This window comes from Sphingosinicella humi, assembly GCF_003129465.1.
GTDB lineage: Bacteria > Pseudomonadota > Alphaproteobacteria > Sphingomonadales > Sphingomonadaceae > Allosphingosinicella > Allosphingosinicella humi.
Window position 1 is genome coordinate 1 of the sequence record NZ_QFFF01000002.1, and the last position, 55,359, is coordinate 55,359.

General features: G+C 66.5%; 56 protein-coding genes (1 of these 56 only partly in view). 29 read left to right on the top strand and 27 right to left on the bottom strand.

Features of this window, described 5'->3' with window-relative positions; genetic code table 11:
* Positions 1 to 388: hypothetical protein (locus DF286_RS13330; protein ID WP_207790052.1), on the top strand; the 388-nt coding region annotated here is incomplete at its 5' end.
* A 103-nt stretch (positions 389 to 491) separates the two neighbouring features.
* Here the strand turns inward: DF286_RS13330 and DF286_RS13335 are convergent.
* Complete coding sequence (locus DF286_RS13335; RefSeq protein ID WP_109272189.1) at positions 492 to 818, bottom strand: hypothetical protein; 327 nt, start codon at positions 816 to 818, stop codon at positions 492 to 494.
* 288 nt (positions 819 to 1,106) lie between these two features.
* Between DF286_RS13335 and DF286_RS13340 the strand changes: the two genes are divergently transcribed.
* Entirely contained in the window at positions 1,107 to 1,814 is a 708-nt protein-coding gene (locus tag DF286_RS13340) for a type 1 glutamine amidotransferase (protein WP_109272190.1), read from the top strand.
* 36 nt (positions 1,815 to 1,850) lie between these two features.
* Positions 1,851 to 2,486 carry a flavodoxin family protein gene (locus tag DF286_RS13345; RefSeq protein ID WP_109272191.1) on the top strand — a complete coding sequence of 212 codons (636 nt, stop codon included), beginning with the start codon at positions 1,851 to 1,853 and terminating at the stop codon, positions 2,484 to 2,486.
* Between the two features lie 28 nt (positions 2,487 to 2,514).
* Here DF286_RS13345 and DF286_RS13350 read toward each other — a convergent pair whose 3' ends face one another.
* Positions 2,515 to 3,381 (bottom strand): J domain-containing protein, encoded by an 867-nt coding sequence (locus tag DF286_RS13350; RefSeq protein WP_109272192.1) that lies wholly within the window; start codon positions 3,379 to 3,381, stop codon positions 2,515 to 2,517.
* 86 nt (positions 3,382 to 3,467) lie between these two features.
* Positions 3,468 to 4,538: a 4-hydroxyphenylpyruvate dioxygenase gene (gene hppD, locus DF286_RS13355; RefSeq protein WP_109272193.1), complete on the bottom strand. Its 1,071-nt coding sequence runs from the start codon at positions 4,536 to 4,538 to the stop codon at positions 3,468 to 3,470.
* Positions 4,539 to 4,686: 148 nt separating this feature from the next.
* Here hppD and trxB point away from each other — a divergent pair, with 148 nt between their 5' ends.
* A complete protein-coding gene (gene trxB / locus DF286_RS13360) occupies positions 4,687 to 5,667 on the top strand; it encodes a thioredoxin-disulfide reductase (RefSeq protein ID WP_109272194.1) in 981 nt (326 codons plus the stop codon).
* A gap of 71 nt (positions 5,668 to 5,738) precedes the next feature.
* On the opposite strand, the gene DF286_RS13365 is transcribed toward trxB, so the two are convergent.
* Complete coding sequence (locus DF286_RS13365) at positions 5,739 to 6,011, bottom strand: acyl carrier protein (protein ID WP_109272195.1); 273 nt, start codon at positions 6,009 to 6,011, stop codon at positions 5,739 to 5,741.
* Positions 6,012 to 6,134: 123 nt separating this feature from the next.
* On the opposite strand from DF286_RS13365, the gene DF286_RS13370 reads away from it, so the two are divergent.
* The 12 genes from DF286_RS13370 to DF286_RS13425 all read left to right on the top strand — a co-directional run bounded on the left by DF286_RS13370 (position 6,135) and on the right by DF286_RS13425 (position 21,549).
* Positions 6,135 to 7,658, top strand: coding sequence for an acyl-CoA ligase (AMP-forming), exosortase A system-associated (locus DF286_RS13370; RefSeq protein ID WP_109272196.1), 1,524 nt, complete (start codon positions 6,135 to 6,137; stop codon positions 7,656 to 7,658).
* Positions 7,655 to 8,893, top strand: coding sequence for a pyridoxal-dependent decarboxylase, exosortase A system-associated (locus DF286_RS13375; RefSeq protein WP_424141258.1), 1,239 nt, complete (start codon positions 7,655 to 7,657; stop codon positions 8,891 to 8,893). Before DF286_RS13370 ends, DF286_RS13375 begins: the two co-directional genes overlap by 4 nt.
* Before the next feature lie 159 nt (positions 8,894 to 9,052).
* Positions 9,053 to 9,697, top strand: coding sequence for an XrtA/PEP-CTERM system exopolysaccharide export protein (locus DF286_RS13380; protein WP_109272197.1), 645 nt, complete (start codon positions 9,053 to 9,055; stop codon positions 9,695 to 9,697).
* Between the two features lie 38 nt (positions 9,698 to 9,735).
* Positions 9,736 to 11,283: an XrtA system polysaccharide chain length determinant gene (locus DF286_RS13385; RefSeq protein WP_109272198.1), complete on the top strand. Its 1,548-nt coding sequence runs from the start codon at positions 9,736 to 9,738 to the stop codon at positions 11,281 to 11,283.
* A gap of 10 nt (positions 11,284 to 11,293) precedes the next feature.
* Positions 11,294 to 12,259: a P-loop NTPase family protein gene (locus tag DF286_RS13390; protein WP_109272199.1), complete on the top strand. Its 966-nt coding sequence runs from the start codon at positions 11,294 to 11,296 to the stop codon at positions 12,257 to 12,259.
* On the top strand, positions 12,252 to 13,898 hold the full coding sequence (locus DF286_RS13395; protein WP_109272200.1) for a porin family protein: 1,647 nt from the start codon (positions 12,252 to 12,254) through the stop codon (positions 13,896 to 13,898). The genes DF286_RS13390 and DF286_RS13395 overlap by 8 nt, the downstream gene beginning before the upstream one ends.
* Positions 13,899 to 13,909: 11 nt before the next feature.
* Positions 13,910 to 14,962 carry an XrtA/PEP-CTERM system-associated ATPase gene (locus tag DF286_RS13400; protein ID WP_109272201.1) on the top strand — a complete coding sequence of 351 codons (1,053 nt, stop codon included), beginning with the start codon at positions 13,910 to 13,912 and terminating at the stop codon, positions 14,960 to 14,962.
* Between the two features lie 7 nt (positions 14,963 to 14,969).
* Positions 14,970 to 15,815: an XrtA system polysaccharide deacetylase gene (locus DF286_RS13405; RefSeq protein WP_109272465.1), complete on the top strand. Its 846-nt coding sequence runs from the start codon at positions 14,970 to 14,972 to the stop codon at positions 15,813 to 15,815.
* Positions 15,812 to 16,873, top strand: coding sequence for a FemAB family XrtA/PEP-CTERM system-associated protein (locus DF286_RS13410; protein ID WP_109272202.1), 1,062 nt, complete (start codon positions 15,812 to 15,814; stop codon positions 16,871 to 16,873). Before DF286_RS13405 ends, DF286_RS13410 begins: the two co-directional genes overlap by 4 nt.
* A complete protein-coding gene (locus DF286_RS13415) occupies positions 16,873 to 18,093 on the top strand; it encodes a TIGR03087 family PEP-CTERM/XrtA system glycosyltransferase (protein WP_109272203.1) in 1,221 nt (406 codons plus the stop codon). The genes DF286_RS13410 and DF286_RS13415 overlap by 1 nt, the downstream gene beginning before the upstream one ends.
* Positions 18,090 to 19,622, top strand: coding sequence for an exosortase A (xrtA, locus tag DF286_RS13420; RefSeq protein WP_109272204.1), 1,533 nt, complete (start codon positions 18,090 to 18,092; stop codon positions 19,620 to 19,622). Before DF286_RS13415 ends, xrtA begins: the two co-directional genes overlap by 4 nt.
* 1 nt (position 19,623) lies before the next feature.
* Entirely contained in the window at positions 19,624 to 21,549 is a 1,926-nt protein-coding gene (locus DF286_RS13425) for an XrtA/PEP-CTERM system amidotransferase (protein ID WP_109272205.1), read from the top strand.
* On the opposite strand, the gene truA is transcribed toward DF286_RS13425, so the two are convergent.
* Both truA and fmt read right to left on the bottom strand, forming a co-directional pair.
* Positions 21,495 to 22,262, bottom strand: coding sequence for a tRNA pseudouridine(38-40) synthase TruA (truA, locus tag DF286_RS13430; protein ID WP_109272206.1), 768 nt, complete (start codon positions 22,260 to 22,262; stop codon positions 21,495 to 21,497). The genes DF286_RS13425 and truA overlap by 55 nt on opposite strands.
* Positions 22,259 to 23,164 carry a methionyl-tRNA formyltransferase gene (fmt, locus tag DF286_RS13435; protein ID WP_109272207.1) on the bottom strand — a complete coding sequence of 302 codons (906 nt, stop codon included), beginning with the start codon at positions 23,162 to 23,164 and terminating at the stop codon, positions 22,259 to 22,261. The genes truA and fmt overlap by 4 nt, the downstream gene beginning before the upstream one ends.
* A 63-nt stretch (positions 23,165 to 23,227) precedes the next feature.
* Here fmt and recR point away from each other — a divergent pair, with 63 nt between their 5' ends.
* Together recR and def are read left to right on the top strand one after the other, a co-directional pair.
* Entirely contained in the window at positions 23,228 to 23,824 is a 597-nt protein-coding gene (gene recR / locus DF286_RS13440) for a recombination mediator RecR (RefSeq protein ID WP_109272466.1), read from the top strand.
* A gap of 40 nt (positions 23,825 to 23,864) precedes the next feature.
* The gene (def, locus tag DF286_RS13445; protein ID WP_109272208.1) at positions 23,865 to 24,404 is read left to right on the top strand and encodes a peptide deformylase; all 540 of its coding nucleotides are present in this window, start codon (positions 23,865 to 23,867) and stop codon (positions 24,402 to 24,404) included.
* A gap of 151 nt (positions 24,405 to 24,555) precedes the next feature.
* On the opposite strand, the gene DF286_RS13450 is transcribed toward def, so the two are convergent.
* Positions 24,556 to 25,095, bottom strand: coding sequence for a hypothetical protein (locus tag DF286_RS13450; RefSeq protein ID WP_146193637.1), 540 nt, complete (start codon positions 25,093 to 25,095; stop codon positions 24,556 to 24,558).
* Positions 25,096 to 25,147: 52 nt separating this feature from the next.
* Positions 25,148 to 25,534 (bottom strand): four-helix bundle copper-binding protein, encoded by a 387-nt coding sequence (locus DF286_RS13455; RefSeq protein WP_109272210.1) that lies wholly within the window; start codon positions 25,532 to 25,534, stop codon positions 25,148 to 25,150.
* Positions 25,535 to 25,656: 122 nt separating this feature from the next.
* Here DF286_RS13455 and DF286_RS13460 point away from each other — a divergent pair, with 122 nt between their 5' ends.
* On the top strand, positions 25,657 to 27,048 hold the full coding sequence (locus DF286_RS13460) for a DNA recombination protein RmuC (protein WP_109272211.1): 1,392 nt from the start codon (positions 25,657 to 25,659) through the stop codon (positions 27,046 to 27,048).
* Positions 27,049 to 27,184: 136 nt separating this feature from the next.
* Here the strand turns inward: DF286_RS13460 and DF286_RS13465 are convergent, their stop codons facing one another.
* From DF286_RS13465 to DF286_RS13500, 8 genes are all read right to left on the bottom strand, one after another.
* A complete protein-coding gene (locus DF286_RS13465) occupies positions 27,185 to 27,568 on the bottom strand; it encodes a hypothetical protein (RefSeq protein WP_109272212.1) in 384 nt (127 codons plus the stop codon).
* 38 nt (positions 27,569 to 27,606) lie between these two features.
* On the bottom strand, positions 27,607 to 28,416 hold the full coding sequence (locus tag DF286_RS13470; RefSeq protein WP_109272213.1) for a TrmH family RNA methyltransferase: 810 nt from the start codon (positions 28,414 to 28,416) through the stop codon (positions 27,607 to 27,609).
* A gap of 106 nt (positions 28,417 to 28,522) precedes the next feature.
* The gene (locus DF286_RS13475; RefSeq protein WP_109272214.1) at positions 28,523 to 28,789 is read right to left on the bottom strand and encodes an HPr family phosphocarrier protein; all 267 of its coding nucleotides are present in this window, start codon (positions 28,787 to 28,789) and stop codon (positions 28,523 to 28,525) included.
* Between the two features lie 2 nt (positions 28,790 to 28,791).
* Entirely contained in the window at positions 28,792 to 29,196 is a 405-nt protein-coding gene (locus DF286_RS13480) for a PTS sugar transporter subunit IIA (RefSeq protein WP_109272215.1), read from the bottom strand.
* A gap of 14 nt (positions 29,197 to 29,210) precedes the next feature.
* Entirely contained in the window at positions 29,211 to 30,152 is a 942-nt protein-coding gene (gene rapZ, locus DF286_RS13485) for an RNase adapter RapZ (RefSeq protein ID WP_243444883.1), read from the bottom strand.
* Entirely contained in the window at positions 30,149 to 30,592 is a 444-nt protein-coding gene (locus DF286_RS13490; protein WP_109272216.1) for an HPr kinase/phosphorylase, read from the bottom strand. The genes rapZ and DF286_RS13490 overlap by 4 nt, the downstream gene beginning before the upstream one ends.
* Positions 30,589 to 32,142 (bottom strand): sensor histidine kinase, encoded by a 1,554-nt coding sequence (locus tag DF286_RS13495; protein WP_109272217.1) that lies wholly within the window; start codon positions 32,140 to 32,142, stop codon positions 30,589 to 30,591. Before DF286_RS13495 ends, DF286_RS13490 begins: the two co-directional genes overlap by 4 nt.
* Positions 32,129 to 32,836, bottom strand: coding sequence for a response regulator transcription factor (locus DF286_RS13500; RefSeq protein ID WP_109272218.1), 708 nt, complete (start codon positions 32,834 to 32,836; stop codon positions 32,129 to 32,131). The genes DF286_RS13495 and DF286_RS13500 overlap by 14 nt, the downstream gene beginning before the upstream one ends.
* Positions 32,837 to 33,005: 169 nt before the next feature.
* Here DF286_RS13500 and DF286_RS13505 point away from each other — a divergent pair, with 169 nt between their 5' ends.
* Positions 33,006 to 34,601: a phosphoenolpyruvate carboxykinase gene (locus DF286_RS13505; RefSeq protein ID WP_109272219.1), complete on the top strand. Its 1,596-nt coding sequence runs from the start codon at positions 33,006 to 33,008 to the stop codon at positions 34,599 to 34,601.
* Positions 34,602 to 34,658: 57 nt separating this feature from the next.
* On the opposite strand, the gene DF286_RS13510 is transcribed toward DF286_RS13505, so the two are convergent.
* The 4 genes from DF286_RS13510 to DF286_RS13525 form a co-directional block, all read right to left on the bottom strand.
* Entirely contained in the window at positions 34,659 to 35,375 is a 717-nt protein-coding gene (locus tag DF286_RS13510) for a hypothetical protein (RefSeq protein WP_146193638.1), read from the bottom strand.
* 155 nt (positions 35,376 to 35,530) lie between these two features.
* Entirely contained in the window at positions 35,531 to 36,304 is a 774-nt protein-coding gene (locus tag DF286_RS13515; protein WP_109272221.1) for a Crp/Fnr family transcriptional regulator, read from the bottom strand.
* 183 nt (positions 36,305 to 36,487) lie between these two features.
* A complete protein-coding gene (locus DF286_RS13520; RefSeq protein ID WP_109272222.1) occupies positions 36,488 to 36,952 on the bottom strand; it encodes an NfeD family protein in 465 nt (154 codons plus the stop codon).
* Positions 36,949 to 37,917, bottom strand: coding sequence for an SPFH domain-containing protein (locus DF286_RS13525; protein WP_109272468.1), 969 nt, complete (start codon positions 37,915 to 37,917; stop codon positions 36,949 to 36,951). Before DF286_RS13525 ends, DF286_RS13520 begins: the two co-directional genes overlap by 4 nt.
* A 74-nt stretch (positions 37,918 to 37,991) precedes the next feature.
* On the opposite strand from DF286_RS13525, the gene DF286_RS13530 reads away from it, so the two are divergent.
* The 5 genes from DF286_RS13530 to DF286_RS13550 all read left to right on the top strand — a co-directional run bounded on the left by DF286_RS13530 (position 37,992) and on the right by DF286_RS13550 (position 43,782).
* Positions 37,992 to 38,801, top strand: coding sequence for an HpcH/HpaI aldolase/citrate lyase family protein (locus DF286_RS13530; RefSeq protein ID WP_109272223.1), 810 nt, complete (start codon positions 37,992 to 37,994; stop codon positions 38,799 to 38,801).
* Between the two features lie 161 nt (positions 38,802 to 38,962).
* Positions 38,963 to 40,420 carry a M28 family peptidase gene (locus DF286_RS13535; RefSeq protein WP_158274701.1) on the top strand — a complete coding sequence of 486 codons (1,458 nt, stop codon included), beginning with the start codon at positions 38,963 to 38,965 and terminating at the stop codon, positions 40,418 to 40,420.
* 59 nt (positions 40,421 to 40,479) lie between these two features.
* Entirely contained in the window at positions 40,480 to 41,937 is a 1,458-nt protein-coding gene (guaB, locus tag DF286_RS13540; RefSeq protein WP_109272225.1) for an IMP dehydrogenase, read from the top strand.
* 120 nt (positions 41,938 to 42,057) lie between these two features.
* The gene (locus DF286_RS13545) at positions 42,058 to 43,242 is read left to right on the top strand and encodes an RsmB/NOP family class I SAM-dependent RNA methyltransferase (RefSeq protein WP_109272226.1); all 1,185 of its coding nucleotides are present in this window, start codon (positions 42,058 to 42,060) and stop codon (positions 43,240 to 43,242) included.
* 30 nt (positions 43,243 to 43,272) lie between these two features.
* Positions 43,273 to 43,782, top strand: coding sequence for a tetratricopeptide repeat protein (locus tag DF286_RS13550; RefSeq protein ID WP_109272227.1), 510 nt, complete (start codon positions 43,273 to 43,275; stop codon positions 43,780 to 43,782).
* On the opposite strand, the gene rsmA is transcribed toward DF286_RS13550, so the two are convergent.
* The 4 genes from rsmA to DF286_RS13570 form a co-directional block, all read right to left on the bottom strand.
* The gene (gene rsmA, locus DF286_RS13555; protein ID WP_109272228.1) at positions 43,779 to 44,612 is read right to left on the bottom strand and encodes a 16S rRNA (adenine(1518)-N(6)/adenine(1519)-N(6))-dimethyltransferase RsmA; all 834 of its coding nucleotides are present in this window, start codon (positions 44,610 to 44,612) and stop codon (positions 43,779 to 43,781) included. The genes DF286_RS13550 and rsmA overlap by 4 nt on opposite strands.
* Positions 44,609 to 45,592, bottom strand: a complete 984-nt coding sequence (gene pdxA / locus DF286_RS13560) for a 4-hydroxythreonine-4-phosphate dehydrogenase PdxA (RefSeq protein WP_109272229.1) — start codon at positions 45,590 to 45,592, stop codon at positions 44,609 to 44,611. Before pdxA ends, rsmA begins: the two co-directional genes overlap by 4 nt.
* Positions 45,593 to 45,610: 18 nt before the next feature.
* Entirely contained in the window at positions 45,611 to 46,954 is a 1,344-nt protein-coding gene (locus tag DF286_RS13565) for a peptidylprolyl isomerase (protein WP_109272230.1), read from the bottom strand.
* A gap of 151 nt (positions 46,955 to 47,105) precedes the next feature.
* Positions 47,106 to 49,331: an LPS-assembly protein LptD gene (locus DF286_RS13570; protein WP_424141259.1), complete on the bottom strand. Its 2,226-nt coding sequence runs from the start codon at positions 49,329 to 49,331 to the stop codon at positions 47,106 to 47,108.
* Between the two features lie 188 nt (positions 49,332 to 49,519).
* Between DF286_RS13570 and DF286_RS13575 the strand changes: the two genes are divergently transcribed.
* The 3 genes from DF286_RS13575 (at position 49,520) to ndk (ending at position 52,105) form a co-directional block, all read left to right on the top strand.
* Positions 49,520 to 50,995 (top strand): leucyl aminopeptidase, encoded by a 1,476-nt coding sequence (locus DF286_RS13575; protein WP_109272231.1) that lies wholly within the window; start codon positions 49,520 to 49,522, stop codon positions 50,993 to 50,995.
* 138 nt (positions 50,996 to 51,133) lie between these two features.
* Positions 51,134 to 51,595, top strand: coding sequence for a DNA polymerase III subunit chi (locus DF286_RS13580; RefSeq protein ID WP_341533245.1), 462 nt, complete (start codon positions 51,134 to 51,136; stop codon positions 51,593 to 51,595).
* A gap of 87 nt (positions 51,596 to 51,682) precedes the next feature.
* On the top strand, positions 51,683 to 52,105 hold the full coding sequence (gene ndk, locus DF286_RS13585; protein ID WP_109272233.1) for a nucleoside-diphosphate kinase: 423 nt from the start codon (positions 51,683 to 51,685) through the stop codon (positions 52,103 to 52,105).
* A gap of 209 nt (positions 52,106 to 52,314) precedes the next feature.
* Here ndk and DF286_RS13590 read toward each other — a convergent pair whose 3' ends face one another.
* From DF286_RS13590 to purM, 3 genes are all read right to left on the bottom strand, one after another.
* Complete coding sequence (locus DF286_RS13590) at positions 52,315 to 52,944, bottom strand: hypothetical protein (RefSeq protein ID WP_243444884.1); 630 nt, start codon at positions 52,942 to 52,944, stop codon at positions 52,315 to 52,317.
* Between the two features lie 99 nt (positions 52,945 to 53,043).
* Positions 53,044 to 53,982, bottom strand: coding sequence for a phosphoribosylglycinamide formyltransferase (purN, locus tag DF286_RS13595; RefSeq protein WP_109272234.1), 939 nt, complete (start codon positions 53,980 to 53,982; stop codon positions 53,044 to 53,046).
* A complete protein-coding gene (gene purM, locus DF286_RS13600) occupies positions 53,975 to 55,081 on the bottom strand; it encodes a phosphoribosylformylglycinamidine cyclo-ligase (RefSeq protein WP_109272235.1) in 1,107 nt (368 codons plus the stop codon). Before purM ends, purN begins: the two co-directional genes overlap by 8 nt.
* A gap of 61 nt (positions 55,082 to 55,142) precedes the next feature.
* On the opposite strand from purM, the gene DF286_RS13605 reads away from it, so the two are divergent.
* Positions 55,143 to 55,359: the 5' end (the start) of a heavy-metal-associated domain-containing protein gene (locus DF286_RS13605; RefSeq protein WP_243444885.1), read on the top strand. The gene runs 1,025 nt beyond the window's last position; 217 of the gene's 1,242 nt are visible here — the first part of the coding sequence; its start codon is at positions 55,143 to 55,145; its stop codon lies beyond the right edge, outside the window.

The window sequence follows — 55,359 nt, forward strand, 5'->3', positions numbered from 1 at the left end:
GACCCATTGCGGACATTGCTGCTTAAAGTACGCTGCTCGCATGGAAAACGAGAGCGATCGGTACGAACCACTAGACCCCGACCAGGGTTGGGATCAGGAGTTAGCAGACGACCTCGTTGGCTCGACGCTCTTCATCGGGATCACGCACCTCGACAGTGAGGGTAATCTCGTGGAGCGTGAGCAAGTCTTCGGCACCGTGGAGAGCGTGGCGCAGCGAGCTGGAATTAGGCTTATCCAGACCGATGGCGAACCCTACGTAATTGCCCCTGTGCTCGACGCGATAGAAGCAGGCGAAACCGACTTCTATCAACTCTCTGAGGACCACGAGCTCGTTGAGAGTCCAGACTTCGTGGCGTGGATAACCGCTACACGTCCGCCCCTGAATTAAGCGACGTCGAATGTCCGCTATCCACCCGTTGCAGACATTCACGATAGGTTTCGTTCTTCGGCGGCCGGGATGGTCCGATACCGGTGGTTAGCGGACCTTCGCATCACACCTCGCCTTCGCCCTTGTAGCAGTGAATTGTGCCCCAAACCGTCTGCTTTCCCGGCTCGAAGTCGCGGAAATTTGCCCCGAGATGATCGTCGATCTCGTCGATATCGTCCTCCCCAAAAACCTCCTGCTCCTCGTCGATCTCTAAGACGCGGAGTCCGTGATGCTCTACGTCCCTCACGATGAGGGCACGAGCGATGTCTTCATCCGGAGCGACTGCAACCATCCACCCGCACGCCCCCTGCGCCCAATCAGGAAGAATATCTTGCTGCTCCTCGCGGCGCTCAAATGTGACAAGAGCTACCCACCAGCGTCCATCGGTCATGCGCTCACGTCCGATAATCCCAGCGCAGGGTCAATGTCCGCGATGGGTCGTAAGCTGACATAGCTCCCGCACATGAACGAATTTCCGGTTTGCGGCGTCACCGATATTGCCCTGGCCGTCCGCAACGGGCGCTTACCGGACGTCAACGTCGTCGTTGCCTCCCGAAGTCACCCGGTGCCGGTCATTCGAAAGGGGAGGCGGCGCGTCGGGGAGCTTGATGAACTCGCACCTCCGCTACCATCCTTTTCCTTGCCTTTTAACAGCCAAGCGGGTGAAGGGTCGGGCGCCATGCCTTCCACCAAGATCGGAATTCTGGAGACGGGCGGACCGCCTCGCGAGCTGGCGGAGCGGTTCGGCGACTATGCTGCCATGATGCGCAGAATGCTCGGCGAGGGTTATGCCTATGCCACCTACGATGTTGCCGACGCGCTACCCGCCACGCCGGAGGAGCAGGACGCCTATATCGTGACCGGTTCGCCGGCGGGCGTTTATGAAGACCATGCCTGGATCGAGCAGCTGATCGGTTGGCTGCGGCAGGCGAAGGGCCGGGCGAAGCTGGTCGGCATCTGTTTCGGCCATCAGGTGATGGCGGAAGCCTTCGGCGGGCGCGTTGCCCAATCCGACAAGGGTTGGGGGATCGGGCTTCACCGCTACCAGCTGCACGAGCGGACCGAGTGGATGGACCATGCGGCGGCCATCGCCATTCCGGTTTCGCACCAGGATCAGATCGTCGAGCTGCCGCCGTTCAGCCGCATCGTCGGGGGGAGCGACTTCTGCCGCGTCGGCATCCTCGCTTATGAGGATCAGCCGGCCATCTCCTTCCAATGTCACCCGGAGTTCGAGCCGGCCTTCGCCAAGGCGCTGATCGAGGCACGGCGCGATCGTCTGCCCGATCCGGACGCGGCCATCGCTTCGCTGGACCAGCCCGACGACCGGGAGCGTGTTGCCGGCTGGATCCGCCGCTTCCTCGATGGTCTGGCGGCGGAACGAAGCTGAGGCGGCGTGCGTCCTTCTCCTCGACAGGAGAAGACCATGCCCCTCACCGCCATCGCCCTCAACTGCAGTCTCAAGGCTCGCGCGGACGAAACCTCATCGACGGACAAGATGATCGGCGTCATCGCCGACGCGCTCCGACGTCATGACGTCACTTTGAACGAGACGATCCGTGTCGTGGACCATGAGGTGAAGGCGGGGGTGACGTCGGACGAGGGGGAAGGGGACGCCTGGCCTGAAATCCGCCGGCGCATCCTTGCCGCCGATATACTGATCCTCGGCACGCCTGTCTGGCTCGGCCAGATGTCGAGCGTCGCCAAACGCGTGCTGGAGCGGATGGACGCGTTCCTCGGCGAGACGGACGACCGCGGACGAATGCCAAGCTTCTCAAAGGTCGCCGTGGTAGGCATCGTCGGCAATGAGGATGGCGCCCATTCGATCACCGCCTCGCTCTACCAGGCGCTGGGGGACGTCGGCTGGACGATCCCGGCGGGCGGCGCCTGCTATTGGGTCGGGGAGGCGATGGGCAAGGCGGATTTCAAGGATCTGCCTCAGGTGCCTGGGAAGGTTCAGCAGACGGCCGACATGCTTGCCTCGAACGCGGCGCATGTCGCGCGAATGCTCAAGGCAGAGCCTTATCCCGGCCTTCCGGATCAGTCCGGCGGAGGCGCTTAGGGCTTCGCTCGTCGCCATGACGATCCATTCAATCCCAGGCGGCAGCGACACTTTCATAGGTGATGGCGCTCGCCGTCTGCATGACGTCAAGGGTCGTTTGACCGACGTCGGTCTCGGCCAGGGTGAAGATGATGGCCGACGGCACGGCAAGCGCGAGCAGGGCATGCTTCCATTGGTCGGAACGTTGCGCGCGCCAGCTATCCTTCAGGGTGCCCCGTTCCTGCGGCCGGAGATATTCGAGATATTTGAGCATGTTGCTGCCGAATACCGAATGCGAATCCGAGCTCGCCGCTATCTCCATGGCGAGGCTCTTGGCGATCCTCGCATCGCCCCGCGTGTAGAATCGCAGCGCGCTGTTCCAAAGAAGCAGGATGTCGCTGCCCCGCGGGCGCTCGCCGCCCCGGGCATTGCGGTAGATGGCCAGCGGCGTCAGCAGGACGCCCGGCAAGCTCCACCAGCCGAAGCAGGCGGAAATCAGCGTAGCCCTGAGCGAGGCTCGCCTGGCGCAGGGCGCGCAAAACATGCCCGATGTCGGCCGTCGGCTGGCGTAGATCAGGTTCGAGACGACGCTCCAATAGATGGCGAAGCGCGGGCGTGCGGTCGGCTTGCGGCAGAAGTGGCAGCGCAGCGGACTGGCATTCGGGCGGGACCCGAACTCCGGAAATGTCGTGAAGGTTTGCGGAACCCCGACCGTCGAGGCGTCATAAGCGAGCTTCAATCTGGGATTGCGCAAAAGCCGGTAGGCTTCGTTGAGGCGCTGGAACTCGCGAGTGGAATCCCTCGACGGGTTCGCGTCCGGATGGAGCTTCTTGGCTTTCCGCCGATAAGCGCGCCTGATCTCGCCCGGCGGGGCATCGGGCTCGACGCCCAAAGCGACATAAGGGTCGAGACTCATACGGGCTCTCTGATAGGGCGCCTCGTCAACTATGCACGAGGCGCCCTTCGGTGCAACTCCGCGTCAGAGATTGGTGCAGTGGCGCGTCAAGCCTCCGCCTTCGCCGGAAGAACGCCGCGGCGAATCTGGTCGAGCTCGATTGACTCGAACAGCGCCTTGAAATTGCCTTCGCCGAAGCCCTGATTGCCCTTGCGCTGGATGATCTCGAAGAAAATCGGCCCGATCATATTCTCGGTGAAGATCTGGAGCAGCAGGCCCTCGCCGGTTTCGGGAGAGCCGTCGATCAGGATCCTGCGCTTGCGCATCTCGGCGACGTTATGGCCGTGGCCGGGCAGGCGCTCGTCGATCATGTCGAAATAGGTGTCCGGGCTGTCCTGGAACTTGATGCCGTTGGCGCGGAGCTGGTCGACCGTGGCGAAGATATCGTCGGTGGCAAGCGCGATATGCTGGATGCCCTCGCCTTTATACTCGCGCAGGAACTCCTCGATCTGGCTGTGCTCGTCCTGCGATTCGTTGAGCGGAATCCGGATCTTGTCGTCGGGCGCTGTCATCGCGCGCGAAAGGAGTGCGGTCTGCTGGCCCTCAATGTCGAAATAGCGGATCTCGCGGAAGTTGAAGATGCGCTCGTAGAACTCCGCCCAATGGTTCATCCGCCCGCGGTTCACATTGTGGGTGAGGTGGTCGAGGGTGTGAAGGCCGGCCGAGTTGCGGTCGCGGACCGCGCCGGGGACCGGCTCGAAATCCACGTCGTAGATCTGCTCGGCGCCGTAGCGGTCGACCAGGTAGAGGAGCGAGCCGCCGATGCCCTCGATGGCGGGGATGTCGAGCTCGCCGGGGCCGTGTGGCGTCTCGACGCGCGTGGCGCCGCGTTCCACCGCCAGTTCAAGGGCTTTCCTGGCGTCCTTCACACGAAATGCCATGGCGTTGGCGGAGGGGCCGTGGGCGCCGCGGAACTCGGAGGCTTGGCCGGCGGGCTCCATGTTCAGGATGAAGTTGATGTCGCCCTGGGCGTAGTGGCGGACATTCTTGCTCTTGTGGTTGCCGATATGGGTGAAGCCCAAGGCGGTGAATAGGCCGGCGAGGGCCTCCGGATCGGGGCCGGTGAACTCCACGAATTCGAAGCCGTCGAGGCCAAGCGGATTGTCGTGCGCGGTCATGGGAATGAACCTTCTTGAACGGGAATGAGACTATGCCGCCCCTCTACCAGCGCGGCCCATTCGCCGCAAATGGAGGGGGAGGTTGCGCCGGGAGCCTACAAGCCCCTATCTCGGCCGTCGAACCACTCCATTCGCTCGAAGGACTAGCATGGCCGCGACTCATTCCACCCGCATGCTCATTCTCGGCTCCGGCCCGGCCGGCCTCTCCGCCGCCATCTATGGTGCGCGCGCCGGGCTCGCGCCGATCGTGGTCCAGGGCATCCAGCCTGGCGGTCAGCTCACCATCACCACCGACGTCGAGAATTATCCGGGCTTCGCCGACGTCATCCAGGGCCCTTGGCTGATGGAGCAGATGCAGAAGCAGGCGGAGCATGTCGGCGCGCAGATGATGTGGGACACGATCGTCGAGGTCGACTTCTCCCAGCGGCCGTTCCGCCTGATCGGGGACGGCGGCACCATCTATTCGGGCGACACGGTGGTGATCGCGACGGGAGCCCAGGCGAAATGGTTGGGGCTGCCCAGCGAGGAGCGCCTGTCCGGCAAGGGCGTCTCGGCCTGCGCCACCTGCGACGGCTTTTTCTACCGCGGCAAGAAGGTGGCCGTCATCGGCGGCGGCAATACCGCGGTCGAGGAAGCCCTCTACATGACCAACCACAGCCATGACGTCACCCTGATCCATCGCCGCGATTCCCTGCGGGCCGAGAAGATCCTGCAGGACCGGCTGTTCGCGCACCCCAACATCAAGGTGCTGTGGAACAAGGAGGTCGCCGAATTTGTCGGGGGAGGGGAGCCCGAAGGCCTGGTCGCCCTTGACCTGCGCGACACGGTGACCGGCGCCGTTTCCCGGCTCGACGTGGAGGGCGGCTTCGTCGCGATCGGCCACGCGCCGGCCACGAACTTGTTCAAGGGCCATCTGAAGCTCGATCGCGACGGCTATATCGAGGTCGAGACCGGCAGCACCCGCACCAGCGTCCCCGGCGTCTTCGCCTGCGGCGATGTGATGGACAAGATCTACCGCCAGGCCGTCACCGCCGCCGGCACCGGTTGCATGGCCGCGCTCGATGCGGAGAAATATCTGGCGGAAGCGGATTTCGAGGCCTCGACGCAGGCGAAGGCGGTCAACGCCTGATGTTCCCCGGCGAAAGCCGGGGCCCATTTTCGCAGCCTCTGTGGATCCCGGCTTCCGCCGGGGAACGCCGGTCAGCGCAGCCCCTTGGCCCGCGCAAAGGTCAGCAAAGACCCATAGGTTTCAAGCATGTCGGCATCGACTTCATGATCCTCTATGAGGATGCCGAGCCGTTCCTCGAGCTCGGTCAAAAGCCCCGCCACCGCCATGGAGTCAAACTCGGGTAGGGCTCCGAACAAGGGCGTCGCCTCGGTGAAGCCGGCGACCCGGTTACGGTCGAGGCCGAGCACGTCCACCAGCACCGCCCGCAGCGTCATGTCGATATCGCCTGCATCGTCCAGCGGCATTGGCGTTCCTTTGTCAGCCATTATGGGGCCGGCGGACTAGACGTTTCGGGGGCGGCGGACAAGCAGGAAGCCGGTTCCGCCCTGGCGGCCAAGGCGCTATGCGGCACCACGAAGGAGTAGCGCGTGGAAGGCCCCGATCCCAACCCCCGGCCGCTGGACCATCTGACCCAGAAGGGCGAGCCGCAGGCGCCGGCGCTGCTGACGCGCGAGGGGGCGCTGGATTATGCCGGCCTCGAGCGGGCTGTGGGGGCACTTGCCTCGGCGCTCAAGGCGAGGGGGCTGAGAGCCGGCGACCGGCTCGCGAGCTGGCTCCCCAAGACGCGCATGACGAGCGTGCTTCCGCTCGCCTGCGCTCGGGCAGGGCTGGTCCATGTGCCCATCAATCCGCTGCTGAAGCACCGCCAGGTGGCGCATATTCTCGCCGACAGCGGCGCCAGCCTGCTGGTCACCGGGGCGGCCCGGCTCGCGACCTTGGCGGAGGGCGATCTGCCGCAGGGCTGTGTCGCCATCGAGGAAGAGGAAGGGACGGCGATGCTGGCCGGTTCCGATCGAACGGCTCCGTCCCGAGCCGATCCGGCCGATCTCGCCGCGCTTCTCTACACTTCGGGCTCCACCGGCCGCCCGAAAGGCGTGATGCTGAGCCACGCCAATCTCTGGCTGGGCGCCGTCAGCGTCGCCCATTATCTCGGCCTCACCGCTGCGGACAGGACGCTCGCCGTGCTGCCGCTGAGCTTCGACTATGGTCAGAACCAGCTGCTTTCGACCTGGGCGGCGGGGGGCGAGGTCATCCCGATCGAATATCTCTCGGCGCGCGACGTGATACGCGCAGTGGGGCGTCATGACGTCACCACGCTCGCCGGCGTGCCTCCGCTCTGGGTTCAGATGATCGAGGCCGTCTGGCCACCGGAGGCCGCGCTCTCGCTGAGGCGGCTCACCAATTCGGGCGGACGCCTGTCGCCGTCGGTCATCCGCCGCATGCGCGAGATGTTCCCGGCAGCGGAGGTATTTCCAATGTACGGGCTCACCGAGGCCTTCCGCTCCACCTATCTCGACCCCGTCCTTGTGGACGAGCATCCGGACTCGATCGGCACCGCGATTCCCTTCGCCGAGGTGATGGTGCTGAGAGCCGACGGGACACAGACGAAGCCGGGCGAGCCGGGGGAGCTCGTCCACGCCGGCCCCTTGGTGGCCCAGGGTTATTGGAACGATCCCGGGCGCACGGCCGAGCGTTTTCGGCCGGCTCCACCCGTGTCGCGTTATGGCGGCGTGGCGGTCTGGTCGGGCGACACGGTCAAGCGGGATGAGCAGGGCTTGCTCTACTTCGTCTCCCGCGAGGACGCGATGATCAAAACGTCGGGCAACCGCGTCAGCCCCACGGAGGTGGAGGAGGCCGCGATCGCCAGCGGCCTCGTCGCCGAAGCGGTGGCTATGGGCGTATCCGACGACCGGCTCGGGCAGGCCATCGCTCTCATCGTCCGCCCGGCGCCGCCGCGCGGCCGCGAGGTGGGGGCGGACCTTCGCGACTACCTCAAGCGTGAGCTCCCCAATTTCATGCAGCCGGCGCACATCCTGTGGCGGGAGGAGATGCCGAAGAGTCCGAACGGCAAGCTGGACCGCGAGGCACTGAGGCAGGAGCTGATGGCATGAGCAAGCCGATGCGTGCGATTCCGGCGGACTTCATGGCCAGGGGCGCCATGCTCCACGTCGGCGGGCGGAGCGTCGAGGATCTCATCGCCGAAGCGGGGGGCACGCCGCTGTTCGTGTACGATCTGGGCATGGTCGCCGCGCGGATCGCGCGTTTCCGCGCTGCCTTTCCGACAATCCAGCTGCACTATGCCGTAAAAGCAAATCCTTACAGGCCACTCCTGGATTTCATTATAAGCCTGGTGGATGGCCTCGATGTCGCTTCCGCGGGCGAGCTTCGCCTAGCGGTGGCAAGCGGAGCGGAGGCTGCGAGTATTTCCTTCGCCGGACCTGGCAAGCGCGACTTCGAGCTCGAGGAGGCGATACGGACGGGCGTCACCCTCAACGTCGAATCCGAGGGCGAGGTGGCTCGGGCGCTGGGCATCGGCGAGCGGTTCGGCCTGCGTCCCCGCATCGCCGTCCGCGTAAATCCGGATTTCGAGATCAAGGGCTCCGGCATGCGGATGGGCGGCGGCGCCAAGCCCTTCGGCGTCGATGCGGAGCGGGTGCCGGCACTGGTCCGCACCATCATCGAGGGCGGCGCCGAATGGCGCGGTTTCCACATCTTCGCCGGTTCACAAGCCGTGCGCGCCGAAGCTCTGATCGAAGCCCAGCGCGCGACGCTCAATCTCGCGGCCGAGCTCGCCGACGCGGTCGGGGAGCCTCCGCCGCTGGTCAATCTCGGCGGCGGCTTCGGCATTCCCTATTTCGCGGGCGAGGAGCCGCTCGACGTCGAGGCGATCGGGTATGCGCTCATGGAGGCGCGCGAGCATCTTCCCCGTTCCCTGAAAAGCTCCGTCTTTGCGATCGAGCTGGGTCGCTGGCTTGTCGGGGAGGCGGGGGTCTATCTCACTCGCATCGTCGATCGGAAGGTGAGCCACGGCAAGACTTTCCTCGTCACGGACGGCGGCATGCATCATCAACTCGCCGCCTCGGGCAATTTCGGCCAGGTCGTCCGCCGCAACTACCCGGTCGCCATCGCCAATCGGATGAACGAGGCCGCGGCCGAAGAGGCGAGCATCGTCGGCTGCCTCTGCACGCCGCTCGACCGTCTGGCCGATGATGTCATGGTCCCGCGCGCGGAGCCGGGCGACGTCGTCGCCGTTTTCATGGCGGGCGCCTACGGCCTGTCGGCCAGCCCGCAGGCGTTTCTCGGCCAGCCACCTGCGCTCGAAATGGTGGTCGGCGGGAGCGATTAAACCCTGACGCCCCGCGCGTCCCAAAGCGGGACCGGCCCTCCAGGCCACCTTGTTCCTAACCGTAATTTTACCTCTTGAGGTCATAGCAGACCGCAAGTCTGCGCCCAGTCTGTCCGTGTCCGGGCGGCGTGGAGGACCGAATACCAAGAGGATCAAGCCATGCGCGCACTCGCCCAATCCAAACTCGCTGTTGCTCTTGGCGCCGCCGCGCTTGCGCTCGGCGGCTGCGCCAGCGCGGGCTCGACCGGCAACACGCTCCCGCCGGCCAGTTTCGTCGGCAACGGTGATGTCGTCACCGACGAATATATCATCGGCGCCCTCGATGAGCTCACCATCTTCGTGTGGCGCAATCCGGAGCTTGGCGCCAAGGTGCAGGTGCGCCCGGATGGCCGCATCACGACGCCGCTCATCACCGACATGCAGGCCGTCGGCAAGACGCCGACCCAGCTCTCCGAAGACATCAAGGCGGCGCTCGTCCAATATATCGAGGAGCCACTGGTCTCGGTGATGGTCGACAAGTTCCAGGGGACGTTCGGCCAGCAGATCCGCATCGTCGGCGCGACCGAGAAGCCGGCGTCGATACCCTACCGAGCGAACATGACCTTGCTCGACGCCATGATCGCCGTTGGCGGTCTTTCCGAATTTGCCGCGGGCGACAAGGCCCGGCTCATTCGCCAGGACCCGTCGGGGAGGCAGAAGGAATATGATCTCCAGATCGCCAGCCTCCTGAAGCGCGGCGACACACGCGCGAACGTCCGTCTCGAGCCCGGCGACGTCATCATCATCCCCGAAAGCATGTTCTGAGGGGCGGAATCGGACGGGACCAGGAGATTTCGGCTTCGATGGACGGACTTTACGAACAGCTTCGCATAGCGCTGCACTCCGTCTGGAGGCGCCGATGGCTGGCGCTCGCCGTCGCCTGGGCGCTGTGCCTTGCGGGCTGGCTCGCCGTCGCGCTCATCCCCAACAGCTATGAATCGAAGGCGCGGGTGTTCGCGCAGATGCAGTCGATCCTGCCAGAGCAGATCGGCATCACCGCGGCCGAGCGCCAGCGCGACCTGCTTCGCGTCAAGCAGACGCTGACCTCGACGGAGAATCTGGAGAAGGTCATCCGTCGCACCGACCTCAACCGACTGGTTGCCTCCGATCGCGATCTCGCCGCCCAGGTGGCGGGGCTGAGGGAACGCATCACGATCGTTGCCCAGCAGGACAATCTGTTCGAGATCAGCGCCACCTCCGGGATCGGCAGCTTCTCCAATGCCGAGAACGCCCGCACGGCGGCGGCGGTGGTCCAGAACCTCCTCGACCTCTTCGTCGAGGAGAATCTCGCCGGCAATCGTGCCGAGACGGGCCAAACGCTAGCCTTCCTCGAAGAGGAGCTTCGCCAGCGCCAGGTCGGCCTTCAGCAGGCCGAGCAGCGGCGCATGGAGTTCGAGGCTCGGTTCCTCGGCGCGCTGCCCGGCCAGGGCTCGATTGCCGAGCGCGTCTCGGCGGCTCGCGTCGAGCTGGCGGGCCTGGAGCAGCAGTTGATCGCCGAACGGAGCGCGCTGAACGCGATCCGCAGCCAGATGGCGGGAACCCCGCCGACGATCGCCGTGCCGGGCTATGCCGCGGCGGGCGGCGGCGGCTACGCCACTGCCCAGATTGCCGTCCTCGAAGGGCAGCTTGCCCAGTTCCGGGCCAAAGGCTGGACCGACAGTCATCCGGATGTGGTTTCGACCCGTGGCCAGATCGCCCGGCTGCAGGAGCAGGCAGCGCGCGAAGCAAAAGACGGGTCGGGGCCCGGCACGACGCCCAATCCCGCCTACATCTCGCTGCAGTCGATGGTGGCCGAGAAGGAGGCCAAGGTCGCCGCGGCTGCCGCGCGCAAGGCCCAGCTCGAAAGCGGCATGGCGCAGATCGAGGCGTTGCAGGCGTCGCAACCCGACGCGGCCGCCGAGCAGGCGCGGCTCGATCGCGATTATGAGGTGCTGAAGCGTCAATATGAGGAGCTTCTGGCCAAGCGCGAGCAGGTGAGCCTCAGGAGCGACGTCCAGAGCAAGACCGACGCCATCGATTTCCGGATCATCGATCCGCCCTCGCGGCCGACGGTTCCCGCAGCCCCGAACCGCCCCCTGCTGTTGTCGGTTATCCTGGTCGTTGCGATCCTGGCGGGGATCGGTGCCGCCTTCGCCCAATCCCAGCTTCAAACGACCTTTCCGACGCAAGGGCGCCTTGAGCAGGCGACCGGGCTGCCGGTGCTCGGTTCCGTGCGGGAAGTGTTCAGCGCCGAGGCTTTGGCCCACCGCAGGCAGCGTCTCAAATGGTTCGCGGGCGCAGGGGGCGCGCTCGCCGGGAGCTACGCGCTCCTGATGCTCGTCGAATTCTGGCAGCGCAGCACGGTGGCGTGAGGGGGCGGATATGACACAAGGCAACGCCCTCAAATCCGGCGGGTCGCTCCTCGAGCGGGCGGCCCAGATCTATGATTTCAACTCCGGCCTGCGCATTGCACCGCCGGCGCCGCTCGCATCCGCGGTGGCGGAGGCCGCGCCCGTAGAGAAGCCGGCGGCAGAGACGCCGCCTCAGGTCGAGCGTCCGAAGGCGGAGAAGGCGCAAGTCTCGCCGCCGGCGGCGCCCCATCGCCCGTTGGCCGCGAGCCGGTTCGGAAAGGTGGACCGGGAAGCGCTGCGGACGGCGGGCTACATCCTGCCGGACGCGCCGGTCACCGGCCTCGCCGAGGAGTTCCGCATCATCAAGCGCCAGCTCCTGCTCGGCGTCAGCGGCGACCATATTGCCGAGGACAAGCGGCGGACGATCCTGGTCTGCTCGAGCCAGCCGAACGAAGGAAAGACCTTCTCGGCCGTCAATCTCGCCCTTTCTCTCGCCACCGAGAAGGATCTCGAAGTCCTTCTGGTCGACGGCGACTTCGACAAGCCCGAGGTGCTTTCCACCCTCGGGCTGGAGGAGGGGCCGGGCCTGATCGACGCGATCGCCGATCCTGCCGCGGACGTGGAGTCCCATGTGATCCGCACCGACATAGAGGGCCTTGCGGTGCTGCCGGCGGGGAGCCGCACCAACAACGTCACCGAGCTTCTCGCCTCGAGCCGCACGCGTCAGGTGCTCGCCGACCTTACCCGGCGTCATCCCCGGCGCATCGTCCTGTTCGACTCGCCGCCCGCCCTGATGGCGTCGCCGGCGACGGTGCTCGCCACCCATGTCGGGCAGGTGATGATGGTGGTGCGGGCGGACGTGACCACCGAATCCGATCTCAGGGAAGCGGTCGGTCTGCTTTCCGGCTGCGATGCTGTGAGCCTCATGCTGAACGCCGCCGGCTTCGCCGCCAACGGCAGACGCTTTGGCAGCTACTACGGATATAGCCATGATTAGGCAGGCTTTTCTTCAGCCGATCGTGCGTGGCTGCGCGGCCTTGGCGGCGCTGGTCCTTCTCGCCGTTGCCGCGCCTCCGGCTTCGGCCCGTACCGACGTCGCGCCTTATCTGGAGGTGCAGCAGGTGCTGAGCGCCGATCTCAACGGCGGCGACGTGCTCACCTACACGGCCGCCGTCGCCGGCATCGACGGCCGCGTCAGCGCCCGGCGGTTCGAAGCCCAGATAAGCTATCGCTACGAACATCGCTTCGCCTGGGACGACGATCTTTCCGACGACAATGTACACACCGGCATTGCCCAGGCTCGCCTAGACGTCGTGCCGAACCTGCTGAGCCTCGATGCCGGCGCGCTCGCCGCGCGTTCTCGCGCCGATGCACGCGGTCCGGTCCTGGGCTTCAACACGGTCGATGCGCCCAACGTCGCGGAAGTCTACAGCGCCTATGTCGGGCCGACCCTGTCTACGCGGGTCGGGGGCCTCGATGTCGGTGCGAGCTATCGCCTCGGCTACGTCCATGTCGATGACCACAGCCTGGCCGGCGATCCGGACCGGCCGGCCTTCGACCCCTATGACAGCTCGGTCGTCCACAATGCCGACGCCAGCGTCGGCATGGGGCCCGGGCGCCTGCCGTTCGGCTGGACCATCGGCGCCGGCTATGTGCGCGAGGAGGTGGACCGCCTCGATCGCGAATTCGAGGGACAATATGTTCGCGGCGACATCGTCGTTCCCGTGTCCCACAGCCTGGCCCTGACGGCGGGTGTCGGTTATGAAGATATCGAGGCCAGTCAACAGGATATCCTTCGAGATGTGGGCGGTGTACCAATCATTTCGCCCGATGGCGATCTGATCGCCGATCCGACGAAGCCGCGTCTTCTGACCTACGACACGGACGGGCTCATTTACGATGCCGGCGTGATCTGGCGGCCAAGCCGTCGCACCGAGTTGCAGGCGCGGGTTGGGCATCGCTATGGCGGCACGACGGTCGTCGGTTCGCTTCGCCACGCGCTGAGCGACGCCTATGGCCTTTCCGCCAACGTCTATGACAGCGTGTCGACGTTTGGACAGCTGACTTTGACTAATCTCAATGGCTTGCCGGCTAACTTTAACGTCAATCCCAATCCGCTGAGTCCTGGCCTCGGCGGCGTCGGCGGCTGCGTTTTCGGCGAGGAGGGCGGGAGCGGCGTCTGCTTCGACGATGCCTTCCAGTCGATCGACAGCTCCAACTTCCGCATACGCGGCGCCAACATCCTTTTCTCCGGCGGCCGCGGGCCCTGGGGCATGGGCGTAGGCGCAGGCTATGCGCAGCGCCGCTACGTGCAGCCGGGCATCACGCTCGACGGCTTCACGCTCGATGGTCGCAAGGACCACAGCTTCACCTTGAACGGCTATGTGAGCCGCGCGCTGAGCCGCACGTCGAGCGTCAATGTGAACGCCTATGCGGCGTGGTTCGACAGCGGCCTTCCCGGCAGTCCCGAAAGCGTCGGCGCCGGGATCAGTGGCAGCTATCACCGGACGCTCTGGATCGATCGTCTCCAGGGCTATGCCGCGGCCGGGCTCTTCACCAGCGACAGCGGCGACTTCGACGGCGATTTCGACAGCACGATCGCCTCCGGCCTCGTCGGCCTCAGATATACTTTCTAGCGGAGCGGGCGATGTACACCGACCATTATGGCTTCACAGACCAGCCTTTCCAGCTGACGCCCGACGCGCGCTTCTACTTCGACAGCCGCACCCACAAGAAGGCGATGGCCTATCTCGGCTACGGCCTGGCCCAGGGTGAAGGCTTCATCGTCATCACCGGTGACATCGGCGCCGGTAAGTCGACCTTGGTGGCGCACCTCCAGGCGACCATCGATCGCGCCCGCCTCAATGCGATCAGCATCGTCTCGACCCAGGTCGAGGGTGACGACATGCTTCGCCTCACCGCCCAGAAGCTCGGCATCGCCACCGACGGTGTCGCCAAGGCGCGGCTGCTCGACCTGGTCGAGGAGCGCCTCGCGGAGGAGGCGCGGCGGGGCAAGCGCACGCTTCTCATCGTCGACGAGGCGCAGAACCTGCCGCACTCCGCGCTGGAAGAGCTGCGCATGCTGTCCAACTACCAGGCGGGCGGGCGGGCGCTCTTGCAGATTTTCCTGCTTGGCCAGCCCGAGTTTCGCGATGAGCTCGCCCATTCGGAGCGGCTGGAGCAGCTTCGCCAGCGCGTCATCGCCACCCATCATCTGGATCCGATGGAGGCGAGCGAGATAGAGGGGTACATCCTCCACCGCCTCCGCATCGTCGGCTGGCGGGATCGTCCGAGCTTCGAGGCTGGCGCCTTCGAGGCGCTCTATCGCCACACCAACGGCATCCCCCGCCGCGTGAACCAGCTGGCCAGCCGGCTGCTGCTCTACGCCGCCATGGAAGAGCTGGAGACGATCGGCGAAGAGACGGTTGAAGCGGTCGCCGCCGACATGGCGTCCGACAGTCCCCGCCCGGTTCCGCGCCAAGAGCCCGTCCTTCCGCTACACGCCTCCGCGCCGCGGAGGCCGGAGCCGACCGGGCAAGCGACCCAGCCGGTGCACGACCTGGCGCTCGAACGCCGCGTCGCCGAGCTGGAAACGCGCTTGGAGGAGCAGGAGAAGGCGATCCGCCGCGTTCTCATCCTGCTCGTCGATTGGATCGAGAATGGCGAGGGGCCGCCGGACTATCGCCACCGCGCGGCCTGAGGTCGCCATGCTCAACGCGCTTTCGGTCGACGTCGAGGACTGGTTCCAGGTCGGCGCCTTCGAGACGGTGATCGCGCGTGAGGATTGGGACCGCCTGCTTCACCGCGTCGAGCGCAACAGCGACGCCGTGCTGGCGCTGTTCGAACAGGCCGGCGTGAAGGGCACCTTCTTCACCTTGGGGTGGATCGCCGAACGCTACCCCGCCCTCATCCGTCGCATCGCCGATGCGGGCCACGAGGTCGCCAGCCATGGCTGGGATCACAAGCGGGTCTTCACCCTCGGTCCCGCCACCTTTCGCGCCGATCTGGAGCGGGCGCGCATCGCCATAGAGGATGCCTGTGGCCAGTCTCCGATCGGCTACCGTGCGCCGAGCTTCTCGATCGACAAGCGCACGCCCTGGGCCCACCGCGTCCTGGCGGAGGAAGGCTATGCCTATTCTTCCAGCGTCGCGCCGGTCCGCCACGATCATTATGGCTGGCCCGAAGCGCCGCGCTTCGCCCACCGCCCGCTGGTCGACTCCCATCTGATCGAGCTGCCCGTCACCACCGTCGAAGTGGCCGGCCGCCGGCTTGCGGCGGGGGGCGGGGGATTCTTCCGCCTGCTTCCCTACCGTTTCTCCCACTGGGCGATCGCCCGCGTGAACGAGGACGAACGTCGCCCCGCCGTCTTCTATTTCCATCCCTGGGATATCGATCCCGATCAGCCGCGAGTCCGCAACGCGCCCCTGCGCTCGCGCCTTCGGCATTACATCCGCTTGTCAGCAATGCATGGCAAGCTGCTGAAAATACTCAAGGCCTATCCATGGGGGCGCACGGATGAGGTGGTCGCGGTGGAGCGGGAGCGGGTGTCATGAACGCTTTCGCACCCGTGGCGGGCGTCGCCGTCCGCATCGCCGACCGGGAGGACGCGGGCGAGCGGGAACGGATCGAGACGTTCATCGCCGCGCATCCCGACGCGCAGCCCTTCCACAGCCCGCGCTGGAGCCTCGCGGTCGAGCGTGGTTGCGGCCAGCGCGGCCATTATCTGCTTGCGGAAGATTCCTCCGGCAATCTCGTCGGCCTGCTGCCGCTGACGGAAGTCCGCTCCAGGCTCTTCGGAGCCGTCCTGGTCTCCACCGGGTTCGGCGTCGGCGGCGGCATCCTAGCGCATCATGAGGTCGCGGCCGCCTCGCTGGCCGACGCGGCCTGGAGCCTATCGCAACGCCTTGGCTGCCCGACCGTGGAGCTGCGCGGAGGCAGTATTCCGCCAGGTTGGCGCCGGTGCGAGGGTGCTTATGCGGGCTTCGTCCGCGCGCTACCGGACGAGGACGGTGGGATCCTTCCCTCGATTCCGCGCAAACAGCGGGCCGAGATTCGCCGGGCGCTGGGCTTCGGCCTCGACGTCTCGATCGGCCGCGGGACCAGACACCATTATCGCGTCTATTCCGAAAGCGTCCGCAATCTCGGCACGCCCGTCTTCCCGCGCGCTTTGTTCGAGGCGATGCTGGAGGCGTTCGGCGATGACGCCGACATTCTCACCATCAGCAAGGACGGACGGCCGCTCTCCAGCGTGCTCAGCTTCTATTTCCAGGGGACGGTCTATCCCTATTGGGGCGGCGGCACGGCCGAGGCGCGGACGTGGCGGGCGAACGAGCTCATATATTACGAACTGATGCGCCACGCCGTCCGGCGCGGCTGCACGCGCTTCGATTTCGGCCGCTCGAAGCTCGGCACCGGCGCCTTCGCCTTCAAGAAGAATTGGGGTTTCGAGCCCCAGCCGCTCGTCTACGCGGAACGCGCGGCCGATGGTGTGCCGCCGCGCGAGATTAACCCGCTCAGCCCCAAATACCGGATGCAGGTCGCCGCTTGGAAAAGGCTACCGCTCTGGCTCGCCAACCGCCTCGGCCCATCGATCGCCAGGGGGCTCGGCTGATGGACGGCATCCTCTTCCTCGCCCACCGCATCCCCTATCCGCCCGATCGCGGCGACAAGATCCGCTCCTGGCACATGCTGAAGCATCTGGGGGGCCTAGCGCGGGTGCATCTTGCCTGCTTCGCTGATGACGAAGCGGATGCAGCGCATCTGCCGGCGTTGAGGGAAGCGATGGCGGGAAGCCTCGGCGAGGCGCATGTCGAGGTGAGACGGACGGGCCGGTTGAAGGCGGGGCTTCAGGCCCTCGTGTCTGGTGAACCACTGTCGCTGCCGCTGTTCGACAGCCCCGCGTTCAGGGCTTTCGTGAACCCGCTGCTCGCCAGCGGTTCTGTCGGGACCGTCTTCGCCTTCTCCAGCCAGATGGCGCAGTTCGTGCCCCGAGGCGCCAAGCCGCGCTTCGTCATGGACTTCGTCGACATGGATAGCGCCAAGTTCGCCGGATATGCGGAGGAGGCGAGGGCGCCTTTTTCCTGGGTCTATCGGCGCGAGGCGGCAAAGCTGTTCGCCTTCGAGCGCGCCACCGCCGCCCGGGCTGACGTCAGCCTGTTCGTCAGCGAGTCCGAAGCGGGGCTGTTTCGGTCCAAGGCTGTACTTCCGGCGGCCGATATTCGCGCCATCCAGAATGGCGTCGATCTCGACTTCTACGATCCCGCCGCCGAATTCCCGAAGCTGGAGTCGATGGGCGGACCCCTGATCGCCTTCACCGGCCAGATGGACTATCTGCCCAATATCGAGGCGGTCACCACTTTCGCCCGCGACGTCCTTCCGCTGATCCGCCGGCAAAGGCCGGACGCGCGCTTCGCCATCGTCGGCCGCAGCCCCACCGAAGGCGTCCAACGCCTCGAGCAGGGCGAGAATGTCGTCGTGACTGGCGCCGTTTCGGATATCCGCACGTGGCTCGCTGCCGCCGATGTGGTGGTGGCGCCGCTCCGCGTCGCCCGCGGCGTGCAGAACAAGGTGCTGGAGGCGATGGCGATGGCGCGGCCTGTGGTCGCCTCGCCCGCCGCGTTCGAAGGCATTGAGGCCGAGCCCGGTCGCGATCTCATCGTCGCTAAAGGCACGCGCGCCCAGGCGGACGCCGTGCTCGGTCTTCTCGACCCGCAGGTTGCGGAGGCGATGGGCCGGAGTGCACGCGCCCAGATGGAACGAGCTTATCGCTGGGAAACCAGGCTGGCGCCGCTGACGGACATCCTCGCCGAACCGGGGCGGGCGGCGGCATGACCGCTTGGCTCCCGATCCGCGCCGCTGCCGGCGAGATGGACCGCGGCTGGCGCGTTCATCTCATCGCGCTCGGTTGTCTCGCCGGCGGCATCCTCATCCTTTTCCATCGGGATGCGGCCGATCTGGTCGCGGTCTGGCTCACACGCTCGACCTACAATCATTGCGCGCTGATCTTGCCGATTATCGGCTGGCTGGCGTGGCAGCGCTGGCCGGCGCTGAAGCGGCTCAAACCGAGCGCCTGGTGGCCAGGCTTGCTGCTGGTCGGCGCCGGGGCTTTCCTCTGGCTGCTGGGTGAGGCGGGCTTCGCCGCGATTGCGCGGCAGGCGGCGCTGATACTGTTGGTGCAGGGCGCCGTCATCACCTGCCTCGGCAAGGCGGTTTCGCGCGCGCTCGCCTTTCCGATTGCCTACGGACTTTTCATGGTCCCCATCGGCGATGAGTTGATGCCGGCGATGCAGACGCTGACCGCCGAGATTTCGATGGTGCTGCTGGGCCTTGTCGGCGTCCCGGCCCATATCGAGGGCGTCTTCATCACCACCCCCAGCGGTTATTTCGAAGTGGCGGAGGCCTGCTCGGGCGTCGAGTTCCTGATCGCCATGGTCGCCCTGGGCGCGCTCGTCGCCAATCTTTGCTTCACGTCGTGGAAGCGGCGCGTGCTCTTCATGATCGCGGCCGTGGTCATTCCGATCGTCGCCAACGGTATCCGCGCCTGGGGCACCATCTACATCGCCCATCTCACCGACATAGAATTCGCGGCGAGCTTCGATCACGTCATCTATGGCTGGTTCTTCTTCGCCTTCATCATCGCCGTCTTGATGGCCGCAAGCTGGCGCTTCTTCGACCGCAAGATCGACGACCCCTGGTTCGATCCCGACACGCTGCAGGCCGATAAGCCCGGGTCCAGTTTCGCCGTCATCCGCACAGCCGCGGCCGCTTTCGCGATCGCCGCCTTTCCGCTTGCCTGGTCGACCGCCATCGCCTCGGCCGGGCATCAGGCCGCGCCAGCCAGCTACTCCCTGCCGGATGTACCAGGCTGGCAGCAGGTGCCGCGCGAGAGCGGCCGCCCCTGGCAGCCCCATTTCGCCGGTGCCGATGCCCTGCGCATCGCGCGCTACCGCAATGCGAAGGGGCAGGAGGTCGATCTCGTCGTTGCCGTTTTCTCGCGTCAGGAGGAGGGGCGGGAGATTGTCGCCTTCGGCCAGGGCGCTATAGGGCCTCAAGCCCGATGGGCCTGGACGGCATCGGGGACCCCTGTGCCCGGCGGACGGTCGGACCGTATCGCCTCGCACGGGAGTGTCCGGGAAGTGCTGAGCTTCTATCGGGTCGGCGGGATACTCACGGGGAGCGACTACAGGGTGAAGCTGGAGACGGTGAAGGCGCGGCTGTTCGGCGGCCCGCAGCGCGCGGTGGCGGTGCTCGTCTCCGCCGAGGCGCCCGCGGACGGCGTTAGCCCGCGTCCCGCCATCGACGCCTTCCTTGCCGATCTGGGGCCGATCGCGGCCCTGGCCGACCGCGCCGCGGGACTTTAGCATGTGCGGCATCGCCGGCCTCTTTCACGTATCCGTCCCCAAGCCGGTCGATCCGGCGCGGGTCAAGGCGATGACCGACATGCTCGTCCATCGCGGACCCGACGGGAGCGGCATCTGGACGGGACCCGGCATCGGCTTCGGCCACAGACGTCTATCGATCATCGATCTTGCCGGCGGCGCGCAGCCCATGCTGACGCCCGACCAGAGGGCGGCGATCACCTACAATGGCGAAATCTACAATTTTCGCGAGGTGCGCCTGGAGCTTCAGGCGAAGGGCCACTCTTTTCGCACCGAAAGCGACACCGAGGTGATCCTCGCCGCGTGGCGCGAATGGGGGCCGGATTGCCTCTCCCGCCTGCACGGCATGTTCGCCTTCGCCCTCTATGACGCTGCGGCGGATGCGCTCTTCCTCGCCCGCGACCGGCTCGGCGTGAAGCCGCTTTACTATGCCGAGCTTCCGGACGGAGCGCTGGTCTTCGCCTCGGAGCTGAAGGGGCTTCTCGCCCATCCGCGCCTGCGCCGCACGGTCAGCCCCGAGGCGGTCGATGACTATCTCGCCTTCGGCTATGTGCCGGACGACGCCTGTATCGTCGCGGGCGTCAGGAAGCTCGCCGCGGGCCAGTACCTCCTCCTACAGCGGGGCAGGGGCGTCGGCCCGCCCGTCCGCTGGTGGGACGTCGATTTCAGCCATCCTGTCAGCGGCAAGCCGAACGCTCTCGCCGAGGAGCTGACCGAGATCATGCGCACGGCCGTCCGCTCGCGCATGGTGGCGGACGTTCCGCTCGGCGCCTTCCTTTCCGGCGGGGTCGACAGCTCTTCGGTCGTTGCGCTGATGGCCGAGGCCAGCCGGAGCGCGGTCGAGACCTGTTCCATCGGCTTCGACGAGGCGGACCATGATGAGACGGGATACGCCAGCCTCGTCGCCGACCGCTTTGCCACCCGCCACCGCGCCCGCACCGTCGCCGCCGCCGATTTCGGCCTGATCGATACGCTGGCCGACGCCTTCGACGAGCCCTTCGCCGACGCCTCCGCGCTAGCCACCTATCGCGTCAGCGAACTGGCGCGGGAGAAGGTGACGGTCGCCCTCTCCGGCGACGGCGCCGACGAGGCCTTTGCCGGCTATCGCCGCTACCGACTTTTCGCCGCCGAAGAGCGGGCGAGGGGGCTCCTGCCGGGGGACGTAGGCAGGGCTCTGGGCCGGCTCGGCGATCTCTATCCCAAGCTCGACTGGGCGCCCCGTTTCCTCCGCGCCCGCACCACCCTTCAGGCGCTCGGCAAGTCCAGCGGCGAGGCCTATGCCGAGGCGGTAGGCGTGACGCCGCCGGCGCTCCGCTCCCGCCTCTATGGCCCCGCGCTCCTTAAGGCGCTGCAGGGCCACCGGGCGGAAGAGCGCTATGTGAAGACCATGGCGGAGGCGCCGGCAAAGGACCCGCTCTCGCGCGCCCAATATGCCGATCTCAAAATCTGGCTCCCGGGGGATATCCTCACCAAGGTCGACCGCACCAGCATGGCCGTGGGCTTGGAAGCGCGCGAGCCCTTGCTCGACCACCGCCTGGTCGAATTCGCCGCGAGGCTGCCGGCGAACATGCGCCTTCGTGGCGGCAGCGGCAAATGGCTGATGAAGCGCGCGATGAGGCGCTATCTGCCGGAGGACATCCTCCATCGCCGTAAAATGGGCTTCGTCACCCCGATCAGCGCCTGGTTCCGCGGTCCCCTCGCGAGCGAGGCCGCCGCTATCGCCAGAAGTTCCGCTCTGTCCGAGCTGGGCTGGTTCGATGCCGCCGCCATATCGCGCCTTGCGGCCGACCACCGCGCCGGCAAGGCCGACCATGGCCGCCTGCTCTGGCAGCTGCTGATGCTCGACAAGTCGCTTCAGCGGCTGTTCGGCCTCGGCGCCTCGTCCGGATATATGGCCGCCGCGAAGTAGAGGCCGTCGGGCGGCGCGTTGAAGCCGAGCGCGTTCCGGTCACGCGCCTCCAGCGCCGCCTTGAGGTCCGCCGCGCTCCACTTGCCGCGTCCGACCAGCTCCAGGCACCCGACCATCGATCGCACCTGATGATGGAGGAAGGAGCGGGCCGCCACCTCGAACAGGATCGCCTCGCCTTCGCGCCGGACGTCGAGCCGGTCGAGCGTCTTCACCGGACTTTGCGACTGGCATTGCGCCGATCGGAAAGTGGTGAAGTCATGCCGCCCGACCAAGCATTGCGCCGCCTCCTGCATCGCCTCGGCGTCGAGCGGCACCGGCACCCGCCAGGCTCGCCCCGCCTCCAGCGCCAGGGGCGCGCGCCGATTGACGATCCGGTAGATGTAGCGGCGCCCGATGCAGCTGAAGCGCGCGTGGAAGTCGTCGGCCGCCTCTTCGGCCTTCAGGATCGCTACCGGATGTGGCCGCAGCTTGGCATTCAGCCCGTCGGCGAGCCGGAAGGCGGTGATCGGTTTTGCCACGTCGACATGGGCCGTCATCGCCAGCGCGTGGACTCCGGCGTCGGTGCGCCCGGCTGCATGGAGCGTCGCCTGCTCGCCGGTGATGCCGAAAACCGCCTCCTCGATCGCCTGCTGCACCGAAGGGCCATGTCCCTGCCGCTGCCAGCCCATGAACGGGCGGCCGTCATACTCCACGGTCAGGCGGAAGCGCGTCATCCGAGGCGGATGCCCGCCGGGATCGAAAAACCCCGCAGCAGCTTGGATGGCGTCATGACGGCACGGCCCGCCCGCTGGACGAAGCTCGGCACGATGGCGCCGGTGCCGCAGGCGATCTCCAGGCCATGATCGATCGTCGTCCCGGCCTCGCCGCTGCGCTCGTCCACGCTCGCCGCCAATATCTTGATCCGCTCGCCGCCATGTTCAAACCAGGCGCCGGGGAAGGGGTTGAACGCCCTGATCTGCCGCTCGACCTCTACGGCGCTCTTGCTGAAATCCAGCCGCGCCTCATCCTTGTCGATCTTGGCGGCGCAGGTAACGCCTTCCTCGGGCTGGGGCGTCGGCGTCAGGCGCGGAAGGTCGTCCAGCACCTCCACCATCAAGGCCGCGCCGATCGCCGCCAGCTCCTCGGTAAGTTCGCCCGCCGTCTTGCCGTCGACCGGCGTCTCCCGGACGGCGTACATCGGCCCGGTATCCAGCCCTAGCTCCATTCCCATGATGGTGACGCCGGTCGTCTCATCGCCGGCCAGGATTGCGCGCTGCACGGGCGCTGCGCCACGCCAGCGCGGCAGGATCGACCCGTGAACGTTGAGGCAACCATGCCGCGGCGCGTCCAGCACCGGCGCGGGCAGGATGAGACCATAGGCCGCCACCACCGCCACATCGAGATCGAGCGCGGCGAACGCTGCCTGAGCCTCCGCGTCGCGCAGGCTCACCGGCGTCCGCACCTCAATGCCCAGGCCCTCCGCCACTTCCTGTACCGGCGAGGGTCTCAGCGCCTTGCCGCGACCGGCGCGTCGTGGCGGCTGCGAATAGACGGCGACGACCTCATGCCCTGCCGCAACGAGGGCGTCGAGCGTCGGCACGGCGAAATCGGGCGTTCCCATGAAAGCGATGCGCATGGCACCGCTCTATCCCCTGAAATGCGCTTGGCAAGCCGCGCGCTCCCGCCTTATGCCCCGGCCATGACCTCGCCCGAGATCGACGCCCTCACGCAGGCGCTGGCCCGCCTTCCCGGCCTTGGGCCACGCTCGGCCCGCCGCGCGGTGCTGCATCTCATGAAGAAGCGCGAGACGGCGATGGCGCCCTTGCTCCGCGCTCTGGAACGAGTGAACGAGGCCCTCGCCGTCTGCTCCATCTGCGGTAACGTCGACACGACCAACCCCTGCGGCATCTGCGCCGATCCGCGCCGCGACGCTCGTCTGCTGTGCGTCGTCGAGGAGGTATCGGACCTCTGGGCACTCGACCGGTCCCACCTCTTTCCCGGTCGCTTTCATGTACTTGGCGGGCGTCTTTCAGCGCTAGAGGGAGTAAGGCCCGAGGATCTGGCCATCGACAGCCTGATCGCCCGCGTAGCCGCCGGCGGCATCGACGAGGTCGTGCTGGCGATGAACGCGACCCTCGAGGGTCAAACCACCGCCCATTATCTGGCCGAGCGGCTGGAATCCTATCCCATTCGCCTGACCCAGCTGGCGCACGGCCTCCCTGTTGGGGGCGAGCTCGACTATCTTGACGAAGGCACGCTGGCGCAGGCGCTGAGGGCACGACGACCGGTGGCCTAGCGCCTTGACGGCGGTCTTCTCCATACCTAGCTGAATCGGCATGGCCTTGCTTCCGATCATCGAGACTCCCGACCCGCTGCTGCGGCAGATTTCCACGCCTGTTGAGACGGTTGACGACGATCTGAGGGCGCTTATCGCCGACATGTTCGAAACGATGTACGCCGCGCCCGGGATCGGCCTCGCGGCCATCCAGGTCGGCGTGCCGAAGCGGGTCCTCGTCATCGACCTACAAGAACCGGAAGAGGAGGGCGGCGATCCCGTCCGCGATCCCAGGGTCTTCATCAATCCCGAGATCGTCTGGGCTTCGGAGACGCTTCAGTCCTACACCGAAGGATGTCTTTCGGTGCCCGACCAATATGCCGAGGTCGATCGCCCGGACCGGATCCGCGCCCGCTGGCTGGACGAGCAGGGCAAGGCCCGTGAGCAAGAGCTGGACGGCCTCCTCGCCATCTGCCTCCAGCACGAGATGGACCATCTGGAGGGCATTCTCTTCATCGACCATCTCTCCCGCCTGAAGCGTGACATGGTGCTAAAGAAGCTCGCCAAGACACGCAAAGAATTAGCAAAACGCGCCGCCTAATCCCCGCGTCATCCCGGCGAAAGCCGGGACCCAAGAATACCGCGTTGCCGGTTAATCAGCGGATTAGCCGCTCTTCTTTCTTACCTGGGTGTCCTTGGATCCCGGCTTTCGCCGGGATGACGCTAGTTTCGGAATTCGCTTCCGACGCCTCTCACTCCGCTGGACCGCAATAGATAAGCCCCGCATCGGCGATGCTCTCGGCCTCGAACAGCATCGCCTGGGCGGATTCGGCGAAGCGGATCTTCAGATTGTCATCGACCGGCGGTCCCTCCGACGTGCAGCGCGCGGAGATATCGTAGCCGCCATCGGCCTGTACAGCATTCACGAACTTGCAAACCGAGCCGGCCGGCGTTTCCAGGCTCTCGCGTGTGAAGCGCCAGGCCTGGCCATCGCACATACCGGCCTCGGCGGCCCATAATCCCACGAAGCGGAAGGCGCCGGGCGGCGGCAGGCGATGGCTGCTGGCGTCGCCCACGCCCTCATTCTCATTGCCCACCTCTGACGCTGTCGGCGGCGGAGGTGGCGCATCGGTCTCCGATGGAGGGATCGCGATCGCAGCATTCTGCTGGGCCAGTTCGTCTGCTGGCTGGGCTGCATTGTCTGTAGCCTGGCCACCGCCGCAGGCGCTGAGTGACGTCATGGCGGCAAGCGCGACCGAGGCGGACAGCAAGGGGAAAGCACTCTTGGTCATGAAGTCATAATGCATCGCGCGCCCATCGGGTTGCGTGCCCGACCCTGCTCCATCAGAAGGTCTCGAGCGCGGCGCGGCAGTCGCGCGCGCACTCGCGGCACATCTCGGCGCAAAGCCGGCAATGTTCATGGTCGTGGCGGGCGCATTCCTCCGCGCAGATGTCGCAGGCGGTGACGCAGAGCTGCAGCATCTCCTGGAGCAACAGCTCGTTCGAGCCGGTCCGCCGCGTCGCCAACTTGAACGTCGCGTCGCAGACATCGGCGCAATCGAGGCAGGTGCGGATGCATTGCCGCATGTCCATTTCCTCAGCAGCGCAGGCGTCGGCGCAGCTGGTGCAGATCGCGGCGCAGAACATGGCGTGCCGCACCGCCAGCGCGAGCGGCTCGTTGAGATCGCCGCCGACTTGCGGATGCGCGGCGATCATCTTGGCGATGGACATGACGGATCTCCTGTCTCGGTTCGGAAGGCGAACGGATTTTTGAGCATCGCGGTTCCCGACCCCCTTGAGCCACAGCGGCGCCTGCTTTAGGTTCGCTATTCGTTCCGATTGAGGGGGAGCCAATGGATCCGGTCATCTTTGTCGTGGTGGCGCTCCTCGCCGGCCTCAGCGTCGGCTGGTTCGCCGGCAGCCGCCAGGCTGCCGCCTATCGCGAGGAGCGGGACGCGCGGCTCGACGATTTCCGCAAGGCGATCGCCGATCTCGCCGCTGCCGAGGAGCGGGCGAAGCAGGTGCCGCTGCTCTCAGCCCAGCTGGAGGAGGCTCGGCGCGAATGCGGCGAGGCGCGGACGGAATGCGCTCGTCTGGCCTCGGCGCAGGAGGAACGGCAGCGCGCCTTCGAGGCGCAGCTCAAGGAGCTCAAGGAAGCGCGCGAGGCGCTTTCGGCCCAGTTCGGCGAGATCGGCGGCAAGCTGCTCGGCGAGGCGCAAAAGCAATTCCTGGAGCGCGCCGATGCCCGCTTCAACCAGGCCGGCGAGAAGAGCGAGGAGAAGCTGAAGACGCTTCTTCAGCCGGTCGAGGCGACCTTGAAGCGCTACGAGGAGAATCTCACGCGTGTCGAAAAGGATCGCGTCGGCACCTATGGCGAATTGAAGGCGGCGGTCGAGCTGGTCCGGTCGGGCCAGAGTCAGGTGCGGGACGAAACGGCGAAACTGGTCAACGCGCTCCGCTCCAGCCCCAAGGCGAGGGGCCGCTGGGGCGAGCAAAGTCTTCGCAATGTCCTGGAACAAGCCGGCCTATCTTCTTACATCGATTTCGAATCCGAGGTATCGGTGGAGACCGAGGAAGGGCGCTTGCGGCCGGACGTCGTCGTCAAGCTGCCCGGCGGCCGTAACATCATCATCGATGCCAAATGCTCTCTGAACGCATTCCTGGACGCCGCCGACGAGGTCGACGAGGTCGCCCGCGCGGGGCATCTCAAGGCGCATGCCGCGTCGCTCCGCAATCATGCGATGCAGCTTGGCGGCAAGGCTTATTGGCAGCAATTCGGCGACGCCGCCGATTATGTCGTCATGTATATTCCCGGCGAACATTTCCTCACCGCCGCGCTGGAGCAGGATGAAGGGCTATGGGAATGGGCGTTCGAGCGCCGCGTCCTGCTAGCGACACCGACCAATCTCGTCGCCATCGCCCGCACCGTCGCCAGCGTCTGGCGCCAGGAGAAACTGGCCGAGGAAGCGGCCGAGATTGCCCGGCTGGGCAAGGAGCTCCATTCGCGCCTCGCCACGATGGGCAGTCACGTCGTCAAGCTCGGCCGGAACCTCGAACTGGCGACCGGCGCCTATAACAGCTTCGTCGGCAGCCTCGAGAGCCAGGTCCTCACCCAGGCCAAGCGCTTCGAGGCGTTGGAAGTGGCGCATGGCGGGAAGGAGATCGACCCGCTGCCGGTGATCGACACCACCCCGCGGGCCCTCACGAAACTTAGTGCCCAGGACGAAGCCGAGGCTGCGGAATAGGGGGCTAACGGGCCTATGCTGACCCGTTCGTCCCGAGCGCAGTCGAGGGGCGTGTGTGATGACTCTGTGCCAGCGCCCCTCGACTTCGCTCGGGACGAACGGAGCAGGTGACAGGAAGGCTGCGAAGGGTTCGGGCTCACATGTCCCAATCGGGCCAGCGCTGGCCGCCGCAGCCGTGAAGGGTCTGGCCGTCGGCGACGACCATTACCGTGTCGGCATAACCATGACCGCTCATGGCGTCGTTGCAGCGGCTGTGGGTGACGTCGACGATCAGCCGCTCGGTCTCATAGCGGTGGCCGTTGAAGGTCGTGCGCGGATCGGGCGCCGACACGGTGATCCGCGTTTCGCCATAGTCGCCCACATAATCGATCCGATCTTCCGCGATCGTTACCGTCCAGCCCGGTTCCTGACCAAGCGCGCGATACACCGCCTCTTCGCCAATCGGCGACGGAGGGGTCGTGGCGGGATAGGCGCAGGCGCCGGTGGCGGCCAGCAGCAGCCAGGCAGGCCATTTCGGCACGGTAACGGCTCTCATAGGCGGGAAGCGCGTGAACGGACTCACTTGTTCCCGGCGTGGCGCCATTGGTTGATGACCTCATAGGCCATCACCGCGGTCGCCACCGCCGCGTTCAAGCTGTCGGCCTTGCCCCGCATCGGGATCTTCACGAGCGTGTCGCACTCGGCCTCGTAGGTAGAGGGAAGACCCTGCGCCTCGTTGCCGACCAGGATGAAGGCGGGCTTGCGGTAGCGCGGCTCCTGATAGTCGAGCGCGGTGTTGAGGCTGGTGCCGATCAGCTCGCCCTCGCCGGCCCGGAGCCAGGGGATGAAATCCGGCCAGCCAGTGGTGGCGATCGTCTGGGTGAAGAGCGCCCCCATCGTCGCCCGCACCGCCTCGACCGAGAAGGGGTCGACGCACTCGTCGACCAGGATCAGCCCGCCCGCGCCGACGGCGTCGCCGGTGCGCAGGATGGTACCGAGATTGCCCGGATCGCGCAGCGCCTGGGCCACGATCCACAGGTCGGCGCAGGCGCGGTCGATCCGGTCGAGGCTCGTGTCCCAGGTCCGGAAGACGCCGAGCACCGTCTGCGGATTCTCCTTGCCGCTCAGCTTGTGGAGAATGTCGGCATTGGTCTCGATGACGTCGCCGTGCGCGGCCTCGACCTCGGCGATCAGGGCTGCGAGCAGCGGATGGTTCGTGCCCTTGGCGTAGAAGAGGATAGCCGGCAGCCGCCCCGCCTCGCGCGCTTCGGTCAGGATGCGCAGCCCCTCGGCGATGAACATGCCCTGGCGCCGTCGTCCCTTCTTTTCGCGAAGGGCCCGGACGTCCTTGACGAGCGGATTGGAGAAGGCGGTGATCTCGCGGGGCATGGACTAGGGTCTCGTCATTGCGAGGAGCGGAGCGACGAACCAATCCAGTCCGTCGCCGTCGAAGCCAGTCTGGATTGCTTCGCTACGCTCGCAATGACGATGAACATCATTCCTCGCCGAACTTGGCCTCGACCAGATCCGCCAGTGCGTCGGCAGCGGCCTCCGCACCGTCGCCCGCGGCCGTGATGGTGATGGCGTCGCCCATGGCGGCGCCGAGCATCATCAGCCCCATGATAGAGGTGCCGCAGACCTTGGTTCCGTCCTTCTCCACCTCGATCGTCGCGGACAACTCGGTAGCCAGCGTGACGAACTTGGCGCTCGCTCGAGCGTGGAGACCGCGCTTGTTGGTGACTTCAACCGTGCGGCTAGCCATGCTCAGGCCGCTTCCCCCAAAATCTCCGAGGCAACGGAGATATATTTGCGCCCCGCCTCGCGGGCAGCCGCGACCGCAGCCTTCACTTCCATCGTCTTGCGGGCGCCTTCGAGGCGAATCAGCATCGGCAGGTTCACGCCGGCGATGACCTCGACCGACTCGGATTTCATCAGCGAGATGGCGAGGTTGGAAGGAGTCCCGCCGAACAGGTCGGTCAGCACGATGACGCCCGACCCGTCATCCACCTTCGCGATTGCCTGCGCGATATCGTTGCGCCGCGCTTCCATATCGTCGTCGGGGCCGATGCAGATGGCTTCGATCCGCTGCTGCGGCCCTACAACATGTTCCATGGCGACGACGAACTCGGCGGCGAGCCTGCCGTGCGTCACCAGCACCAAACCGATCATTTGAACACCTTGGCTTAGTCTTTCATCTCCGCGCGCTGGCCCCCCGCAGCCGGCTGTCCCTCAACCGGATCCCGTGGTCGGGATGCGAGGTCGCGATGTTCGACCGTGGGCGAAAATCCGGCATCGCGCAACCGTGATGCCACCCGTTCGGCGACATGTACCGAACGGTGGCGCCCGCCGGTACAGCCAAAAGCGATGGAAACATAGGCTTTTCCCTCGCGGCGGTAGCGGGGAAGGAGCATCAGCAACAGTTCCTCGATCCGGCTGACCGCTTCCTCATAGCCCTCGTCGGTCGCGATATAATCGGCCACGGCAGGATCGAGACCGGTCAGAGGGCGGAGATCGTCCTCCCAGTGCGGGTTCTTGAGGAAGCGCATGTCGAAGACGGTGTCGGCGTTGCGGGGCAGCCCCCGCGCAAAACCAAAGGACATGACGTGGAGATAGGGCGCCTTGGTGCCGCCGAAGCGATCGCGGATCTGCTGCTGGAGGGCATTCGAGTCGGTGTCGGTGGTGTCGATGATATAATCGGACCAGCGGCGCAGCGGCTCCATCAGGTCGCGCTCGGCGGCTATGCCGTCGGTGGCGGGACGATCGGGCGCGAGCGGATGGCGGCGCCGCGTCTCCGAAAAGCGCCTCAGCAGCTCCGAACCGCCACAGTCCAGATACAGCGTCTCGATCGGATAATGGGATTCGTCCGCCAGCGTCTTGATCTGCTGGACGATCTCTTGAGCGTCGAAATCGCGCGTGCGGCTGTCGATGCCGATCGCCAGCGGCCGGCGTCGCCTGCCACTGGCCTTGGCGAGGGGCGTCGACAGCAGATGCTCGAGCAGCGACAGGGGCAGGTTGTCCACCACTTCCCAGCCGCTATCCTCGAGGGTGCGAAGGACGGTCGACTTGCCGGCGCCCGAGAGGCCGGTGACGAGCAGGATCCGCTTGGGAGTGGCGCCCTTCGTCACGTCACCGTGAGTCCGAATTGGGCGAGCGCCAGCTCCACCTTGACGGGCGCGGACGGCTCGAGCGCGCTGAGCCCGATCACCGGCACCTTGACGCCCGCCACCACCAGCGGGTCGTGCATTTCAGGGAGACGCTCGACATCGCGGTCGAGATCGACGGCGAGGCAAACGGGCACGTCGCCGACCGCATCGAACTCGATGAGCCCGACGCCGCGCACCTCCATCTTTCCGGCGATGTTTCGCGGCGGCGTGGCGACCAGCCGCCCGTCCACCCGCTTGAGGACGGTGTAATCGTCGCTCACCAGCTTGGCGCCCCGGTCGATGAGGCGCAGCGCGAGGTCGGACTTTCCGGCGCCGGAACGGCCGGCGATGAGGATCGCCCGGCCATCCTTGGCGACGCAGGAGACGTGGAGCGTTTCGGAGGAGAGGGACGGTCCGGTCATGCGATTACCCCTGGAAAGCGTATCACGAAACGGGCTCCCGTTCGCCCGTCATGGCGATCCTCGACCATGATCCGGCCATCATGCCCTTCGACGATCGCCTTGACGATGGCGAGCCCGAGGCCGGAGTGGCGGCCGAAGGCCTCACCTTCCGGCCTGATGCTGTGGAAGCGGTTAAAGATCGCCTCACGCCCCTCCTGGGGAACACCCGGTCCCTCATCCTCGATGCTGACAACGACATCCTGATCGATGCGGGCGGCGGCGATCTCGATGAGCCCGCCTTCGGGCGAAAAGGAGATGGCGTTGTCGACGAGGTTGTCGAAGACGCGGGCCAGGCGGGATTCCTCGCCCTGAACAACGGCGGTGCCGACGCGGGGACGGGCGAAGGCGATGCGGACGCCGCGTTCAGCGGCCCGAGGCTCCCACAGGCCCAGGAGCGACTCGACCAGATGGCCAAGGTCCACCGATTCGAAACGGGCCCGGGAAAGCTCGGCATCGAGGCGCGACACTTCGGCGATGTCGACGACGAGGCGGTCGAGTCGGACGACGTCGTTGCGGACCACGTCCAGCAGCTGCGCCCGAAGCTTCGGATCCTCGACCCGGTCGAGACTATCGACGGCGGAGCGAAGCGAAGCGAGGGGGTTCTTGAGCTCATGGGTGACGTCGGCGGCGAAGGCCTCCGTCGCGTCGATCCGATAGCGGAGCGAATGCGTCATGTCGTGCAGCGCGCGGGCGAGGAGGCCGATCTCGTCGCGGCGGGCGGGAAGGAGCGGTACGTCCACCTCCCGGGCGCGCCCCAGCCGGACTCTATGAGCCGCCCGCGCCAGCCGCCTCAGCGGCCGCGCGATCGTCCGCGCCAGGAAGAGCGACAACAGCACCGACAGGAGGATCGTGCCGGCGAGGATAAAGCCGAGCGTCAGCCTTTCGCTCCTGACCCGCGTGCGGATATCGCGCGCATTGCTGGTGACGAGGAGCACATGATCCCCGGCAATGGGCGCGGCGGCGGAAAGAAAGGGAGAACCCTCAGGAGCTTCGCGGAACGCGACCGTCGAACGCCCATGCGCCAGTGCGATCCGCGCCTCGGGCCAGTTGGCAAGATTTTCATCGGGGTCCGGCACGAGGGGCGGGGGGCGCTCCGCCCCAACGACAGCATCGACAAGGGCATCGAGGACTCGCGCGGCCTGCTTGTCCCAGGGTTCCATGGCCGGGTTGCGCAGGGTGTAAGTCGCGGGAGCGCCGGCCCAGCTGTCCATCCGCTTGCTGCCCGAAGCGGCGTAGACTCGCAGCCGCGTGCCCGATTCCTGCCCGAGGCGGTTAAGCAGCGGCTTTCGGGCGTCCGGCGGCGTCGCCTGCAGCGCAACGGCGATCAACTGCGCCTCGGTTCGTATCTGCCTTAGCCGGTCCTCCGTGGCGCGGTTACGGTAGCTGTCGAGATAGAAGAAGCTGCCGGCGAGGATGACCAGCGCGAAGATGTTGACGGCGAGGATGCGCTGGGTGAGCGACAGGCGCCCCGACCAGCGCAGCGCCAGCTCGCGCTCGTCACTCCTCGGCAAAGCGGTAGCCCACGCCGTAGAGCGTCTCGATCGCGCCGAAGCTTCCGTCCACGGCGCGGAACTTGCGGCGGAGGCGCTTGATATGGCTGTCGATGGTGCGGTCGTCGACATAGATATCGTCCTGATAGGCGACGTCCATCAGCTGGTTGCGCGACTTCACGACGCCCGGCCGCTGGGCGAGTGCCTCCAGGATCATGAATTCGGTGACGGTCAGCGTCACGTCCTTGCCGTCCCAGGTGACGCGGTGACGCGCCGGGTCCATGGCGAGGCGACCGCGGACGATCTGCACCGGCTCGGCTTCCTCTTCGCCCGCGGGCGGCGTCGCGCGCATTTCGGCCCGACGGAGGACCGCGCGGATGCGGGCGATGAGCAGGCGCTGGGAGAAAGGCTTGGCGATGTAATCGTCCGCGCCCATGGCGAGGCCGAGCGCTTCGTCCAGCTCGTCGTCCTTGGAGGTGAGGAAGATGACGGGGACGGCGCTCTTTTCCCGCAAGCGGCGGAGCAGCTCCATGCCGTCGAGCTTCGGCATCTTGACGTCGAGCACGGCCAGATCGGGCGGGTTCTCGGTCAGGGCCTTCAGTGCCGCCTCGCTGTCCGAATAGATGCGGGTGATGAACCCCTCCGCCTGGAGGGCGATCGAGACCGAGGTCAGGATGTTCCTGTCGTCGTCGACGAGGGCGATCACTGTCGACATTGGCACGCCTCCCGCCGCATAGGCCAAGGCTCTATCCAAAGCGGCGCATGCCCGCAACCGGCCGGCGAGCTTCGCTTTTGACGGGCGCCTGGGTTATATATATGCGGACCCGCAACAGGTTGGCGGCGCGTTCTGGTCGCCTATCGTTCGATTCAAACAGGAGATCATCGTGGCCAATCGCGTGCCCGCCCACGGGCTTGCCGAACAAGGTTTTGAGACCAACGCCGAACTGCACTGGAATCTCGGCGCTCCGGCGCTTGTCGAGCAGGCGGTTTGCCGCGGCGAAGGCATCCTCGCCAAGGACGGTCCGCTGGTCGTCGAGACCGGCAAGCACACCGGCCGCTCCGCCAAGGACAAGTTCACCGTCCGCGACTCGGAGACCGAGGACACGATCTGGTGGGACAACAACGCCGCGATCACACCGGAGCATTTCGCGGCGCTGAAGGCGGATTTCCTGGCCGAGGTCGCGAAGAAGGACCAGTTGTTCGTCGCCGACCTTTACGGCGGATCGCAGCCCGAGCATCGCGTCCGCGTCCGCGTCATCAACGAACTCGCCTGGCACAACCAGTTCATCCGCACCATGCTCGTGCGCCCGGACGCCTCGGAGCTGGAAGGCTTCGTCCCCGAATTCACGATCATCGATCTGCCGAGCTTCCGCGCCGACCCCGCCCGCCATGGCTGCCGCTCGGAGACGGTGATCGCTGTCAACCTCACCGAGAAGATGATCCTCATCGGCGGCACCCGTTATGCCGGCGAGATGAAGAAGTCGGTCTTCGGCGTGCTCAACTATCTCCTGCCGGTGAAGGGCGTGATGCCGATGCACTGCTCGGCGAATATCAGCCCCGACGGCGACACCGCCGTCTTCTTCGGCCTGTCGGGCACCGGCAAGACGACCCTCTCCGCCGATCCCTCCCGCACCCTCATCGGCGACGACGAGCATGGCTGGTCGGACACTGCCGTCTTCAACTTCGAGGGCGGCTGCTATGCGAAGATGATCCGGCTGTCGGCGGAGGCGGAGCCGGAGATCTATGCGACGACCAAGCGGTTCGGCACGGTGCTCGAGAATGTCGTGATCGACCCGGTCACTCGCGAGCTCGACCTCGACGACAATCGCCTCGCCGAGAACAGCCGCGGCGCCTATCCGATCGACTTCATCCCCAATGCGTCCGAGCACAATATGGGCCCGGTGCCGAAGAACATCGTCATGCTGACCGCGGACGCTTTCGGCGTGCTCCCGCCGATCGCCAAGCTGACGCCCGACCAGGCCATGTATCACTTCCTCTCCGGCTACACCGCCAAGGTCGCCGGCACCGAGATTGGCGTCACGGAGCCGGAAGCGACCTTCTCGACCTGCTTCGGCGCCCCCTTCATGCCGCGTCACCCCAGCGTCTACGGCAACCTCCTCAAGGAGCGGATCGCCAAGGGCAATGTTGATTGCTGGCTGGTCAACACCGGCTGGACGGGCGGCAAATATGGCGTCGGCAAACGCATGCCGATCAAGGCCACCCGCGCGCTCCTCAACGCAGCGCTCGACGGCAGCCTCAAAAATGCCGAGTTCCGCACCGACGAGAATTTCGGCTTCGAGGTGCCGGTGAGCGTGCCGGGGGTCGACAGCGCCATCCTCGATCCGCGCGAGACCTGGGCCGACAAGGCCGACTATGACGCGACCGCGGCCAAGCTGGTGAAGCTCTTCATCGACAATTTCGCCAAGTTCGAAGCCCATGTCGACCAGAGCGTGAGGGAAGCGGCTCCGCACGCGGCCTGAGGCCGGGTGAGGGAACCCGAACAGGGGCGCGTCGGCCAAGGCCGGGGCGCCCCTTTTCTATGGCGCCAATTCCTCCTCTCTTATGATCGTCACGCGCGCTTGGGCCCGAACAGGGCGTCGAGCGAGGTCCTGCCTGACTATGACGACGCAGATCGCCGTCAGAACCGAGATGGCGAGAAGCTCTCCTCCGTCTTCCACAACGGTGAGCGGCTGATTGAGGAGGGGGCTTTCATGGAAGATGTAGTGGACCGCATCCGCGCCGACCGCGAAGCCTCCGAACAGGGTCAGGCAGACCACGATTGCCAATACGGCCCCTCTTTCCCTTTGTGAGGAAAAGTAAGCCGAGAGCGCCGCGATGGCTCCAAGCGTCAGCGCGAGAGCGGCCGAGAAGACAATCTCCCCCAGGAGAGGTCTGTCATTCATCCGAGCCCCGATCCGCTCATGAATCGCGAAATGATTGTCGACCGCCAGATAGAGAAGGCCCAATGCCAGAGGCAGCATGGCCACCCGGCGCGTGACAGCGGCCGACAGTAGCAAAGCCATTCCCGACAGGATCAGCTTCAGATTCTCCCAGGCCTCTGAAATACTGTCTTCCTGATCGATCTTGGTCCAGGTCGTGTCCCAGTGATACGTCCAGGAAACGACATAGATGTGGATAACTATCAGGGTCGCATCGACGGCGAGAATGATCGCGAACAGCCTTGAAGCTGCAGCTGTCGTGACGATCGAGAGTCCCCGCTCGATCATGGCATCAGGTAAAGGAGGTCTCCACATGCTCGCCTCCCTGCAATTCTGACCGCGGCATTGTCGCGAACCAGCGGGTAGAAACGTAGCAACGCCAATCGAAATGGAGCCAGCCGCAAGCCGGTATACCCGATTTGCCATCGGTGTTCACGCGCATAGCCGAACGTCCGCCCGCAAGTGGCGCCTCAAGCGGCGGCCACAATCCGTAATCTCTGCTCCGGATCGTTGTCCGCGTGGAGGTAGGCGGGGTCGAAATCGCCGGCCCTGGCGAGCGCCTCCCAGTCGAGGATGTGCACCGTCCGCCCCCGAAGGGTCACCAGACCATTGTCGCGAAGCGCCTTCAGCGTTCGGTTGACGTGGACGCAGGTCAAGCCGAGCGCGTTGCCCAAATGCACCTGCGTCAGCGGGAACTTGAACTGCCGCTCGCCCTTGTCGCGCGCTCCGCAACGGATCGCCATCTCGCACAAGAGGTGGGCCATGCGTGCCCGGGCGTCCCTGCGGCCGACATTGACGACCCACTGCGAAAGGATCGAGGCGTCGACCATGCAATCGCGCCAGAAGGCTTCGGCAATGGCCGGGAAGCGTGCGGCCAGCGTTCGCAAGGAGGCGTGCGGAATCCGGAGGATCGTCGTCGTTGAGAGCGCCTGAAGGGCGGACGTGCCCTCGGGCTGCACGACCGAGTGGAGGTCGGCCATGTCGCCCGGAAGGTGGATGGCCGTGATCTGACGCTCGCCTTCGCTATTCTGGCCGAAGCGGCCGACAATCCCTTCGACGACCAGGGAGACATGATCGACTCGCTCTCCGAGGTGCACGAAGTCCCGGTTTGCGGGCACCTGTGCCGCATAGGCGGGCAGATCGAGGATCGCCTTCTGCTCTTCGTCCGTCAGGACAGAGCGGCGTGTGAGCCTGTCGAGGAAGTGTTCCAGGTTCGAGGGTTGGATCGATTGCGAGCGCGCCATGATGTGCTCCATCCTGGCAAGCGGGAGCACGTAAAAAGCCGTCTCTCAGTCACCGGCGCCTGCGGGAGGGGGACTAACCGGCGATAAGGAGAAAACGATCTCGATCAACCTAGCGTTCCATGCGCCACTTAATCGGCTCTATGGTCAGCCGCAGGTAGCCCCGGTTCCCCGAAGAGAGCAGTTCTAATTCGTCGGTTGCTGCGGAATTCCGAGCGTCTCGACCTTCAGGCACGTGCCTTCGGCGCCGACCACGCGGACGCGGGTGCCGACTTCGGCGTCGGGGCCGCGGGCGCTCCAGACGCCGTCGCCGACCCGGACCCGGCCGTGACCGCCCTCAATGGCGGTGACGACGGTGACGGTCTCGCCGATGAGGCGGGCGGCGCGGTCGTTGAGGAGGGGGTCGCTGCTCTCGACCGGGTTGCTCGCATACCAGCGGCGGCCGACATAGACGGCGGCGATCGCCAGCAGAGCGAACAGAGCGAACTGGAAGGCGAGCGGCATGCCCAGTAGCAGCGCCGCGAAGCCGGTGACGGCCGCCGCCGCCGCCAGCCAGATCAGGAACACGCCCGGCATCAACAGCTCGGCGATGCCGAGCACGGCCGCGGCGATCAGCCAGATCCAATGCGGGTCGATGCCGTCGAAATTCATTGGCCGCTTCCCTCGAAGGGGCCGGGCCGCTTGGGCACGGGCGGCGTGGCTGCGGCGTTGCCGGCCAGTGCATCGCGGGCGATCTCGCCGATGCCGCCCAGGGTGCCGATGAGCTGGGTCGCCTCGACCGGGAAGAGGATGGTCTTGGCGTTGGGGGACGCGGCGAACTTGCCGACCGCCTCGACATATTTCTGGGCGACGAAATAATTGAGCGCCTGGTTGTTGCCGCCGGCGATGGCGTCGGACACCACCTGCGTCGCCTTCGCCTCCGCCTCGGCCTGGCGCTCGCGGGCCTCGGCGTCACGGAAGGCGGCCTCGCGGCGGCCCTCGGCTTCGAGAATCTGGGACTGCTTGTCGCCTTCGGCGCGGAGGATCTCGGAAGCGCGCAGGCCCTCCGCCTCGAGGATGGCTGCGCGCTTCTCGCGCTCCGCCTTCATCTGACGGGCCATGGCGTTGACGATGTCGGCGGGCGGGCGGATGTCCTTCACCTCGACGCGGGTGATCTTGACGCCCCAGGGGGTGGTCGCATCATCGACGACGTGGAGCAGCCGTGCGTTGATCTCGTCGCGCTTGGAGAGGGTCTCGTCCAAATCCATCGAGCCCATTACCGTGCGCAAATTGGTGGTCACGAGGTTGAGGATGGCGACGTACAGATCGGAGACTTCGTAAGCGGCCTTCGCCGCGTCCAGCACGTTGAAGAAGACCACGCCATCGGTCGACACCATGGCGTTGTCCTTGGTGATGATCTCCTGCCCAGGGATGTCGAGCACCTGCTCCATCATGTTCACCTTCCGGCCGACGCGATAGAAGAAGGCCGGGTAGAAATTGAAGCCGGGGCGCGCGACGGTCGTGAAGCGTCCGAAATATTCTATCGTGTATTGATAGCCTTGCCGCACGATCTTGATGCTGGCCATCAGGTAGATGATGACTAGAGCCAGGACGAAGAACAGTGCGGTTGCTTCCATCATATCCACTCCCCCCATCGCGATGCCGGATATAATGTAGACAAGCGGGCCCGCTTCCAAGCAGAATCGGCGCCATGTTCACGACAGACCTCCGGCATTGCCGCTCCCTTCTGTTCCTGCCCGCTTCCAATCCCCGCGCCATCGAGAAGGCGCGGAGCCTCGCGGCCGACATGATCGTTCTCGACCTCGAAGATGCGGTGAAGCCGGAGGACAAGGCCGAGGCTCGGCGGGCGGCGGCCGAGGCGGCGCGGGCCGGCTTCGGGGGGCGGCCGACCGCGATCCGAGTGAATGCGACGGGAAGCGAGCCTTTCGGAGAGGATATCGTCGCCTTACGGCGCGGCGCGGCCGACTATATCATCCTGCCCAAGGTGACCGACCCGCGTCAGCTCCACGACGCCGGACAGCTCACGGAAAAGCCGATGCTGGCGATGATCGAGACGGCCGCCGGCGTACTCGCGGCGCCGTCGATCGCGCTCGGTGCGGCTGCGCTCATCATCGGCACCAACGACCTTGCCGCCGACCTTGGAATGCCGGCGGGGGCAGGGCGCGAGGGCCTGTCGCACGCGCTGCAGACGGTGGTGCTCGCCGCCCGCGCCGCCGGCATCGCGGCGTTCGACGGCGTCTACAACCGACTCGAGGACGATGACGGGCTGGCCGAGGAGTGTCGCCAGGGACGCGCCTTCGGCTATGACGGCAAGTCGCTGATCCACCCGAGCCAGATCGACACCGCCAACCGCCTTTTCGGTCCGAGCGAGGACGAAGTGGCCGCGGCCGAGCGGCTGATCGCGGCGGCCACTGGCGGGGCGGAGCGTTTCGAGGGTCGGATGATCGAGACTCTGCATGTCGACGCTGCCCGGTCCGTTCTCGCCCGGGCGCGGCGCTAGAAGCTTTCGGCTTATTGCCGATCCGAAAAGATATTCGATCAGGTGGATGACCAATCCGTGGTTTTCGGGATTGGCGGCTGTGTTCTTGGGTTCCGGCTTTCGCCGGGATGACGGGAGGGGTGTCGCTTGCCAGCGGTGGGCGTGACGGCTTAAGCGATTGCATGGTTTCAAGAGTTTTGCTGCGCGCCGCCCCGCTTCTCGGCCTCATCCCCGCTATCCTTCATGCCGAAACGCCTACCGTTGGCGTCGAGCAGATGCGGCGGCACATCGAGGTGCTGGCGAGCGATGCCTATGAGGGGCGCAAGCCGGGGACGGAGGGGGAGAACAAGACGCTTCTCTACATCGCCGAGCAGTTCCAGCAGGTCGGCCTCGAGCCAGGAGCGGGCGATCATGGCTGGTACCAGCCCGTGCCGCTGACCGAGCGGAGGCCCCACGGTCATCGCACGCTCTGGACGGCCGGCGGAACGCCGATCGCCTTCAACACGAAGGACGTCATTCTTCTGGGTGCCAGTCCCAAAGAAGTGCTGCGCGACGCCCCGGTCTGGTTCGTTGGCTACGGCTTGCCGGAGCAGATCGCCGGCGCCGACCTGAAGGGAGCGGTGGCGCTGCTTCTCTATGAAACGCCCAAGGGCGGGCCCGATTACGGCGAGCGCGCCAAGGCGCTGGCCAAGGCCGGCGCCGCCGCCGTCATCGGGATCATGGACGACGAGATTCCCTGGTCGGCCGTGACCGGCGCCTATGCGCACGGGCAGACGCGGCTCGATACCGATCCGCGCGCGCTGATCGGCGGGGTCATGCTGCTGGGGGCTGGCGAGAGGCTGGTCGAGGTGGGCGGCGGCAATGTCGCCGGCGCGGCCGACCCCGCCTTCAAGCCGCTGGCGCTCGACCTCATCGCCTCGTTCGACGTCTCGACCGAAGTGCGATCCTACAAATCTCACAATGTGATCGGCCGGCTGCGCGGCAGCGGCGACACTGGCGAGAGCGTTCTCTATCTCGGTCACTGGGATCATCTCGGCATCTGCCGGCCGGAGAGCGCCAAGGACCGCATCTGCAACGGCGCTGTCGACAATGCCAGTGGCATCGCCATGCTGATCGAGATCGCCCGCGCCATCGCGGAAGGGGCGCGGCCGGCGCGCGATATCCTGTTCATGGGCACGACGGCCGAGGAGATGGGGCTGCTGGGCGCCGAATATTTCGCGCAGAACCCGACCGTCTCGCTCGACTCGCTGGTGGCGGCAATCAACATCGACACCGTGGCGATCGCCGGCCTCGGTGAGCCGGTCGCGATCGTCGGGCGAGGCATGACGCCGCTCGACCCGCTGGTCGACTCGAGCGCACGCGAGCTCGGGCGCGAAGTCGACACGGACGACGAGGCCAACGCCCTGGTCCAGCGACAGGATGGCTGGGTGCTGACTCGTGCCGGCGTGCCAACCGTGATGGTCGGCGGCTCCTTCTCCGATATGAAGGTGCTGGGGGATTTTCTCGGCGGCCCCTATCACCAGCCGGAAGACGACCTGAAGCGGCCGCTGGTGCTGGAAGGCGCGGCCGAGGACACCGAGTTGCTGATCGCGCTCGGCCGAAAAATGGCCGATCCCGAACAGTATCGGCCGGGGCGCTAGCGCTTCGGCCCTTACCTTCCTATGTAGCGGCACCGAATCCCGACACGCGAGAAAGATCTATGGACATCAGCCTGGGGCTCACCTTCGACGACGTGCTTCTGAAGCCCGGCGAATCGAACGTGCTACCCAGCCAGGCGGATACCAGGACACAGGTGACGCGGGAGATCGCGCTCAACATCCCGATCCTCTCCTCGGCCATGGACACGGTTACCGAGTCGGACATGGCGATCGTCATGGCGCAGCTCGGCGGCATGGGCGTCCTTCACCGCAACCTCGAGGTCGAAGAGCAGGCGGCGGCCGTGCGCGCCGTCAAGCGGTTCGAAAGCGGCATGGTGGTGAACCCCATCACCATGACCGGCGACCAGACCTTGGCCGAGGCCCTGGAGCTGATGGCGCGGCACCGCATCTCCGGCATCCCGATCACGGAGAAGAACGGGCGTCTCGTCGGCATCCTCACCAACCGCGACGTCCGCTTCGCCGAGAATCCGCGCCAGCCCGTCGCCGAACTGATGACCAGCGAGAATCTCGTCACCGTGGGTCCCGGCGTAACCCAGGAAGAAGCCAAGCGCCAGCTTCACCAGCGCCGCATCGAAAAGCTGCTCGTGGTGGACGACAATCGGCGCTGCATCGGCCTCATCACCGTCAAGGACATCGAGAAGGCGGTGAACTATCCCAACGCGACCAAGGACGCGTCGGGACGTCTGCGCGTCGCCGCTGCGACCACGGTGGGCGACAAGGGGTTCGAGCGCACCGAAGCCCTGATCGACGCCGAATGCGACCTCATCGTCATCGACACCGCCCACGGGCATAACCGCGAGGTCGCGGCCGCCGTGGAGCGGGTGAAGAAGCGTTCCAACGCCGTCCAGATCGTCGCCGGCAACGTCGCCACCGCGGAAGCGACCAAAGCTCTTATCGGCGCGGGTGCGGACGCGGTGAAAGTGGGCATCGGGCCCGGTTCCATCTGCACCACGCGCGTCGTCGCCGGCGTCGGCGTGCCCCAGCTCACCGCCATCATGGACGCAGCCAACGAAGCGGCGAAGAGCGGCACGCCCGTGATCGCCGACGGTGGCCTGCGCACCAGCGGCGACCTTGCCAAGGCGCTGGCGGCGGGCGCCTCGACGGTGATGATCGGCTCGCTGCTCGCCGGCACCGAGGAAGCGCCCGGCGAGATGTTCCTTTATCAGGGGCGCAGCTACAAGAGCTATCGCGGCATGGGATCGGTGGGTGCCATGGCCCGAGGCTCGGCCGACCGCTATTTCCAGCAGGACATCAAGGATCATCTGAAGCTGGTGCCGGAAGGCATAGAGGGCCAGGTTCCGTACAAGGGCCACGCCAAGGACGTGATCCACCAGCTGGTCGGCGGCGTGAAGGCGGCGATGGGCTATACCGGCGCGGCGACCATCGAGGAGCTCAGGACTCGCGCCCAGTTCATCCGCATCACCAATGCCGGCCTTCGCGAAAGCCATGTCCACGACGTCGCCATCACGCGCGAGGCTCCCAATTATCCGACGCGATAGACGTTGTCCGTCGCGCTGGATGGTAGATGAATCGTTCGAGCCGAGCGGAGTCGAGGCGCGCCGGCACGCAGCCATCACACCCGCCCCTCGACTTCGCTCGGGACGAACGGAGTCCTTCGCGTGAAGCCTTCAGCCCGCATGCAGGCGGCGATCGAGCTGCTTGACGAGATCATCGCTTCTTCGCGCGAAGGCGGGGCGGCGGCGGATACGGTCATCGCCCGCTATTTCAAGAGCCGCCGCTATGCCGGGTCCAAGGACCGGCGCGCCGTGCGGGAGCTTGTTTATCGGGCGATCAGGAGATCGGGGGAAAGGCCAGCCTCCGGCCGCGCCGCGATGCTCGGCCTCGCCGATGCCGCCCCCGAGCTTGCTGCGCTGTTCGACGGATCGCCTCACGGTCCCGCACCGGCGGACGCTGAAGAGGAGCCAGCCCTCGCGAGCGCAGCCCCGGACTGGCTGCGCGACCAATTTGATCCGCTGATCGATGACGCCGAACTGGCCGCGATGCTCGGGCGGGCGCCGCTCGATTTGCGCGTCAACCGGCTGGAAGGGTCGCGCGATGAAGCGCTCGTCGCTTTTCCGGAAGCGGAACGGGCCCGCCTTTCACCGATCGGTCTGCGCTTGCCCGACGGCTTCCAGGTCGAGGCGACGGATGCCTGGCGGACGGGGCTGGTGGAAGTCCAGGACGAAGGCAGCCAGCTCCTTTCCCTCGCCTGCCGTGCGGAGGCGGGAATGACCGTCCTCGACCTCTGCGCCGGCGCAGGAGGCAAGACGCTCGCCCTCGCCGCCGAGATGGGCGACCGCGGTAGGATCGTCGCCGCCGATACGGATCGAGCCCGCCTGTCGCGGATGGTGCCCCGTCTCGAGCGCGCGGGCGTGTCGATCGTCGAGACGCGTCTGCTCGATCCGGGCCGCGAAAGGGCGGCGCTCGCCGACCTCGGCGGCACAGCCGATATCGTGCTGGTCGACGCGCCCTGCTCGGGCACCGGGACGTGGCGTCGCAATCCCGAGCTGCGCTGGCGGCTGACGCCCGAGCGGCTCGATCGTCTGGTCTCGCTCCAGGCACGGCTTCTCGACATTGCGGCGGAACTGCTGCGTCCGGGCGGTCATTTGGTCTATGCCGTCTGCTCCCTGCTGGAGGCGGAGGGGCGCGGCCAGGCGGCAGCCTTTGCCGGGCGCCATTCAGGCTTCGTATCGGAAGTGCCTGATATGGCGGGCGGACGTCGGTCGGGGGAGGGGGCGTTGCTGTCTCCCGCCCATGATGGGACCGATGGCTTTTTCGTCGCGCGCTGGCGGGCGCCATGCTAAGCTTGCCGGCGGCAGGTTATGGAGATTTTGATGCGCCTTACCCCCATCGCCCTTTCCGTCGCGATCGCCCTCGCCACCATGGCGAGCGCCGGGCACGGACAGCGGCCCGACGCCCAGATCGATCCGCAATCGCTGGCGTTGCTGCAGCAGGGGGAGGCGCTCACCGCTTCGGGCCAGTATGACGCGGCGATCGATGCCCTGGAGACCGCGCTGGTCGTCGATCCGCGCAACCGCCCGGCCTATGTCGCCCTCGCCCGCGTCGCCCAGGCTCAGAAGCTTCCGGGCAAGGCGATCCGGCTTTATTCCGAAGCGCTGGTCCTGGAGCCGAACGATCTCGGCGCACTGGCGGGACAAGGCGAAGCGCTGGTGCAGCGCGGCGCGGTGGAGCGGGCCAAGCGCAACCTCGACCGCATCAAGACCCTGTGCGGCAACCCCTGTCCGCAGGCGACGACCCTCGCCGGAGTTATCGCCAAGGGGCCGCCCGCCGAGATGATGACCGCGGAAGCGCCGGCGACCAAGATTCCCGAAAACGACAACTAGGCGCCGGGCCGCGTCCCCATCGCGCGCGCCACCGCCACGAAATCGTCCACGCTCAGCGTCTCGGCCCGTCGGGCCGGGTCGATGACGGTGGCGGCCAGCGCGTCGAGCGCGCCCGGGAGGGCCTTGAGGCTTTGCCGCAGCATCTTGCGCCGCTGGCCGAAGGCGGCGCCGGTGAGCGCCTCAAGGGTCGCGGCCGAAACGCCTGCGGGCGCCTCCTTGGGGACGATATGGACCACCGCCGACATCACCTTGGGCGGGGGAACGAAGGCCGAGCGATGGACCTTCATCGCCAGCCGCGCCGCGCTCCGCCACTGGGCGAGGATGGAGAGACGGCCATAGGCCGAGTCGCCCGGGCGGGCGACGATCCGCTCGGCCACTTCCTGCTGGAACATCAGGGTCAGCGACTTCCACCAAGGCGGCCAGGCCTCGCCGCCGAGCCAGCGGACCAGCAGCGCGGTCCCGACATTATAGGGTAGGTTGGCGACGATATGCGCGCCCGGGCCCGCCTCGGCCGCCTCGTCGATGGCAAGGGCGTCGCCTTCGATCACCCGCAGGCGCCCTCCGGAGGCGGCGTCCAGCTCGGCCAGCGCGGGGAGGCAGCGGCGGTCGCGCTCGACGGCGGTGACATGCGCCCCCGCTTTCAGCAGCGCGCGGGTGAGGCCTCCGGGCCCCGGGCCGACCTCGTAGACGCGCTCGCCCTCCAACGGCCCCGGCGCGCGGGCGATGCGGTCGAGTAGCTGGCTGTCGAGCAGGAAATTCTGGCCGAGCGCCTTGGACGCGCTGAGGCCGTGCCGGGCGATCACTTCGCGCAGCGGCGGGAGGTCGATCACCCCTGAGCGATGCGCCGGGCGCAGGCTCCGGCGGTCTTCAGCGCCGCGATCATTGCGCCAGGATCGGCCTCGTCCCGGCCGGCGATGGCGAAGGCGGTGCCGTGATCGGGCGAGGTGCGGACGATGGGGAGGCCCAAGGTCATGTTCACGCCCTCGTCGAAATGGAGGGTCTTCAGCGGCACCAGCGCCTGATCGTGATACATGCAGAGCGCGGCGTCGTAATCCCCGCGGCGGCGCTCGTGGAACAGGGCGTCGGCGGGGTAGGGGCCGCTGACGTCGAAGCCTTCGTTCTGGAGCTGCTCGATCGCGGGAATGATGACGTCGATCTCCTCGCGGCCCAGCGCGCCGTCCTCGCCGGCATGAGGGTTGAGGCCGGCTACCGCCAGGCGTGGCCGCTCGAACCCGAACTGGCGCTGGAGGCCGCGGACGGTCGCTCGTGCCTTGGCGACGATCCGATCGCTGGTCAACGCGTCGGGAACCTCGCGCAAGGGGAGGTGGACTGTGACCGGCACGGTCTTGAGGCTCGGCCCGACCAGCATCATCGCGACCAGCTCGCTGGAGACGCCGCAGCGTTCGGCGACGAACTCCGTCTGGCCGGCATGGGTGAAGCCGATGGCGTAAAGCTGCGACTTGGAGACGGGGCCGGTGACGAGGCCGGAGGCTGCGCCCGAGCGGGCGAGACCGACGGCGATCTCAAGCGCGTCGAGCGAGTTGCGGGCGCCTTCCATGTCGGGCCTACCGGGCGTCACCGCATGGCCGCCGCCGACGCGGATGACGGGGAGGGCGGTCCCGAACGAAGGCACGGATTCCGCCGGATCGGTGATCGGCCGGACCGGGCCGCTCCACACTTCCTCGATCGCCTCACAGTCGCCGACGGCGAAGAAGGGCGGAACGGCGTCCGTTTCCCGCCTCTCCCAGGCCTTGGCGATGATCTCGGGGCCGATGCCGGCAGGGTCTCCCAGCGAGACGGCGAGGGGCATCGACAAGGTCAGCCCCCTTTATCGATAATCGACGACCGCGTCCCGACGAAGGTCGCGCAGATACCGCTGAGCGCGGCGGTTGACCCGCTCCTCGTTGAGCTGCGCGTAGACCTGGTCGAACGAGGGGCCATCGGTCTGGACCGGGTCGTCCCGGCCGCAAAGGACGAGGATGCGCACGCCGTCCGCAAGGGAACCGAAGGGCGTCGTCGCCTGGCCGATGTTCATGCTGAGCAGCATGTCCTGGAGGGCGCGGGGAAGGTCGCGCGCCCGCACCTGGTCGCTGGAAACGACCTCGGCGCCGATCGCGGCGGCCGCCTTTTCGGCATTGCCGCACCCGCCCATGGTCTGGCCGGTCTCGGCCAAGCGCGCCACCAGTGGCTCCGCCTGAGCCTGGGTCATGCCCTCGGGGAAGGTAATGGAGAGCTGCTTGAGGCTGAGCACCGCGTCGCGCGGATCGTTGGTGAGAATCTGGCGCGTGTCCTGGACGGCGATGATCGAATAGCCGCCGGGAATGGCGATAGGATCGCTGACCCGGCCCACGGGCAGGTTCTGGGCCGCCGCCGCCAGGGCCTGGGGCAGCTGCTCGGCCTGGACCCAACCGAGGTCGCCGCCCACCGCCGCCGTCGATGCCTCGGAGAATTGCCGGGCATAGGCGGGGAAAGACGCGCCGTTCCGCAGCTGCTCGACGATGCGCGCGGCGTTGGCCTGGGCCTGGGCCGCCGTCTCGGGCGTCGAGGACAGGTAGATCTCGGCGATCCGATACTCCTGCTGCCCCTTGGCAGCCTGGAGCCGCTCGATGATCTGCTGCACCTCTTCCTCGCCGACGTTGACGAAGGGCTCGATGCGGCTGCTCTGGAGCCGGCTCCAGGCCATTTCGCCGTGGATCTGGCGCTTGACCGAGCGGTCCGAGGAGCCGCGGGAGCGCAGCATCTCGGCGAAAGCTTGCGGCGTGCTGCCGAAGCTCTGCGCATATTGACCGAAATAATTGTCGATCTCGCTCTGCGTAACCTTGATCTCGGCGGCTTCGGCGGCCTGGATCTGCAGCGTCTCGTCGACGAGGTTGCGCAGCACTTGGGCGCGTAGCCGCTCCATCTCCTCGGGTGGGACCTCGGTCGCCTGATTGGCGAGCAGGATAAGCGCCATGCGCTGATCGACGTCGGTGCGGGTGATGACGTGGCCGTTGACGATGGCCGTCGCCTTCACGACCGAAGGATCGGTGTCGCCGAAGATCTCGGGATTGGCCGGGATGTTGAGAACATCGGCCGAGCCGCCCTGGTCGCCCGCGGTCTGCGCCACCGCCGTCGCGGCCGCCACCGACCCGGCGAGCATCAGCGCCGCCCTCCCAAAAGTGCCGAGCTTCATCGTTCCTCCAGTAAATTGAAGCCGTTCATGTGCCGCGAAGTTGCTGAACCCAGGCTGAGCAGGTCGTCAGCATCGGTCCCGCGGCCCCCAACGCCGGCTTCTTCTAGCGCGCTTTCACCAAATGTGGAGCGATAATTGGGCGCGGGGCCGTTCACCTTTGAAGACCCAGGTTCTTGAGAGCGATGCGGAAAAGGAAAGTGTTGCCGCGGCGGAAGTCGCCCGTCGTCTCATAGTCGCGGCGCCAGGTAAGGCCGATCTCGATACAATCGTCGTCATAGGCGATGCCGAGGCGGTGGCGGACGGGCTCATAGCCGTCGGCGTCGGAAAGCGGGTCCTCCTCACGATTGGTGAGATCGACCACCGCCGAACCGAAAACAGACCAGTAATTGGCGAACTTGACCCGCCCGCCGATCCTCACCTCCTCCCGGTCGCGCAGATCCTCGATCGCGGGATCGATATCGCGGTTGAGGCGGAGATACCCGATCGTGGCATAGGTCTGGCGGCCGCCGACGACAGCGTCGATCTCGTTGCGGCGGATGGCGAGGCTGTCCTTGTCGAGCCGGAAGCGGTGGACGACGTCGAGCTTGCGGCCGAGCTTGACGCTGGTCCGGCCGACGAAATCGGAGAATTGGTCGGAAAGGCCGGTGCCGACGGGAAAGATGTTCGACTTGTCGTCGAGGCGGTAGCTCTGGCCGACGGTGGTGCGGATGGCGGTGCCGGGAAGATCGAGGGCCCACTCGACCCCGTAGGTGACGCGCGTGCCATCCTCCCAGCGGTCGTAGCCGGGAAAGCGATTGAGGGCGAAAAGGTTCGAATCCTCGAGGTCGACCGCGCGCGCGTCCTCGTTCGGGATATCGAGATTTTCGGTCGGCGGGGTAGCGACGAGCTGGACTCGCGGCGTCAGCCGCTGCGTTCCACCCAGAAACTCGCCGATGAACGGCCATTTGAGGTCGGCCGCCAGCGCGCCGATCGCGCGGCTGCTCCAGCCTTCCTCGCCGCGATACATCTCGATCGGCGTGAGCAGCGTGTCGCTCGTATGATAGATATCGCCACGGCCATAGGCGGTGAGTGTCAGTTCCTGGCCCATGCCGGTGATGCTCCGCCGCTCCCACATCGCGCTGGCGAAGGCGCGCTGTGTGTTCTGGCCCTCGGTGCGGAGGATGGCGAGGCTGTTCGCCTGAAGCTCGATATTGCCGTCCCACACCGGATCTTCGAGGCGGAAACGCGCGTCCACAGCCGGCAGCGCCACCGGCTGCTGGCCGGCCACGTCGGTAAGCCGTAGCCCCTGGAAGGCCCAGCCCGCGATGGAGATATAGCTGTCTTCGTTGATCCGCTCGGCGTTGACGACGCTGCGGAGGCGATCGTCGCGGGAGATGTCGTAGCGGCGCAGGAATGTACGGTCGGTCACGTAGCGCCCGGACGCGGTGATGCTCCACTCCGGGTCGAGCTGGAACTTGCCGCTGCCTTCCAAATAGGCGCGAATGCCTTCGTTGCGATCCAGCGTCGGCGAACCGAGCGGGTCGAGGCCGATGCGCGAGCTGTGGGTGACATAGGCGCCGAGCTCAAAGGCGCCGAGCTCCGTCAGCTGCCGATAGCGGCCTTCGAGCATCGGCAGCACGTCGGTGTAGATGTGGGGCGTGATCGTCGCGTCCTTGTTAGGCGCGATCTTCAGATAATAAGGAAGGCTGAGCTCCAGCCCGTTGCTGCGGCTGATCCTGATATCCGGAACGAGCAGCCCGGTGCCACCGGCCTCAGTCCCATCGGGATGCGACAGGCCGGGGAGGCCGATGATCGGCATGCCGAACAGGCTCAGCGTCGCGCCTACATAGCGGATTCGGTTCTTGATCGGATCGTGGACGACCTTGACGGCGGTGATCTTCCAGGTGGGGTCCCTGGGGCAGCCCTCGCTGTCGACGACCGCGCAGGGCGTGTAGGCGGCGCGGTAGAGGGTGGTGCGGCCGTCATCCCGTTCCGCCCGGTCGGCGGCGAGGCGGCCGCCGTCCTCCAGAACGAGGAGCATGTTGTCGACCATGCCGTCGCGCAGGGTGTCGGTCAGTACGATGCTGTCGCCATAGGCGGCATCGCCCTGCGGGTTGACGACGCGGACATTGCCCTCGGCGCGCACTTCGCCGGTCTCGCGGTTCCAGACCACGGTGTCGGCGCGGAGCCGATTGCCTTCGGTCGTCATCCGGACCTCGCCGCTGGCGGTGACGATATCCGCCTGGCTGTCATAGGTGAGTTGGTCGGCGCTGAAATCGACGGTCCGCTCTTCTCCGCCGGTGGATGGGGGTGGGCTGGTCTCCTGCGCTGCTGCCACGGCAGGCGCGCACAGCAGCAGGGGCAGGGCCGTCCGACAGAGGAGATTCAGCGTCTTCACGATTTCCGCAACATTGGCCCCGCCGCATTGGCACGCGCGACGAACGAGCCTATCGCATCACAAGCCGCCGCCTGCAATGGCGGAAGCCGAAGCCCGAGTTTTGCCACCGGCCAGTCGTTCGCCTATCAGGGCGGCCAGTTTCCCCACGCTACCCAAGCGTCCGAGTCCGATCAGGAGGTTATCCGCCCATGAAAGTCAGCTTCGCCTCGCAGCGCCCGGAAGGTTCCTATGCGCTCGCCATCCCCGTTTGGAGCGAGGACATGCTGACGGACAGGCTGGCGGGGATCGACGAAGCGGGCCGCGCCTTGGCGGCGCGTGCGGCCGAGGCGCAGCGCTTTGAGCGGGAGGTCGGAACGATCGCGGAGAGCTTCGTGAGCGAAAGCGACAGCGCCCGCCGACTGCTGATTGTAGGCCTTGGCGGCAAGCGGGACGATGAGGCCCTTTATGAGCGCGTGGGCGGGGCGCTGACCGCTCGCCTCCTGACCTCAGGCGAGACGAAGCTCGTCGTAGACCTTACCGGCCTTGACCTGGACGGCGAGGCCGCGGCGCGGATCGCCTTCGGTGCCGCCGCCCGCAGCTGGCGCTATGACATCTATCGCACCAAGCTAGGCAAGAAGGCGCAGCCGACCCTGGAGGAAGTCGTGATTGTCGGGGGCGGCGAGGGCGCCGAGACGGCCTGGTCCGACAAGGCGGCGCTGCTCGAGGGCATTTCCTTCACCCGCGAGCTGGTCACCGAGCCCGCCAACATCATCTACCCCGAGACCTTCGTGGAGCGGGCTCGCGCTCAGCTGGAGCCGCTCGGCGTCGAGATCGAAGTGCTCGACGAGAAGGCGATGACCGAGCTCGGCATGAACGCGCTGATGGGCGTCGCCATCGGCTCGGCCCGGCCGCCGCGCCTCCTCGCCCTGCGCTGGAACGGCGGCGGGGACGCGAAGCCCGTCGTCTTCGTCGGCAAGGGCGTCACCTTCGACACCGGCGGCATCTCGATCAAGCCCGCCGCCGGCATGGAGGCGATGAAGTGGGACATGGGCGGCGCCGGCGCCGTCGCGGGCGCGATGAAGGCGCTCGCCGGGCGCAAGGCGAAGGCCAATGTCGTCGGCATCTGCGGCCTCGTCGAGAACATGCCCGACGGCAAGGCGCAGCGTCCCGGCGATGTGGTGAAGTCCCTCTCCGGCCAGACGATCGAAGTCATCAATACAGACGCCGAAGGCCGCCTCGTCCTGTGCGATGCTATGGCCTGGGCGCAGCGCCAGTATAAACCTGAGGTGATGATCGACCTCGCCACCCTTACGGGCGCGATGATCATTTCCCTGGGCTATGAATATGCCGGCCTGTTCTCGAACGACGACGGCCTGGCACAGAAGCTCGCCGACGCCGGCATGAAGACCGGCGACAAGGTGTGGCGGATGCCGCTTGGCGAGGTCTACGACAAGCTGATGGACTCCCCCATCGCCGACATGAAGAACAGCGGCCCGCGCGAAGGCGGCTCGATCACCGCCGCCACCTTCCTCCAGCGCTTCGTCGAGGAAGGGGTGAAATGGGCGCATCTGGACGTCGCCGGCATGGTCTGGGCCAACAAGGCCGGGCATCTGTGGGACAAGGGCGCGACAGGCTACGGCGTGGCCCTCCTCGACCGTTTCGTGAAGGACAATTTCGAGAGCTGATCGCCCTACCTCCACGTCATCCCTGCCTCCACGTCATCCCGGCGAAAGCCGGGACCCAAGAACACCGCTTCTACGGAGGAGGCCGTGTTCCTGGATCCCGGATCAAGTCCGGGATGACGATCGGAGCGAAAGGGTATCGTGACGCCTCTCGCCCGACCGCCGGATATGCTCGTCGATTTCTATCACCTCACCGCCTCGCCCATCGAGCGAGTCCTCCCGCGCATCGGCGAGAAGCTGCTGGCGGATGGCGAAAGGCTGCTGATCGTGGCCGAGCCCAGCCTCCTCGGCCAACTCGACACCCACCTCTGGAGCTACGCCCGCGACTCCTTCCTGCCGCACGGCCGCCACGACGGTCCGGCGCCCGGCGAGCAGCCGATCCTCCTCTCGTCCGAACCGGAGGCGGCGAACGACGCCCGCAACATCGCCCTCGCCGACGGCCGCTGGCGAGACGAAGCTCTGACGTTCGAGCGCGCCTTCTACTTCTTCGACAGCGCCCATATCGAAGACGCCCGCCAAAGCTGGCGCGCGCTCAAGGACAAGCCCGAAGCGGAGTGCCGCTATTGGAAGCAGGTCGACGGGAGGTGGGTGCAGGGACCTTGAGGTTGTCGATCTAGCTCCCTTGCGGTTTCGCGCATCGCCTCTTAGAGCGCGCCCATTCAATCCCGCATTAATGGAGCTTTGCCGGCCATGGCGACCGAACGCACTTTCTCGATCATCAAACCCGACGCCACCCGGCGCAACCTGACCGGCGCGGTCACCAAGATGCTGGAGGATGCAGGCCTGCGCGTCGTCGCTTCCAAGCGTATCCACATGACGCGTGAGCAGGCCGAAGGCTTCTACGCCGTCCACAAGGAGCGCCCCTTCTTCAACGATCTCGTCACCTTCATGATCTCCGGCCCGGTCGTCGTCCAGGTGCTGGAGGGCGAGAATGCGGTCGCGAAGAACCGCGAAGTGATGGGCGCCACCAACCCGGCCCAGGCCGACGAAGGCACGATCCGCAAGGTCCACGCCGAATCGATCGAGGCCAATACCGTCCACGGCTCCGACAGCCCGGAGAATGCGAAGATCGAAATCGACTTCTTCTTCAAGCCGGAAGAGATCGTCGGTTGACGATCAGTCGGGGGGCTGATTGGCAAACGACGATTGGGTTGACGATCAGTCATCGGAACAAGGGCCCGGGCGGAAACGTCCGGGCCTTTTTCTTGGTCGTCACCCCGGACTTGATCCGGGGTCTATGAACACCGCCGCATCTCGTCCTACACCACCTGTGATCATGGATGCCGGATCAAGTCCGGCATGACGAGATGGAGGCGAGTACGTCAACGCGACCGCGCCTTCCAGATCGCATCCAGGCGGGCTTGGGCGTCCTTCGGCCGGGCCCGTTCTATGAGCGCCAGCCCGCGTAGCTCTACGTCCGTGTCGAGGATGCCGCTGTCGAGGCGGTAACCTATGTCGTATAGAGCGGTGTCGCTATAGGTCTCGCCCTCGCTGACGAAACGGGTGGTGATCGCGACGGGAAGGCGGAGGTCGCCGGACGAGCCCCGGCGGTCCAGATCCTCCACCGCATCGTCTATCCAGCCGGCCTCGATCCGCGGCTCGATCACCGCGTCGATCGCACGTGCATCCAGCGCCGTCGGGAAGCGGATCGTGAGGCTCTGGATCACCTTGTCCGCTTCGGTCGGCGCGAGGGCCAAGGTGCGGGCGTCGCGGCTGGCGGCAGCCGTCAGCACCAAGCTCTGCGATCGTTCGGCCGCCGCCGCCTTCGCCACTGCTTCGTCGGCCTTCTCGGCGGCGCGCTCCGCCTCCGACGCTGTGCGCTCGCTATAGCTGTTCCAGAAGGTGAGGGCGGAGATGATCAGCGCCGCCACCGCCACCATCTCGCCCAATGTGATCCAGCGCCGGCGGATGGCGGCGGCTTCGGCCTGGGCTTGGGTCTGCTTCTCGGGCATGTTTCTCCCCTATTTGGTCATTGCGAGCGGAGCGAAGCAATCCAGACGCCACCGAGCTGGATTGCTTCGTCGCTTCGCTCCTCGCAATGACGCATAGCTTCAGATTACATCCGCGAGCTTGCGCGGTGCGGCAAGGCGCCAGCTCTTCAGCAGCCATTCGCTGACATGATCCCAGTCGACCTCGCCCTGGTCGAGCCGCAGCCCGATCCAGCCCGAGGGACCCAGATAAGCAGGACGAAAATAAAGGTCCGGCTCGGCCTCGATCAGCATCGCCTGCTCCTCGGCGCCGCTGGTCTTGACCAGCACGGCGGTGATGCCGTTGCCGTGATGATCCTCGCTGAAATAGGCGAACATCTTGCCGCCGGCGACGGTGAAGCCCGGGGTGCCGTGCGAGAGTTTCTCCTCGGCCGCGGGGAGGGCGAGGGCGAGTTCGCGCACCTTGTCCAGCAGCGCATCGGGCCGGGTCTCGCGGGTGACGAGGTCGGCGAGGATGCGGGGATAGAGCTGGTGCTCGGCGATCAGAACGCGGGCGGCGAGCGTCGCTGGCGTGTCGCCGTCCAGCACCGCGACCTCCGTCTGACCGAGCACGGGCCCGTCGTCGAGTTCCAGCGTGACGAGATGGACCGAGCAGCCCGCGACCCGGTCGCCTGCCTCCAGCGCGCGGGCATGGGTGTCGAGGCCCTTATATTTGGGCAGGAGCGAGGGGTGGATGTTGACCATCCGCCCGGCCCATTTCTCGACGAACTCGGCCGAGAGGATGCGCATATGGCCGGCGAGGGCGACATAGCGCACTCCCGCCGCTTCGAGCTCGCGGTTGAGGATTGCGTCATAGTCGGCGCGCTTCATGCCCTTGTGGCCGAGGGCGAAGGTCGAGATGCGCTCCGCTTGCGCGAGGGCGAGCCCCGGCGCGTCCGGATCGTTCGATGCGACCAGCGCGATCTCATAAGGGCAGTCCGGCTGCCGCGAGGCGTAGAGCAAAGCGGCCATGTTGGAGCCGCGCCCCGAGATGAGGACGCCGACCCGCGCCTTTTCAGCCATGGTGGGTCGCGGTCCAGGCGGCGCGGGCGCTCCAAGCCTCGTCCGAGCCCGACACGGTGCAGCCTTTTTCGCCCGCCTCGATCCGGCCGATCCGGAACACCGTCTCGCCGGCCGCTTCCAACTCCTCGGTCACCGCGTCGGCCGCGTCCGGAGCCACCACCAGCGCCATGCCGATGCCGCAGTTGAAGGTCCGCGCCATCTCGCCGGGCTCGATATTGCCCTGCGCCTGGAGGAAGGCCATCAGCCGCGGCTGCGGCCAGGCGTCGGCGTCGACGAAGGCGTGCAGGCCCTCGGGCAGCACGCGGGGGATATTCTCGAGCAGGCCGCCGCCGGTGATATGGGCGAGGGCGTGGATGCGGCCCGAGCGGACGACCGGCAGCAGTGATTTCACGTAGATTCGCGTCGGCTCCAGCAAGGTTTCGATCAGCAGCCGGTCCTGGTCGAACAGGGCAGGGCGGTCGAGCTTCCAGCCCTTGTCGGCCGCGAGGCGGCGGACCAGCGAGAAACCGTTCGAATGGACGCCGGAGGAGGCGAGGCCGAGGATAAGGTCGCCCGCCTGCACCTTGTCGCCGGTCAGGGCCTCGCCGCGCTCCACCGCGCCGACGCAGAAGCCGGCGAGGTCATAGTCGCCCTCGGCATACATGCCCGGCATCTCGGCCGTCTCCCCGCCGATGAGGGCGCAGCCAGCCTGGCGGCAGCCCTCGGCGATGCCGGCAATGACGGCTTCGGCGACGCCGCCCTCGAGCTTCCCGGTGGCGAAATAGTCGAGGAAGAAGAGCGGCTCGGCGCCCTGGACGATGAGGTCGTTGACGCACATGGCGACGAGATCGATGCCGACGCCGTCGTGGCGGCCGCTGTCGATGGCCAGCTTCAGCTTGGTGCCGACGCCGTCATTGGCGGCGACCAGCAGCGGGTCCGTGTAGCCCGCGGCCTTCAGATCGAAGAAGCCGCCGAATCCGCCGAGCGACGCGTCCGCTCCGGGGCGTGCCGTCGATTTCGCCAGCGGGCCGATCGCCTTCACCAGCGCGTTGCCCGCCGCGATGGAGACGCCCGCCTTGGCGTAGGTGTATGACTCAGTCTGTTCGTCGATTTCGCTCATATCAGCGCGCCTAGCGACAACAGGCTTGGATTTCCACGATCAACTCGCCAAAAGGCGGCTTGTGAAGCTTTTCAGACGTCGAGCCCCCCTCATCCTGATGGCCGGCGCCCTTGCCATGGCGGGGGGCGGAGCCCTTTACGCGCAGCTGGAAGGCGCCGAGCGCGGCGTGCCGCCGATCGACAGCTCCAGCACGCTGGAAGTGACCGGGATCGAGGTCGACGCGAACGGCAAGACCTCCGAGGAGGCCCGGCTTGCCGGATGGCGGCAGGCGCAGAGGC

What these genes read in the sequence shown, in the direction of transcription:
- DF286_RS13335 (WP_109272189.1), bottom strand. Translation starts at nt 818, where the DNA reads ATGACCGATGGACGCTGGTGGGTAGCTCTTGTCACATTTGAGCGCCGC.
- DF286_RS13340 (WP_109272190.1), top strand. Translation starts at nt 1,107, where the DNA reads ATGCCTTCCACCAAGATCGGAATTCTGGAGACGGGCGGACCGCCTCGC.
- DF286_RS13345 (WP_109272191.1), top strand. Translation starts at nt 1,851, where the DNA reads ATGCCCCTCACCGCCATCGCCCTCAACTGCAGTCTCAAGGCTCGCGCG.
- DF286_RS13350 (WP_109272192.1), bottom strand. Translation starts at nt 3,381, where the DNA reads ATGAGTCTCGACCCTTATGTCGCTTTGGGCGTCGAGCCCGATGCCCCG.
- hppD (WP_109272193.1), bottom strand. Translation starts at nt 4,538, where the DNA reads ATGACCGCGCACGACAATCCGCTTGGCCTCGACGGCTTCGAATTCGTG.
- trxB (WP_109272194.1), top strand. Translation starts at nt 4,687, where the DNA reads ATGGCCGCGACTCATTCCACCCGCATGCTCATTCTCGGCTCCGGCCCG.
- DF286_RS13365 (WP_109272195.1), bottom strand. Translation starts at nt 6,011, where the DNA reads ATGCCGCTGGACGATGCAGGCGATATCGACATGACGCTGCGGGCGGTG.
- DF286_RS13375 (WP_424141258.1), top strand. Translation starts at nt 7,655, where the DNA reads ATGAGCAAGCCGATGCGTGCGATTCCGGCGGACTTCATGGCCAGGGGC.
- DF286_RS13380 (WP_109272197.1), top strand. Translation starts at nt 9,053, where the DNA reads ATGCGCGCACTCGCCCAATCCAAACTCGCTGTTGCTCTTGGCGCCGCC.
- DF286_RS13385 (WP_109272198.1), top strand. Translation starts at nt 9,736, where the DNA reads ATGGACGGACTTTACGAACAGCTTCGCATAGCGCTGCACTCCGTCTGG.
- DF286_RS13390 (WP_109272199.1), top strand. Translation starts at nt 11,294, where the DNA reads ATGACACAAGGCAACGCCCTCAAATCCGGCGGGTCGCTCCTCGAGCGG.
- DF286_RS13395 (WP_109272200.1), top strand. Translation starts at nt 12,252, where the DNA reads ATGATTAGGCAGGCTTTTCTTCAGCCGATCGTGCGTGGCTGCGCGGCC.
- DF286_RS13400 (WP_109272201.1), top strand. Translation starts at nt 13,910, where the DNA reads ATGTACACCGACCATTATGGCTTCACAGACCAGCCTTTCCAGCTGACG.
- DF286_RS13405 (WP_109272465.1), top strand. Translation starts at nt 14,970, where the DNA reads ATGCTCAACGCGCTTTCGGTCGACGTCGAGGACTGGTTCCAGGTCGGC.
- DF286_RS13410 (WP_109272202.1), top strand. Translation starts at nt 15,812, where the DNA reads ATGAACGCTTTCGCACCCGTGGCGGGCGTCGCCGTCCGCATCGCCGAC.
- DF286_RS13415 (WP_109272203.1), top strand. Translation starts at nt 16,873, where the DNA reads ATGGACGGCATCCTCTTCCTCGCCCACCGCATCCCCTATCCGCCCGAT.
- xrtA (WP_109272204.1), top strand. Translation starts at nt 18,090, where the DNA reads ATGACCGCTTGGCTCCCGATCCGCGCCGCTGCCGGCGAGATGGACCGC.
- DF286_RS13425 (WP_109272205.1), top strand. Translation starts at nt 19,624, where the DNA reads ATGTGCGGCATCGCCGGCCTCTTTCACGTATCCGTCCCCAAGCCGGTC.
- truA (WP_109272206.1), bottom strand. Translation starts at nt 22,262, where the DNA reads ATGACGCGCTTCCGCCTGACCGTGGAGTATGACGGCCGCCCGTTCATG.
- fmt (WP_109272207.1), bottom strand. Translation starts at nt 23,164, where the DNA reads ATGCGCATCGCTTTCATGGGAACGCCCGATTTCGCCGTGCCGACGCTC.
- recR (WP_109272466.1), top strand. Translation starts at nt 23,228, where the DNA reads ATGACCTCGCCCGAGATCGACGCCCTCACGCAGGCGCTGGCCCGCCTT.
- def (WP_109272208.1), top strand. Translation starts at nt 23,865, where the DNA reads ATGGCCTTGCTTCCGATCATCGAGACTCCCGACCCGCTGCTGCGGCAG.
- DF286_RS13450 (WP_146193637.1), bottom strand. Translation starts at nt 25,095, where the DNA reads ATGACCAAGAGTGCTTTCCCCTTGCTGTCCGCCTCGGTCGCGCTTGCC.
- DF286_RS13455 (WP_109272210.1), bottom strand. Translation starts at nt 25,534, where the DNA reads ATGTCCATCGCCAAGATGATCGCCGCGCATCCGCAAGTCGGCGGCGAT.
- DF286_RS13460 (WP_109272211.1), top strand. Translation starts at nt 25,657, where the DNA reads ATGGATCCGGTCATCTTTGTCGTGGTGGCGCTCCTCGCCGGCCTCAGC.
- DF286_RS13470 (WP_109272213.1), bottom strand. Translation starts at nt 28,416, where the DNA reads ATGCCCCGCGAGATCACCGCCTTCTCCAATCCGCTCGTCAAGGACGTC.
- DF286_RS13475 (WP_109272214.1), bottom strand. Translation starts at nt 28,789, where the DNA reads ATGGCTAGCCGCACGGTTGAAGTCACCAACAAGCGCGGTCTCCACGCT.
- DF286_RS13480 (WP_109272215.1), bottom strand. Translation starts at nt 29,196, where the DNA reads ATGATCGGTTTGGTGCTGGTGACGCACGGCAGGCTCGCCGCCGAGTTC.
- DF286_RS13490 (WP_109272216.1), bottom strand. Translation starts at nt 30,592, where the DNA reads ATGACCGGACCGTCCCTCTCCTCCGAAACGCTCCACGTCTCCTGCGTC.
- DF286_RS13500 (WP_109272218.1), bottom strand. Translation starts at nt 32,836, where the DNA reads ATGTCGACAGTGATCGCCCTCGTCGACGACGACAGGAACATCCTGACC.
- DF286_RS13510 (WP_146193638.1), bottom strand. Translation starts at nt 35,375, where the DNA reads ATGTGGAGACCTCCTTTACCTGATGCCATGATCGAGCGGGGACTCTCG.
- DF286_RS13515 (WP_109272221.1), bottom strand. Translation starts at nt 36,304, where the DNA reads ATGGCGCGCTCGCAATCGATCCAACCCTCGAACCTGGAACACTTCCTC.
- DF286_RS13520 (WP_109272222.1), bottom strand. Translation starts at nt 36,952, where the DNA reads ATGAATTTCGACGGCATCGACCCGCATTGGATCTGGCTGATCGCCGCG.
- DF286_RS13525 (WP_109272468.1), bottom strand. Translation starts at nt 37,917, where the DNA reads ATGGAAGCAACCGCACTGTTCTTCGTCCTGGCTCTAGTCATCATCTAC.
- DF286_RS13530 (WP_109272223.1), top strand. Translation starts at nt 37,992, where the DNA reads ATGTTCACGACAGACCTCCGGCATTGCCGCTCCCTTCTGTTCCTGCCC.
- DF286_RS13535 (WP_158274701.1), top strand. Translation starts at nt 38,963, where the DNA reads ATGGTTTCAAGAGTTTTGCTGCGCGCCGCCCCGCTTCTCGGCCTCATC.
- guaB (WP_109272225.1), top strand. Translation starts at nt 40,480, where the DNA reads ATGGACATCAGCCTGGGGCTCACCTTCGACGACGTGCTTCTGAAGCCC.
- DF286_RS13550 (WP_109272227.1), top strand. Translation starts at nt 43,273, where the DNA reads ATGCGCCTTACCCCCATCGCCCTTTCCGTCGCGATCGCCCTCGCCACC.
- pdxA (WP_109272229.1), bottom strand. Translation starts at nt 45,592, where the DNA reads ATGCCCCTCGCCGTCTCGCTGGGAGACCCTGCCGGCATCGGCCCCGAG.
- DF286_RS13565 (WP_109272230.1), bottom strand. Translation starts at nt 46,954, where the DNA reads ATGAAGCTCGGCACTTTTGGGAGGGCGGCGCTGATGCTCGCCGGGTCG.
- DF286_RS13575 (WP_109272231.1), top strand. Translation starts at nt 49,520, where the DNA reads ATGAAAGTCAGCTTCGCCTCGCAGCGCCCGGAAGGTTCCTATGCGCTC.
- ndk (WP_109272233.1), top strand. Translation starts at nt 51,683, where the DNA reads ATGGCGACCGAACGCACTTTCTCGATCATCAAACCCGACGCCACCCGG.
- DF286_RS13590 (WP_243444884.1), bottom strand. Translation starts at nt 52,944, where the DNA reads ATGCCCGAGAAGCAGACCCAAGCCCAGGCCGAAGCCGCCGCCATCCGC.
- purN (WP_109272234.1), bottom strand. Translation starts at nt 53,982, where the DNA reads ATGGCTGAAAAGGCGCGGGTCGGCGTCCTCATCTCGGGGCGCGGCTCC.
- purM (WP_109272235.1), bottom strand. Translation starts at nt 55,081, where the DNA reads ATGAGCGAAATCGACGAACAGACTGAGTCATACACCTACGCCAAGGCG.